Source organism: Pseudaquabacterium pictum (assembly GCF_005403045.1).
Classification (GTDB): domain Bacteria; phylum Pseudomonadota; class Gammaproteobacteria; order Burkholderiales; family Burkholderiaceae_C; genus Pseudaquabacterium; species Pseudaquabacterium pictum.
Map to the genome: position 1 here is coordinate 275,317 of NZ_BJCL01000005.1, position 57,671 is coordinate 332,987.

Below are 57,671 nucleotides of genomic sequence, written 5' to 3' on the forward strand. Positions count from 1 at the left end.
CGGCTGGCCGGTGCCGATGCGCCGTTGCCACCGGGTGATGTGCTGCTGGTCTACACCAGCGGCACCACCGGCGAGCCCAAGGGCGCGCTGCACACCCAGCACGGCATGCTGGCCAACATCGACATGGCCACCGCGGTGCAGGGCTTCACCGCGGCCGAGCGGGTGCTGGCGGTGCTGCCGCTGTTCCATGTGGGCGGGCTGTGCATCCAGGTGCTGCCGGCGCTGGCGGCCGGCGGTGCCGTGCACCTGCAGGCCCGCTTCGACCCCGGCGCCTGGCTGGCCGACCTGGCGGCCTGGCGCCCCACCACCAGCCTGCTGGTGCCGGCGGTGATGCAGGCCATCCTGGCCCACCCGGGCTGGCCGGCGGCCGATGTGGCGTCGCTGCGCTTCCTCAACAGCGGCTCGTCGATCGTGCCGGTGGCCTTGATCGACCCCTTCCATGCCCGCGGTGTGCCAATGGCCCAGGTCTACGGCAGCACCGAGACCGGGCCGTTCTCGATCGCCCTGGCGCCCGGCGAGGCCCTGGCGCACCTGGGCAGCGTGGGCCGGCCAGCGCCGGGCGTGCAGCTGCGGCTGGCGGCGGCCGACGGCACCCCGGTGGCGCCCGGCGCGGTCGGCGAGATCCAGCTGCGTGCGCCCAACCTGATGCGCGGCTACCACCGGCTGCCGGCGGGTGCCGGCTTCGTCGACGGCTGGTACGCCACCGGCGACCTGGCGCGGGCCGATGCCGACGGCCGGGTGACCGTGGTCGGCCGCAGCAAGGACATGATCATTTCCGGCGGCGAGAACATCTACCCGGCCGAGATCGAGAACCTGGCCAGCACCTGGCCCGGCGTGGCCGAGGCCGCGGTGGTGGGCCTGCCCGATGCCCGCTGGGGCGAGGTGCCGGTGCTGGTGCTGGTGCCGCAGCCGGGGGCGGTGGTGGATGTGGACGGCCTGCAGGCGCTGTTCCAGGCCCGGCTGGCGCGCTTCAAGCATCCGCGCCGGGTGGTGCAGGCCGACCAGGTGCCGCGCACCGCACTGGGCAAGGTGCAGAAGGCGGCGCTGGCGGCGCAGTTGATGGCCGGGCGCGCGGCCGAGTCGCCTGGCCAGCCGACCGCCTGAGCAGGCCGTGCGGCCAGCGCCTCAGTTCAGCGTGCGTGGCGTTGCCGGCCCGGGGGCCTGCGGCGCCGTGGCGGCGGTGAACGGGCCGCCCCAGTCGGCACTGGCCAGGGCCTGCTCCAGCAGGCGCAGCAGGCCGGTGGACAGGTCATCGCTCAGCTGCATGCCCAGGCTGCGCCCGCCGGGCTCGCGCAGCTGCAGCTGCAGGCCCTGGCCGCCCTCGCCCGGCCCCAGGTCCACGGCCTCGGGCAGCAGCGGCTCGGGCCCCAGCGGCTCGGTCTGGGCCTGGGCGATGAAGGGCTCGCTGAAGCTGGCGCCGGGCAGTGGCCGCTCCAGCGCCGCCTGGGCCAGCATGGCCTGGGCCTCGGGCACCACCGTGGCATGCGGCAGCACCTGGGCCACGGCGCGGTGCGTCACCAGCTTGGTCAGCGGCGGCCAGATCAGCAGCAGCATGCGCCGGGTCAGCCACACGGCATACAGCGCGCCTTCGGTGGTGCGCAGCTGCCACAACACCCGGTCGGGGCCGGGCAGGTAGCGCACTTGCATCTGGTGGATGTTCACGTGCGCATTCTAGGAAGCCATGCCGCCGCCGGATACTCTGGGCCGTTGCATGGCATGGGCAGGGAGGCGGCAGCATGCAGTTGAAGGTGGGCGACCTGGCCCGGCGCAGCGGCCTGACCGTGCGCACCCTGCATCACTTCGACCAGATCGGCCTGCTGAGCCCGTCGGCGCGGTCGCCGGCCGGCTACCGGCTCTACGGCCGCGAGGACGTCGCCCGCCTGCACAGCATCCAGGCACTGCGGCACCTGGGCTTGCCGCTCAAGCAGATCGCCGCGCTGCTGGCCGGCGACGGCGAGCCGCTGCCGCAGACCGTGGCCAGGCAGATCCGCGCGCTGGACCACGAGATCGCCCAGGCCACCGCGCTGCGCACCCGGCTGGCCCTGCTGATGGACAAGTTCTCCGCCGGTGGCCAGCCCGAGATGGGCGACTGGCTGGACTCACTGGCGCTGATGGCCACCTACGCCCGCTACTTCAGCACCGACGAGATCCGCACCATCGTCGGCAACTGGCAGGCCGTGGGGGACGACTGGGCGGCCCTGCTGGCCCAGGTGCGGGCGCTGATGGACCAGGGTGTGCCGCCCACCGATCTGCGCGTGCAGCCGCTGGCCCACCAGTGGATGGCGCTGATCCACCACTGGCTGGGCGGCGACTTCGACCTGATCGACCGCTGGGGCCGCATGTACCTGCAGGAGCCCACGGCCCGGCCGGACGGTGCGCCGGCGCTGGACATGGTGCGCTACATCGAGCAGGCGACCGCGCCGCGCCTGGCCGCCTGGCTGCGCCACTTCACGCTGGACGAGCTGCGCCGCTTCCGGCCGGTGGGCGCGTCGGCCTGGGCGGCGCTGGCGGCCGACACTGCCCGGCTGATGGTCGCGGGCGTGCCGCCGGCGTCCGCGCGTGCGGCGGCCCTGGCAGACCGGCTTCGCGATCTGTTCCACCAGACCGTGGGCCAAGCTGCCGACCTGGTACCGACGATGGATGCTGCACTGGCCGCCGAGCCATTGCTGCGCGCCGGCGCGCCGCTGCCGCCGGACGCGCTGGCCTACCTGGCGGCTGCCTCTGCGCCCGCTGCCCGCCGCGCTGTCACGCGGTCTCGGTGACCGCGCAGCCGGCCAGCTCGGCCGCATCGGGCGGCTCGAAGTGGCCTTCCATGGTGGTGAACATGCCGGGCGTGACCTCGAAGGCGAAGGTGTCGCCGCGGGTCTGGTTGCGCTGCAGCACCCGCTGGCGGCGCACCGCCAGCGGTGCGGTGACGAAGTGCGGTCGCAGCGCCAGGCCCTGGGCGCTGGCCAGTGCGGCGTAGCGGGCGCGGTCGGCCACCTGCATGCAGCCGACATCGAGGACGGCGGTGCCGCCACGCCGAACCACATCGGTCGCCACCGCCCAGATGCGCTGCTCGCAGCGCTGCACCCGCGCCAGGATCCAGGGCAGGTTCATCGGCTGCGGCATGTCGGGCGCGAACAGCTCGCCCATCCAGTCGTCGATGGAGAAGCGCACGCCCTGCCTCTGGTCGGCCAGCTGGCGGGCGAGGGTGGACTTGCCGGCACCCTGGGGGCCGAAGAGCAGGTGGATCATGGTGGTGGCAATCAAGTGGAGTGGGACCTGCGCACTGTCTGGCCTGACGCCACGTCAGGGTCAAGCGGCAGGGCCTCCCGGCGCTGGCCGGGCTGGCGCTGGCCACTTGATCCAGCGCAACACCGCACAGACGGCGCCCGCCGGCCGGGCTTGAAATGCGCCGGGGGCAGCCCAATGTCCCTATCCATTCGGAGGACATCCCCCATGCGCATCGACAAGCTCACCACCGCCTTCCAGCAAGCCCTGGCCGAAGGCCAGTCGCTGGCCGTCGCCCGCGACAACCCCTACATCGAACCCAGCCATGTGTTGGCCGCCATGCTGGCCCAGCCCGACGGGCCCAAGGCCCTGCTCGACCGGTCGGGCGCCAACACCGCCGCCCTCAAGCAGGCGATGGACGTGGCCACCAACGCCCTGCCCAGCGTGCAGGGTGGCGGCCAGGTGCAGGCCGGACGTGACCTGGTGCAGCTGCTGCAGCAGGCCGACAAGGAGGCCACCCAACGCGGTGACCAGTTCATCGCCAGCGAGATGTTCCTGCTGGCCCTGGCCGACAGCAAGAGCGACATCGGCGGCATCGTGCGCGGCCATGGCCTGAACCGCAAGGCGCTGGAAGCGGCGATCACCGCGGTGCGCGGCGGTGCGTCGGTCGATTCGGCCGAGAGCGAAGGCCAGCGCGAGGCGCTGAAGAAGTACACGCTGGACCTGACCGAGCGGGCGCGGCAAGGCAAGCTCGATCCGGTGATCGGCCGCGACGACGAGATCCGCCGCGCCATCCAGGTGCTGCAGCGCCGCAGCAAGAACAACCCGGTGCTGATCGGCGAGCCCGGCGTGGGCAAGACCGCCATCGTCGAGGGCCTGGCCCAGCGCATCGTGGCCGGCGAGGTGCCCGACACGCTGAAGGACAAGAAGGTGCTGGTGCTGGACATGGCCGGCCTGCTGGCCGGCGCCAAGTACCGGGGCGAGTTCGAAGAGCGGCTGAAGGCCGTGCTGAAGGAAGTGGCCGCCGACCAGGGCCGCATCATCCTGTTCATCGACGAACTGCACACCATGGTGGGCGCCGGCAAGGCCGAGGGCGCGATGGACGCCGGCAACATGCTCAAGCCCGCGCTGGCGCGCGGCGAGCTGCACTGCATCGGCGCCACCACGCTCAACGAATACCGCAAGTACGTGGAGAAGGATGCCGCGCTGGAGCGCCGCTTCCAGAAGGTGTTGGTCGACGAGCCCAGTGTCGAGGCCACCATCGCCATCCTGCGTGGCCTGCAGGAGAAGTACGAGGTGCACCACGGCGTGGAGATCACCGACCCGGCCATCGTCGCCGCGGCGGAGCTCTCCCACCGCTACATCACCGACCGCTTCCTGCCCGACAAGGCCATCGACCTGATCGACGAGGCCGCGGCCAAGATCAAGATCGAGATCGACAGCAAGCCCGAGGTGATGGACAAGCTCGACCGCCGGCTGATCCAGCTGAAGATCGAGCGCGAGGCGATGAAGAAGGAGCATGACGAAGGCTCGCAGAAGCGCCTGGCGCTGATCGAGGACGAGATCGTCAAGCTGCAGCGCGAGTACGCCGACCTGGAAGAGATCTGGAAGGCCGAGAAGGCCACCGCCCAGGGCAGCGCTCAGGTGAAGGAGCAGATCGAGCAGATCAAGAGCCAGATCGAGGCGCTCAAGCGCCAGGGCGACTTCAACAAGGTGGCCGAGCTGCAGTACGGCAAGCTGCCCGAGCTGGAGAAGACGCTGAAGGAGGCACAGGCCAAGGAGAGCGGCAAGGCCAAGGGTGCCAAGGACGGCACCGGCGGCCCGCAGCTGCTGCGCACCATGGTCGGCGCCGAGGAGATCGCCGAGGTGGTCTCACGCGCCACCGGCATCCCGGTCAGCAAGCTGATGCAGGGCGAGCGCGACAAGCTGCTGCAGATGGAGACCGCGCTGCACAAGCGGGTGGTCGGCCAGGACGAGGCCATCGTCGCCGTGTCCGACGCCATCCGCCGCAGCCGCGCCGGCCTGTCAGACCCGAACCGGCCGCTGGGCAGCTTCCTGTTCCTGGGCCCCACCGGCGTGGGCAAGACCGAGCTGTGCAAGGCGCTGGCCGGCTTCCTGTTCGACAGCGAGGACCACATGATCCGCGTCGACATGAGCGAGTTCATGGAGAAGCACAGCGTCAGCCGGCTGATCGGCGCGCCCCCGGGCTACGTGGGTTATGACGAGGGCGGCACGTTGACGGAAGCCGTGCGCCGCAAGCCCTACAGCGTGCTGCTGCTCGACGAGGTGGAGAAGGCCCACCCCGACGTCTTCAACGTGCTGCTGCAGGTGCTGGACGATGGCCGCCTGACTGACGGCCAGGGCCGCACGGTGGACTTCAAGAACACCGTGATCGTGATGACCAGCAACCTGGGCAGCCACCTGATCATGCAGATGCAGGGCCAGGACTCGGAGCTGATCCGCGAGGCGGTGTGGGGCGAGGTGAAGGCGCATTTCCGGCCCGAGTTCCTCAACCGCATCGACGAGACGGTGGTGTTCCACGCGCTGGACGAGGCCAACATCAAGGCCATCGCCCGCATCCAGCTGAAGTTGCTGGAAGGCCGGCTGGAGAAGATGGACATGAAGTTGGAGGTGTCCGACGAAGCGCTGGCCGAGATCGCCAAGGTCGGCTTCGATCCGGTGTTCGGCGCCCGGCCGCTGAAGCGCGCCATCCAGCACCGCATCGAGAACCCGGTGGCCAAGCTGATCCTGCAGGGCCGCTTCGGCCCCAAGGATGTGGTGCCGGTGGATGTGAAGGACGGCGCGTTCGAGTTCGGCCGCGTGGTCCACTGACCGGCCCGGCTCAGCCCGGCGCGGCCAGCGGCAGCGCCAGGCACAGCCGGGTGCCGCCCTCGGGCGTGGCCAGCGGCCGCAGGCTGCCGCCGTGCAGCTGGGCCACCCGCTGGGCAATCGCCAGACCCAGGCCGCCGATGCCGCCGCCGCTGCGCCGAAGCGGCGGGTCGCGCAGGCTGGCCTGCTGGTCCAGGCGGGCCTGCAGGTCGGGTGGCAGGCCGGGGCCGTTGTCTTCCACCAGGATCTGGGCGTTGCCGCCCTGGCGCAACAGGCTCACCCGCACTGGCGCGCCGCCCGGGGCGTGCCGCAGGGCGTTGTCGATCAGGTTGCCCAGGGCGCGATCGATCAGCTGCAGGTCGCCGTCCAGCTCCAGCCGGCCGGGCGGGGCGCCGGTCAGCGTCACCGGCGGGTTCGGGTGGCCGATGGCGAACTTCTGCACCGTGTCGGTGACCAGCTCGTCCAGGCTGAAGCGCTCGCGGTGCAGCACCTGGTCGGTCGACTGCAAGGTGGCCAGCTCGAACAGCTGCTGCGACAGCCGGCGCACCTTGTCGCTTTGCGCCAGGGCGGCGCGCAGCAGCGGTGCCTGCTGCACCGCGCTGCCGCCCGACAGGGCTTCCAGATGGCCGTGCAGCGCGGTCAGCGGCGTGCGCAGGTCGTGGGCCACGCCGGCCATGGTCTCGCGGTGGGCCAGGGTCTGGGCCGCTTCGCGCGCAGACTGCTGTTCCAGCCGCTCGGTCAGGCCGGCAAAGGCGGTGGCAATGGCCTGCACCTCGTCGCCGCGGCCGCCGTGCTGCGGTTCGGGCCGGGTGGCCGTGGCGCCCAGGCTGTAGCTGCGCATGCGGCCGGCCAGCCGGTGCAGCGGCCGGGTCAGCTTGCGCAGGGCCAGGGCGCCCACCAGCAGGGTGAGCAGCGCGCCGACGCCGGCCACTGCCGCCGCGCCCAGCCACTCGCGGCGCAGGCTGATGGCGCCGGCCACCTGGGTGCGGGCCGCGCCATCGAGCACGATGTAGAGGTAGCCCGGCGGCTGGGTCTGCCCCGGCTTGGGCGCGAACATGGCGGCGCTGAAGATGCGGCGCACGTCGCCGCCCATCGGGTCGGTGCCGTGCAGCGGCAGGGCCGCGCCGGCGAGGAAGGCACGCACGGGTGCCAGGTCCACCTGGTGCTGGCGCACCATGCCGGGCTCGCCGATGTAGGCCGCCACCCGGCCACCGGCATCCAGCACATAGACCTGGATGCCGGGGTTCACCACCATCAGCATCTGCAGCAGGGCGCGCCGGGCCGCGGCCTCGGATTCGGCGGGATCGGTGGTGGTGATCTCGGGCCAGTGGCCCACGATGTGCTGTGCCAGGCCGTGCGACAGGCGCTGCAAGGATTCCTGCTCATGCGCCGTGGCGAGGCTGCGGCCCAGCACGGCCACCAGGCCGGCATAGGCCAGCAGCAGGGCGGCCAGCATCAGGGTGAGCCGGGTGCTGAAGGACAGCGGCGGACGCCTCATGCGGACGGCTCCCCGCCGGCGGGGTCGAACCGGTAGCCCACACCCCACACGGTGACGATGTGTGCCGGCGTGCGTGGATCACGCTCGATCTTGCTGCGCAGCCGGTTGATGTGGGAGTTCACCGTGTGTTCATAGCCGTCGAAGCCGGCGCCCCACACCCGCTGCAGCAGCTGGTCGCGGCCGAAGGCCTGGCCGGGGTGCCGGGCCAGGAAGTGCAGCAGATCGAACTCCCGCAGGGTCAGTGGCACCGGCGTGTCGCCCTGCAGCAGTTCCCGCCGGGTGGTGTCCAGCTGCCAGGCACCGAAGCGCAGCACCGGCGCCGGCGCTGGCGCGGTGCGCAGCTGCTGCACCCGGCGCAGCAGGGCGCGCACCCGGGCCACCAGTTCCAGCATCGAGAACGGCTTGGCCAGGTAGTCGTCGGCGCCCAGTTCCAGCCCCAGCACCCGGTGGGCTTCGGCCGACCGGGCGCTGAGCATGATCACCGGCACGGCGGGGTGGCGCGCCCGCAGGTGGCGGCACACCTCCCAGCCGTCGGCGCCGGGCAGCATCAGGTCCAGCAGCACCAGGTCCCAGGGCTGGCGGTCGATGGCGGCCATGGCCAGCAGGCCGTCGGCCGCGCGGTGCAGCTGGTAGCCGGCCTGCTCCAGGTGCAGCCGCAGGGCGTCGGCAATGGCGTCGTCATCTTCGACTAGCAGCAGCTGCTGGGGCATGGCCCATTCTGCCGCTTGGGTGCCGCCGCGCTGGACGGCTGCCGCTGGCTGGCGGGCCGGCCTCAAGCGCCGCGGGCCTGGCGCCGCCGTGCCAGCCAGCCCAGGCCGGCGAGGCCGGCCAGCATCAGCGCATAGGTCTGCGGCTCGGGCACCGGCGCAGCGGTGAAGCTGATGCGGTAGACATCGGTGCCGGCTGCGAGCTGGCTGTTGAAGGTGTAGCCGGCGCCGGTGGTCAGGCCGTTGTAGCCGGCGAACTCGGCGAAGTTGAAGGCCACCACCGAGCCCTGGTCGGCGCGCAGGCCGTTGTCGCCGACGAAGGCCGAGGCGGCCGGGTCGAACACCTCGGAGCCGGCATCCCAGATGTCGCGTGCCTGCACCGTGATGCTGCTGACCTGCAGCTGGCCGGCCGTGTCGAACAGCCGGTGGGCCATCGGGTTGTCGTTGCCGATGAAGAAGTCATTGCTCGGGATGGCCATCGCCGCAAAGGTGAAGAACGGGTTGGCCGCGCTGTCCACCATGTAGCTGGCCGTCTTGCTGCCGCCGGCGAACAGCGGCCCGCCGATGGTGCCGCGCACGGCGCCGGGGTCGGCCGCGGCGAAGGCGGCCTGCCAGGCGCCGCCGGCGCCGCCTTCGGCCACCGACACGATGGCCGTGCCGGCCACCTGACCCAGGTTGAAGGCGTCGTAGCTGCCGTTGTTGAAGGCCAGGTGCAGCGGCGCGAAGGCCAGGCCGCCGGCCGGCGCCAGGTTCTCGATGGTGACGGTCACCTGGGTGGGCAGGGCCTGCGCGGCCAGGCCGGTGGACAGGGCGGCAGCCGCCAGCAGGCGGGTGGTGGTGCGGGACAGGGAAGACATCGGTGGCTCCTGGCGTTGGGTGGGCCGGACCCGACATGCCGGGCCCGTTCCACCGATGCTAGGAAGCAGGCTTCCCGCGGTCCTCACCAGGAGATCACGGCGACGGGAACTCCGGCTGCAAGCCTCGCAGGCGGGGCGACCCCGACAACGCCCTTGGGCGCGGCTGCAGATCCAAACTCAGGTCAAGAATGCGCGGCAATCCCGCAACTCTGGCAATGGTCGATGGAATCGCTGCGTGGCATGGTGAGTTTTGTCCAGGTGGCACGCAGCGGCAGCTTCGTGCGGGCGGCCGAGGCGCTGGGCGTGTCGGCGGTGGCCGTCAGCCGCAACGTGGCCCGGCTGGAGGCGCAGCTGCAGCTGCGGCTGTTCGCCCGCACCACGCGCAGCCTCTCGCTGACGGCGGAGGGCGCCGCACTGCTGGCGCGCTGCGAGGCGCCGTTGGCCGAGCTGGCTGCCGCCTTCGACGACTCGCGCGATGCTGCTGGCGCGGCCTCGGGCACCGTGCGGGTGACGGCCGTGTCGCCGTATGTGCAGGCCTACCTGGCGCCCAGCCTGGTGCAGTTCCATGCCCGGCACCCCGGGGTGGTGGTCGACATCGCCTGCAGCGAGCTGGCCACCGACCTGGTGGCCGACCGCTTCGATGTCGGCGTGCGGGTGGGCCCGCTGCGGGATGCGGGCTTCGTGGCCCGCCCCCTGGGCCCGCTGGTGCTGGTGTTGTGTGCGGCGCCCACGTTCCTGGCCCGGCCCGGCCTGGATGCCGACCCGGCCATGCTGGCCAGGCTGCACGGCCTGGGTCTGCGCCGCAGCGGGGAGGTGGCGGTTGCGCCCTGGCATCTGCAGACACCCGCCGGACCGGTGGACCTGCCGGTGTCCGGGCCACTGCGCTGCAACGACATGGCGGCCCTGGCGGCCGCCTGCGCCGCCGGTCTGGGGGTGGCGCAGCTGCCGCTGGTGCAGGTGCTGCCGGCCCTGCGCCGCGGCGATCTGCAGGTGCTGCACCCGGACCTGTCGCCCGGTGGCCTGCAGCTCTTCCTGCACTACCCCGACCGGCAGTTGCCGGCCCGGGTGCGGTTGTTCGTCGACTTCGTGCTGGCCCAGGGGCGCGGTCATGCGGATCTGCAGCTGACGGCCAGCGACGCGGCCGCACTGGCGCCGGTCAGCCCCGCCACCGCGCCAACACCAGCCACACCGCGGCGGCGCCGACCGGGTTGACGCTGCGCACCAGACGGCTCAGGGCTTGGCCAGCAGCTGGTCGATCAAGCTGGCCAGCTCGGCTGGCCGGTCCAGTTGGACATAGTGCCCGGCGTCCAGCAGGCTGACGCGGGCGCCGGTGAACTGGTCGGCCAGCGCCTGTGCCACCTGCGGGTTGAGGTAGGGGTCATGCCGCCCGAAGGCCACCAGCACCGGCACCGGCGACTGCTGCATCTGTGCCCGGCGGCCATCGCGCGCGGCGATCTCCTGCCACAGCACCGAGGTGGCGCTGAAGAACGCCGGGCGGATCGCCGGCGCGCCATGGGCCAGCACCGGCACCCAGGCAGCCCGCGCCGCCTCGTCGGCAAAGAAGTCCGACATCTGGCTCTGCACGCCGGACTGGAAGACGCCGGCAGCCCGGCCGGCGCCCCAGACGCGCAGATCGCGCAGCCAGCCCTTGGAGGCGAAGACCTCGATCGCCGGCGGTGCCTGCAGCGCCGGCGAGGCGTTGTAGTAGGTGTTCAGCAGCACCAGCGCGCGGCTGCGCTGCGGGTTGTCCAGCACCCAGTCGATGCCGACCGGGCCGGACATGTCGTGCAGCACCGGCACCACCTGCTGCAGCGCCAAGTGGGCCACCACCGCGTCCAGGTCGGCGCGCTGGCTGGCCACGTCATAGACGGCCGTGGCCGGCTTGTCGGAGCCACCCCAGCCGAGGAAGTCGAAGCTCACCACATGGTGGCGCTGCGCCAGCAGCGGGATCAGCGCGTCATACAGGTGCTGGTTGTCCGGGAAGCCGTGCATCAGCACCAGCGTGGGCGAGCGCCCGCGCTGGCCGGGGTTGAACTCGCGCACCGCCAGCCGCCCGCCGTCGGGGCGGGCGACCATCTGCTGCAGATGCGGCTGGGCCACGGCAAAGCGGGCCTGGTGGGCGTCGAACGCCTGCTGCGTGACCGGCGGGCCGGCGCAGGCCGACAGCAGCAGCGCAAGCGCCAGTGCGGCCACGCTGCCTGGCCGGCGGACGCGGTGGAGGACGTGCGCGCTGGCAGCGCGCCGGATCAGGCGGGACGGGGTCATGGTGTGGGCCGGTGTGTGAAGGTGGCCCACTCTAGGATCGCGTCGCCGGGCTGGCGATGGCCGCGGCGGTTCTGGCAGTCAGAACCGCAGGTTAGGAGTGGCTAGCGCCGGGCCGCCATCACATGCCGTGCCTGCACATAGCCGAAGGCGAAGTCGACCGATTCGGCCACGTTGCGCAGGGTGGCCTGGCGCTCCTTCTCGGTGGTGAAGAAGGCCAGGTCGGCGGTGTGGCGGATGTAGTGTGGCGGCATGCGGTTCAGCGCCACGCAGGCCACGTCGGCCAGCAGGCCGGGGTCATCGGCGATGCCCGGGTAGCGCGGCGCGGCGGCGGTCACCGCCTCGAAGATGGTCTTTTCGTGGGTGTTGTGGACCGATGAGAAATCCATGGCGAGCGCTCCTGGCGGCAAGACAGCTGATCAGGCCTTATCGGCAGACCCGCCCCGCCGCTTGAGCCTCAGCCGAGCACCCGTTCCGCATCCAGCAGCTTGAAGCGCAGCAGCGCCAGGTTGGCCTGCTGCCGGTCGAGCACCGCCACGAAGCCCAGCGGCGCCTCGCCCGGCAGCCGCCGCAGCAGGGTCTGCCGCGGGCCGGTGGTCACCAGGATCTCCTCGGGCGGCGCCTCGTCGGTGGCCACGGCCTGGTGCGCCAGGCGGGCGGCGCACAGCGCCTCGGCCAGCGCGGCCAGGTCGGTGGGTGGCTCTTCGCGCTGCTGGGTGGCCAGCAGGTCACCGCTGTGCAGGTCGACGATGCCACAGGCCAGCAGGCCCTCGCTGCGCGCCAGCGGCAACAGCAGGCGGTTCAGCACCACCGGCGGCAGGCGATGGGCGGCGGGCGCTGCCGGTGGCGCCGGCCGGGCCTGGGCGGCCTCGGCCAGCGCCGGCTGGTCGTGCGGCGCTGCCGCCGCCGCCTGCTGCGTGGCCTCCCAGGCCTCGAGCACCCGGTTCCACACGCTGGCGGCGCTGGCCAGCGGCTCGGCCAGCGCATGCACCTGCAGGCCGGCCGGCCAGTCCTGCGCCAGGATGCGCTGGCGCAGCGCCGCGGCCCCTGGCGGCAGGATGAACACCAGGTGCGGGCAGCGCCATTCCGGCTGGTGGCAGGCCTGCAGCAGGCCGCGCAGCAGCACCACCAGCGCATGCGGCTGCATCGCGCCGACGATCACCGCGGTGAGCTGGCTGCCCTCGGCCAGCGCGCTGGTGATTTCTTCGGGCGCCACGCCGGCGGCGCTGGCGCCACCGCGGATGTCGGCGTGGTAAACCCGCAGCGCCGGCGCATCGCGGCGCGGCACCAGGGTGCGCTCGATCACCGCCAGCGTGCGCAGCGAGCTGCGCTCCCGCACATTCAGCCGCTGCACCGGCTGGCCGCCGGCATCGGCCAGCGCATGCAGCACCTGCGCGGCCCACAGGCGCGATGGGTCGAGCAGCGTCACCATCTGGCTGGCGCGCTGCAGATCCTGCCGGTGGGCGGCAAAGTGGGCACGGATCGCCTCGGTGGGCGAATCGTCGACCACCACGTCGATGCTGGTGGCGTGGTGCACGGCAGTGGCGGCGTCGCTGCCGTCCGACTGGGCCGGCGGGGCCGGCTGCGGCAGGCGACGGGGCGTGAGGTCACCGAACAGGCTGGTCAGCATGGCAGTCTCCGGAAGTCTGGTCGCCACTCTAGGGTCGGCATGTCAAGCGCAGGTTTCGTGATGTTGTGCCGTGCCGGCACGTCGCCCAGGAGACACGGCCCGGCAGGCGCGACAACCGCTTACACAACGGCGGTCTGTCCCGGCCGCGGCTGGGCGCCCGCTGCAGCCCGTCTACCATCGGTGGCATGACTGCCGCCACGCTCCCTGCCAGCGCTGCGCCGCCCTTGCGGCAGGACGCCTCCACCATCGGCCTGGTGGGCCTGGCGCATGCGGTCAGCCACTTCAGCCAGCTGCTGCTGGCGCCGCTGTTTCCCTGGCTGAAGATCGAGTTCAACGTCAGCTACACCGAGCTGGGCCTGCTGCTGACGATCTTCTTCGTCGTCTCCAGCGCGGTGCAGACGGCCTCGGGCTTCCTGGTCGACCGCATCGGCCCGCGGCCGGTGCTGCTGGGCGGGCTGGGGCTGCTGGCGCTGGCGGCGCTGGGCTATGCCGCCTCCACCCACTACGCCATGCTGGCCGCCAGCGCGGTGGTGGCCGGCCTCGGCAACGGCGTGTTCCACCCGGCCGACTACACCCTGCTCAACCGCAATGTGCACGCCAGCCGGCTGGGCCATGCCTACAGCGCCCACGGCATCACCGGCACGCTGGGCTGGGCGCTGGCGCCGGCGCTGATGGTGCCGGTGGCGCTGGCCGCCGGCTGGCGCGTGGCGATGGTGACCGCCGCCGCGGTGGCGCTGGTGGTGCTGCTGCTGCTGTGGTGGCAGCGTGGCCGCCTGCTGCTGCTGCCGGGCACGGCGCCGCCGGTGGCCAGCCCGGCCGCTGCGGTGCGCGCGGAAGGGCCGTTCGACTTTCTGCGCATCCCGGCGGTGTGGATGTGCTTCGGATTCTTCTTCTTCTACGCCATGGCGCTGAGCGTGGTGCAGAGCTTCGCGCCCGGCGCGGCGCAGCAGTTGCACGATGTGCCGCTGGCCTGGGTGGCGGCCTGCCTGTCGATCTACATGGTGTGCAGCGCCACCGGCATGGTGGCCGGTGGCTTCCTGGCGCGCGACCCGGCGCGCTGCGAGCAGGTGGTCGGCGTCGGCATGGGCCTGGCCGCCTGCATCGCACTGTGGATGGCGCTGGGCCCGGTGCCGGGCTGGGCGGTGCCGCTGCTGTTCGGCGCCATGGGCCTGGTCAGCGGCAGCGCCGGGCCGTCGCGCGACATGCTGGTCAAGCGCAGCACGCCGGCCAATGCCAGCGGCCGGGTGTTCGGCGTGGTGTATTCCGGGCTGGACATCGGCCAGGCGCTGGCGCCGCTGGTCTTCGGCCGGCTGATGGACCTGCACCTCTACACCGCGGTGTGGGTGGGCCTGGCCATGGTGCAGGGCGTGCTGATCGTCAGCGCCTTCCAGGTGCGCCGGGTGCGGCGCGAACTGCGGCCCACCGACAATCCGCCACCGCTTGCTTCCAGCCGCTGACTTCCATGACCACATCCCGATTGGCGGGCCATGCCCTCGTCGAAGCCCTGATCGCCCAGGGCGTCACCACCTGCTTCGGCGTGCCGGGCGAAAGCTACCTGGCCGTGCTCGACGGCTTCCATGTCCACCGCGACCAGATCCGCTTCATCGCCTGCCGGCAGGAGGGCGGCGCCGCCTTCATGGCCGAGGCGCAGGGCAAGCTGGGCCCGCGGCCGGGCGTCTGCTTCGTCACCCGCGGGCCGGGCGCGACGAACGCCAGCATCGGCATCCACACCGCCTTCCAGGATTCCACGCCGCTGGTGCTGTTCATCGGCCAGGTGGCCAGCGACCAGCGCGACCGCGAGGCCTTCCAGGAATTGGACTACCGCCAGATGTTCGGCCCCGGCACGCTGGGCCTGGCCAAGTGGGTGGGCGAGGTGCACGACGCCGACCGCCTGCCCGAATACGTGGCCCGCGCCTTCCACACCGCCACCCAGGGCCGCCCCGGCCCGGTGGTGCTGGTGCTGCCCGAGGACATGCTGACCACGCCCACCGCCGCGCCGGTGCTGCCGCAGGCGCAGACGGCCCATGCCTGGCCCGCGCCGGGCGGACTGCGTGACCTGCGGGCCCTGTTGATGGCGGCGCAGCGGCCCTTCGTCATCGCCGGTGGCGGTGGCTGGGACGCCGAGGCCGCCCGCGCGCTGCAGCGCTTTGCCGAGAACTGGCAGCTGCCGGTGGGCTGCGGCTTCCGCTTCCAGGACACCTTCGACAACCGCCATCCGCTGTATGCCGGCGACGTGGGCATCGGCATCAACCCGAAACTGGCGCAGCGGGTGAAGGATGCCGACCTCGTCATCGCCCTGGGCGTGCGCCTGGGCGAGATGACCACCGGCGGCTACACCCTGCTGACGCCGCCGCGGCCGGCGCAGAAGCTGGTGCACATCCACGCCGGGCCCGAGGAGCTGGGCCGCGTGTACGCGGCCGATCTGCTGCTGCAATCCAGCATGGCCAGCGCGGCCAAGGCGCTGGAAGGCCTGGCCGCGCCCACCAGCGTGGCCTGGGCCGGCTGGGCGGCCGACGCCCATGCCGACTACGAGGCCAACCACATCGCCACGCCGGTGGCGCCGCTGGACATGGCGGTGGTGATGCAGACGGTGCAGCGCCTGGCGCCCGAGAACACCATCTACACCAACGGCGCGGGCAACTTCGCCGGCTGGCTGCACCGCTTCGTGCGCTACCACGGCCTGCAGCACCATGGCCGCACCCAGCTGGCGCCCACCTCGGGCGCCATGGGCTATGGATTTCCCGCGGCGGTGGGGGCGGCGCTGCTGCAGCCGCACCGCACCGTGGTCAATGTGGCTGGCGATGGCGATTTCCTGATGAACGGCCAGGAACTGGCCACCGCCACCGGCTACGGCGCCAACGCAGCAGACGGGCGGCTGGTCAGCATCGTGGTCGACAACGGCACCTACGGCACCATCCGCATGCACCAGGAGCGCGAGTACCCCGGCCGGGTGAGCGGCAGCGACCTGTTCAACCCCGACTTCGCCGCCATGGCGCGGGCCTTCGGCTGGCGTGCGGCGTTCGTCGACCGCACCGAGGATTTCGAGGCCGCCTTCGCCGAGGCGCTGCAGCCTGGCGCGCCGATGCTGATCCATGTCAAGCTGGACGCCGACGTGAGCACCAGCCGCAGCACGCTGTCCGCGATGCGCGCCGCCGCGCTGCAGGCGGGCCGCTGACCCTGCGCTTGCCACAACTTCCCTGCGACAGGGGATGGCGCTGGCGGCCCGCGCCGGTATGATTTCACGCTTCTGGGACGTGGCACGCGCTGGTCGGTCTGCAGGCCGCCGGGCCCGCCCCCATCACGCCGCATCACGCGGCATGGAGCTCATCATGCTGGCTGCCGCCCCGTTCCGCCCCCACTCCACCACCTGGCGCGCCGCGCTGCGCCGAACTGCGCTGGCCGGCTGCATGGCCGCCCTGCCGCTGGCTGCACTGGCGGCCGATCCGCCGGTCGACCTGGGCGAGAAAGTGCCCGAAGCCCAGGCCATCAACGAGGGCCTGTTCCCCGAAGACGCCTGCAAGGAACTGGAGCAGGCCGGCTACAAGTGCATGGGCTTCAAGCCGGCGGTGCGCTTCTCCCTGCCCACGGCCACCTTCAAGCTCGGCTCGGCCGAACTGCCCGACCTGCTGCGCGCCCAGCTCGACCGCTTTGCCGAGGTGCTGCGCGGCAAGCGCGGCAGCGGCCGCGTGGTGCGCATCGAGGGCCATGCCGACGCCACCGGCAGCGAGGACGTCAACCTGCCGCTGTCGCAGAAGCGCGCCGAGGCGGTGAAGGAGTATCTGGTCAAGAACGGCGCCGACCCCGGCATGCTGCAGGCCGTGGGCATGGGCTCGAAGGCGCTGAAGGTGACCAAGGATCCGGCCGCCGCCGAGAACCGCCGCGTCGAGATCGGCCGCCAGCAGGCGCCCTGACCACGCGCCGCCGCAGCATGCGCTGCGGCACTGGCAACCCCTGCAATCCCTACGCTGACAGGTCCGAATGCAGGCCGTTGACGGCAGGCGTTTGGATACCATGCAGTGATGAAAAGTTGGCAGTTGGGGCGGATTTCTGCAGCAGTGCTGGCCGGCGGCCTGGCCGCCGCACCCGCGCTGGCCCAGCCCGCCGCCGCCACTCCGGCCGATCAGCGCCCCGGCGGCCTGCTGCCCAACCCCGCCGATCTGGCGCCGCGCGCCCCGCTGGCCACCGATGCCCGCGACCTGCCCGCCCGCCCGGCGCCGCCGCGTGAACTGCAGAAGCCCAGCGGCGACCTGACGCTGGACGTGCGCGGCTTCCGCCTGTCACCCAATGCGCCGCCGGAGCTGCTGGCTGCCGCGGCCGAACTGCTGGCGCCCTACACCGGCCCGCAGCGTAGCTACGAAGACCTGGTCAACGCCACGGCCGACGTCACCCGCTTCCTGCAGCGCGAATCAGGCTGGTACCTGGGCTATGCCTACCTGCCCGAGCAGGTGCCCGAGGGCGGCATCGTGCAGATCCAGCTGCTCGAAGGCCGGCTCGACCGCATCGACCTGCAATGGCCCGAGAGCCTGCCGGTGCAGCGCCGGGTGATCGAGGGCTACCTGGCCCAGCTGCGGCCCGGCGAGATCCTGCGGGTGCGCGATGTCGAGCGGGTGGTCTTCCTGATCAACGACCTGCGTGGCATCACCGCCCGCTTCGACATCGTGGCCGGTTCGCAGCCGGGCACGGCCTCGCTGCGCGTCACCGGCCAGCAGGAAGACCGCTGGTCGGGCAAGGCCGATGCCGATGTCAACGGCTCGCGCTTTCTCGGCACCGGCCGGCTGGGCGTGCTGGTGGCGGCCAACAGCCTGGCCGGGCTGGGTGACGCCTTCACCGCCAGTGTGCTGGCGTCCACCACCGGTGGCCTGGGCTTCGGCCTGCTGAGCTACGCGCTGCCGGTGGGCAGCAGCGGCCTGAAGCTGGGGGCCTCGCTGTCGGCGGTGCGCTACCAGCTCGACAGCGCCGCCTTCAACGGCCTGGACATCCACGGCGACGGCCTGACGCTGAATGCCTATGCGCTGTACCCCTGGGTGCGCTCGCGCAACCTCAACCTGTTCGCCGTGGCCTCGGTCGACCACAAGCGCTACGACGACAGCACCGGCGGCATCGCCCGCCAGCGCCAGGTCAACAACCTCAGCCTGGGCCTGACAGGCGACCTGCGCGACGACTGGTTCGGCGGCGCGGTCAGCACCTTCGAGGCCCATGTGGCCAGCGGCGATGTGCGCTACGACGGCGGCCGCCCCGACAGCCTGGACGACGCACCGCGCTTCACCAAGCTGTCGGTGGGCGTGAACCGGCTGCAGAACCTGGTCGACGGGCGGCTGCTGCTGTATGCGGCGCTGCGGGGCCAGTGGGCGTTCGACAACCTGGACTCCGGCGAGCAGTTCCGCGTCGGCGGGCCCGACGGCGTGCGCGCCTTTGCGCCTGGCGAGGGCACCGGCGACAGCGGCATGGTGGTGAGTGCCGAACTGCGCCTGCTGCCCCCGGAAGACTGGCTGGGCCGTCTGGCCCGCGAGACGGTGTTCAGCGTGTTCGTCGACCACGGTGAACTTCGCTTCCGACAGGACGCCAGCGCCCAAGGCGCGCGCTTCGTCAACACCGCGCGTTACAGCGGCGCCGGTGTGTCGGTGGCCTGGGAGCGGCCGCGCACCTACACCCTGCGCGTCAGCCTGGCCGGCCGCGTGGCGGGTGAAGCCCGCTCCGACAAGCGGGTGCGCAATCCGCGGCTGTACGCGCAGTTCACCTACTTCTTCTGACCATGCCCGCCGCCCGCTGCACCAGCCCCCACCGCCCCCACCGCCTGCGCCGCCTGCGGCCGGTGTGCATGGCCGCGGCCTGGGCGGTGGCGCTGGCGGCGCTGCCCAGCGCCTGGGCCTTGCCCGAAGGCGCGGTGCCCACGCTGGGCCAGGCCCAGCTGCTGCCGTCGGCGCCGGGCACGCTGCAGATCCTGCAGGGCAGCCAGCGTGCCGGCTTCGACTGGCGCAGCTTCAACATCGCCGCCGGCGAGCGGGTGCAGGTGCTGCAGCCCAATGCCCAGGCCATCCTGTTCAACCGGGTGACCGGGGCCGATCCGTCGCTGATCCTGGGCCAGCTGCAGTCCAACGGCCGGGTGTTCCTGAGCAATCCGCGCGGCATCGTCTTCGGCGCCGGCTCGCAGGTGGACGTGGGCGGCCTGCTGGCCACCACCCTCAGCGTCAACACCACCGCCCTGGCCGACGGCCGCTGGCAACTGAGCGGCGGTGATGCCGCCACCGGCCTGCTGCGTGCCGACGGCAGCATCCGTGCGCCGGGTGGCACGGTGGCGCTGGTGGGCCCGCAGCTCAGCGTGGGCGGCAACATCCTGGCCGGCCGGCTGGGCCTGGCGGCGGCCGGCGCCGCGCAGGTGGATGTGGACGGCGACGGCCTGATCTTCTTCAACCTGCGCGACGAGAACCTCGCTGCGCGGCTGCAGCTGCTGCCCGCCGCCAGCCTGCTGGCCCGCAGTGCCGAACTGCGGGCGGCCGCCCGCAGCCAGTTTGCCGACACCGTGCTCAACCTCGAGGGCGTGGTGCGGGCCCAAGGCCTGGTGCAGCAGGACGGCCAGGTGGTGATCGGCGGCGTGGCGCCGCAGATCCTGGTCGACGGTGGCGCCGGCGTCACCCGCTTGGCCGGCACGCTGGATGCATCGGCCACCGCCACCGGCGAGACCGGCGGCCAGGTGCGGGTGCTGGGCGAGCGGGTGTGGCTGGACAGCACGGCCCGCATCGATGCCCGCGGCGACGCCGGCGGTGGCCTGGTGCACGTCGGCGGTGCCTGGCAGGGCGCCGGGCCTGACCGCAATGCGGTGCACACCCGCGTGGTCGCCGGTGCACAGATCGATGCAAGCGCCATCCGCCTGGGCGACGGCGGCCAGGTGGTGGTGTGGGCCGATGACAGCACGGTGTTCAACGGCCACATCCGCGCCCGCGGCGGCCTGCTGGGCGGCGATGGCGGCGCGGTGGAGACCTCGGGCAAGCTGCGGCTGGGCATCGGCAGCGGCACGGTGGATGCGGGGGCGGCTGCGGGGTTCCGGTCGGGGCGCTGGTTGCTGGATCCGCTGGACATCAACGTCAAGGCTCCCGTGGTTCCTAAGGACCCTCCGGATCCCGAGGACCCGATTGGCGTGTCAGATGGCACTGAGGCCTGGAATGACGCGCCGACCACCACGCTGAACATCACGCCGGCGGCGTTGCAAAACGCGAAGGCGTTGGTCCTGCTGCAGGCGACCCGCAACATCGGCATTGAAGTTCCGGTGACGCTGACCGAAGCCGGCGCGACCTTCACCGCCGAAGCCGGCGGCGATGTCACCATCACCGCCACGGGCGGCATCACCACCACCAACAGCGCCATCACGCTGATCGCCAACCAGAGCTTTGGCGTTGCACCGCCCGCGACCAGTCCCGCCACGGGAACCGGCCGCGTGGTGGTGCTGGGTGTGCTGGATGCAGGCAGTGCCGGCATCGGCATCGACATGAAGGGCGGCACGGGTCAGCATGTGCTGGGCGGCAGCTTCAAGGGCGCCAGCCTCACGGTGACCGGCGCGGCCACCCTGGCACCGGCGGTCACCTTCGATGTCGGCAGCCTGACGCTGGCCGGGGCGGTCACGCTGCCGAACAACAGCACCATCACGGTGGAAACTGGCCGCACGCTGACGATTGCCGGTGCCATCGGCGACGGTGTCGCGCCGGCCGCGGCGTTCGGCATCACCAAGGCCGGTGCGGGATCGCTGCAGCTGTCAGGCGCCAACACCTACCGCGGCGGGACCATGCTGGCGGACGGCACTCTGGTGGCCGGCAGCGTCTCGGCACTGGGCACGGGCAGCGTGACGCTCAACGACGCCGCCGCCACCAGCCTGCAGGTGACCACGAGCGCCACCGTGGCATCGCTGGCCGGCGGCGGCGGCAGTTCCCTGGGTGTGACGCTCTCGAACGATGTGATCCTCACCACCGGTGAGGCCAGCAGCACCTACAGCGGCAAGATCACCGCGGGCACGGGCAGCGTGCTGCGCAAGGCGGGCTCTGGCGAGTTCACGTTGGACAGTGCGACGGGCTTCGCCGGTACGACGCAGCTCGTCGGTGGCACGCTTGCCTTGGACCATGCCGATGCGTTGAAGGACAGCGTGGTCACGCTCAGCAGCACGGCCGCCAGCACGCTGGCAGTGACCGACAGCACCACGGTGAAATCGCTGGGCGGCGGAGCGTTGGCAGCAGGTCTCGTGCCAGCGCTCGGCAATGTCACGCTGGCCGCCGGCAAGACGCTCACCACCGGTGAGGACAGCAGCAGCTACAGCGGCACCATCAGCGGCACCGGCACGCTGGAAAAGGCGGGCGCGGGCAACTTCACGCTGAATGGCGCGACCGGCTTCACCGGCGCGACGCAGCTCAACGGCGGCACGCTCACGCTGGGCCATGCCGATGCGTTGAAGGACAGCGCCGTCACGCTCAGCAGCACGGCCGCCAGCACGCTGGCGGTGATCGAGAGCACCACGGTGAAGTCGCTGGGCGGCGGTGCGGTGGCGGCAGGGCTCGTGCCAGCACGCGGCAACGTCACGCTGGCCGCCGGCAAGGTGCTCACCACCGGTGAGGACAGCAGCAGCTACAGCGGCACCATCAGCGGCACCGGCACGCTGGAAAAGGCGGGCGCGGGCGACTTCACGCTGAATGGCGCGACCGGCTTCACCGGTGCCACGCAGCTCGACGGCGGCACGCTCACGCTGGGCCATGCCGATGCGTTGAAGAACAGCGCCGTCACACTCAGCAGCACGGCCGCCAGCACGCTGGCGGTGATCGAGAGCACCACGGTGAAGTCGCTGGGCGGCGGTGCGGTGGCGGCAGGGCCCGTGCCAGCACGCGGCAACGTCACGCTGGCCGCCGGCAAGACGCTCACCACCGGTGAGGACAGCAGCAGCTACAGCGGCACCATCAGCGGCACCGGCACGCTGGAAAAGGCGGGCGCGGGCAACTTCACGCTGAACGGTGCGACCGGCTTGACCGGTGCCACGCAGCTCAACGGCGGCACGCTCACGCTGGGCCATGCCGATGCGTTGAAGAACAGCGCCGTCACACTCAGCAGCACGGCCGCCAGCACGCTGGCGGTGATCGAGAGCACCACGGTGAAGTCGCTGGGCGGCGGTGCGGTGGCGGCAGGGCCCGTGCCAGCACGCGGCAACGTCACGCTGGCCGCCGGCAAGACGCTCACCACCGGTGAGGACAGCAGCAGCTACAGCGGCACCATCAGCGGCACCGGCACGCTCGAAAAGGCGGGCGCGGGCAACTTCACGTTGAATGGCGCGACCGGCTTCACCGGTGCCACGCAGCTCGACGGCGGCACGCTCACGCTGGGCCATGCCGATGCGTTGAAGGGCAGCGTGGTCACGCTGAGCAGCACGGCCGCCAGCACGCTGGCGGTGATCGAGAGCACCACGGTGAAGTCGCTGGGCGGCGGTGCGGTGGCGGCAGGGCTCGTGCCAGCACGCGGCAACGTCACGCTGGCCGCCGGCAAGGTGCTCACCACCGGTGAGGACAGCAGCAGCTACAGCGGCACCATCAGCGGCACCGGCACGCTGGAAAAGGCGGGCGCGGGCAACTTCACGCTGAATGGCGCGACCGGCTTCACCGGTGCCACGCAGCTCGACGGCGGCACGCTCACGCTGGGCCATGCCGATGCGTTGAAGAACAGCGCCGTCACGCTCAGCAGCACGGCCGCCAGCACGCTGGCGGTGATCGAGAGCACCACGGTGAAATCGCTGGGCGGCGGTGCGCCCGCGTTCGGCAACGTCACGCTGGCCGCCGGCAAGACGCTCACCACCGGTGAGGCCGACAGCAGCTACAGCGGCACCATCAGCGGCACCGGCACGCTGGAAAAGGCGGGCGCGGGCAACTTCAGGCTGAACGGTGCGACCGGCTTCACAGGCGCGACGCAGCTCAACGGCGGCACGCTCACGCTGGGCCATGCCGATGCGTTGAAGGACAGCGCGGTCACGCTCGACAGCGCCGAGGCCAACACCCTGCAGGTGGCCGCGAACAGCACCGTGGCATCGCTGGCCGGCGGCGGCGGCAGTTCCCTGGGCGTGACGCTTGCTGACACGGTCACGCTCACCACCGGAGCTGACAGCAGCACCTACAGCGGCAAGATCACCGCGGGCACGGGCAGCGTGCTGCGCAAGGCCGGTGCCGGCAACTTCACGCTGAACGGCGCGACCGGCTTCACCGGCGCCACGCTGGTCGACGCCGGCACGTTGACGCTGACGGCCTCGAATGCGCTGGTTGGCAGCACCGTCACGCTCGGCAGCACCGGCACCAACGCCCTGGTTGTCGCCACCAGCAGCACGCTGGCCGCGGTGGCCGGCGGCGGTGCCGGCAGCACGCTGCAACTGGATGACCTGGCCACGCTGACCACCGGCACGGCCAGCAGCCGCTACAGCGGCAGCATCACCGGCGGCGGTCAGCTGCACAAGGTTGGCGGTGGGACTTTCACGCTCGCCGGCAGCAACAGCGCTGCCGGCAGCACCACCGTCAGCGCCGGCACCCTGGTGCTGGACGGCACCGGCGCGCTGGCGTCCGGCACCACGCTGGTCGTCGACGGCAGCGGCAGCCTCGACCTTGGGGACCAACTGCGCAGTCCGGTCCTGCTCACGCTGGACACCACCGGCCAGGTGACCAACGGCCGGTTGCAGGCCGGCGTGTTCCGGCTGCAGGCCGGCACGCTGGACGCCCGCCTGGAAGGCGGCGGCAGCCTGCAGAAGCAGGGCAGCGGCACCGTCAGCCTGCGGCGCGACAACCCGTTCTTCACCGGCCATGCCACCGTGTCCGCGGGCACGCTGTCACTGGATGCCGCGGGCGCGCTGGGGCCGCTGAACCAGGTCACACTCGACGGCCCGACGCCAGCGCGGCTGGCGGTGAATGCCGACACCACGCTGCGGGCCCTGGCCGGCGGCGCCAACGGCACGGTGGCCATCGACACCGGCGTCACGCTGACCAACGGCATCGCCGGTGAGGTGGTCGACACCAGCTTCGCCGGCAGCATCACCGGCGCGGGCCGGTTGACGCAGCAGGGCAGCGGCAGCCTCACGCTGTCGGGCAGCAACGACTTCACCGGCGGCACCACGCTGACCGCCGGCATCCTGGTGCTGTCCGGCGGCAGCGCGCTGGCCAATGCTGGTGCGGTGCAGGTGGGCACGGGCGCGACGCTGCAGCTGGCCGGCAGCGAGACGGTGGGCACGCTGTCGGGCAGCGGCACGGTGGCACTGGGCAGCCACACGCTGACCACCGGCACCGGCGCCAACAGCAGCTTCAGCGGCAACATCGTCGGCACTGGCAGCACCGGCAGCCTGGTCAAGCAGGGCGGCGGCCGGCTCACCCTCGGCGGCAGCAACCAGATCGGCGGCGGCACCCGCGTGGCCGCCGGCAGGCTGACCCTGGGCAGCGACGGCGCGCTGGCCGATGGGGCGGCCGTGCAGGTCGACAGCGGCGCCACCCTGCAGTTGCAGGTGGACGAGACGCTGGCCACCCTGTCGGGCACCGGCACGGTCGACCTGGGCAGCCGCCGGCTGACGCTGGACAGCGCGGCGGCCAACAGCTTCGGCGGCCGCATCGACGGCAGCGGCAGCCTGCAGTTGCAGGGTGGCGGCAGCCTGCTGCTGTCGGGCCGCAACGGCTACACCGGCGGCACCACGGTGCTGGCCGGCACGCTGCGCCTGGCCGGCAGCGAGGCGCTGGCCGACACCGGCACGCTGCACCTGGCGACCGGCAGCACGCTGGCGCTGGACGCCCGCGAAACCGTGGGCACGCTGTCCGGTGCCGGCGCGGTGGCGCTGGGCAGCCACGCGCTGACCGTGCGGGCGACGGCCGATGCCAGCTTCATCGGCAACATCGGCGGTGGCGGCAGTCTCGTCAAGGAGGGCGCCGCGCTGCTCAGCCTGGGCGGCAACAACACGCAGCTGGGTGGCACCACGGTGGCCGGCGGTGCGCTGCAGGTCGACAGCAACGCCCGGCTGGGCGCGGCGACGGCCCCGCTGGTCCTGGACGGTGGCACGCTGCGGGCCGGCGATTTCCAGACCCTCGATCTGGGCAGTGCCCGGCCGGTGGTCATCGGCAGCAGCGGCGGCACGCTGGAGACGGCATTCGGCGCCACCTTGACCGTGGCCGGTGCGGTCAGCGGCAGCGGCAGCCTGGCCAAGCAGGGCAGCGGCACGCTGCGGCTGCAGGGCAACAACAGCAGCTTCACCGGCAGCCTGGCGCTGCAGGGCGGCGTGCTGCGCGCCTCGGGCGGCCAGGCGCTGCCCGATGCAGGCACTGTGTCGCTGGCCAACTTCTCCACGCTGGCTGTCGATGCCACCGAGACGCTGGGCCAGTTGTCCGGCAACGGCACTGTCGTGCTGGCCACCGGCAGCTTGCTGCGCTTGGGAACGGCGGCCGATGGCCGCTTCGACGGCAGCATCGGCGGCGACGGCGGCCTGGTCAAGCAGGGGGCAGGCACGCTGACCCTGGGCGGCATCAACACCCAGTCCGGCCGCACCGAGGTGCTGCAGGGCACGCTGGCGGTGGCCAGCGATGCCAGCCTGGGCAGCAGCCTGGCCGGCCTGCGGCTGGATGGCGGCCGCCTGCGGCTGACCGCCGCCGGACTGGTGCAGCTGCCGGCCACCCGCGGGCTGGAGATCGGCGATGCCGGCGGCACGGTGGAGGTGGCAGCCGCGTCCGCGCAGCTGGATCTGCTGGGCGCCCTCAGCGGCGCCGGCACGCTGCGCAAGCAGGGCGCGGGCAGCCTGCGGCTGGCGGGTGCCGGCAGCGGTTTCGGTGGCGGCATCGACCTGGCTGCCGGCACGCTGCGCCTGGATGGCGGCCAGGCCCTGCCCGACGCCACCAGCCTGGTGCTGGCCGCGGGCAGCCTGCTGCGGATCGACGCCGACGAGCAGCTGGGCCAGCTCAGCGGCACCGGCAGCGTGCTGCTGGGCAGCGGCGCCCGGTTGACGCTGGGAACGGCCGCGGATGCCAGCTTCGGCGGCAGCTTCAGTGGCACAGGCAGCCTGGCCAAGGTCGGCAGCGGTGCGCTCACGCTGGCCGGTGCCAGCAGCCACAGCGGTGGCACCAGCGTGCTGCGGGGCCGGCTGCGGATCAGCAGCGACAGCCAGCTCGGCGAGGCTGCCGGCGCGCTCACGCTGGATGGCGGCGTGCTGGCCACCACTGGCAACAGCCCGGTGGCGCTGGCTGCCGGTCGCACAGTGGTGGTGGGCATGGCCGGCGGCACGCTGGAGACCACGGCCACGGCCGGCCTGACACTGGCCGGGCCGCTGTCTGGCAGCGGCCGCCTGACCAAGCAGGGGGCTGGCGAGCTGGCATTGGCTGGCAACGGCAGCAGCTATGGCGGCGCCGTGGCGGTGCAGGCCGGGCAGCTGGCGCTGCAGAACACCACGGCCCTGGGCGCAGGCAACGATGTGCAGCTGGACACCGGCACCCAGCTGCGGGTGGCGCGCAATGTCAGCCTCGCCAGCCTGGCGGGCACGGGCCTGGCCACGCTCGATGCGGGCACCACGCTCACCACCGGTTTTGGCAGCAGCCGCTTCGATGGCGTGCTGGCCGGCGACGGTGCGTTGCACAAGCAGGGCGTCGGCACCCTCACCCTGGCAGGCACCAACACCTTGCGCGGTGGCGCCACGCTGGACGCCGGCACGCTGCACCTGCTGGGCGGCCAGGCTCTGCCCGACGACACCGCGCTGGCGATCGGCGGCGGCGTGCTCCAGGTCTCTGCCACCGAGCGGCTGGGCACGCTCAGCGGTGCCGGCGGCGTGGTGCTGGACAACGGCAGCCAGCTCACCATCGGGACGGGCACCAGCGCCAGCTTCAGCGGCAGCTTCAGTGGTGCCGGCAGCCTGGTCAAGCAGGGCACCGGCACCCTCACGCTGGCCGGCAGCAGCAGCCATGACGGTGGCACCACGGTGGCCGCCGGCGCGCTGGTGGTGTCGGCCGACGCGGCGCTCGGTGCCGCCACCGCGCCGCTCACGCTGGACGGTGGCCGCCTGCGGGCCACCGGCGGCGGCACCGTGGCGCTGGCAGCCCAGCGCCGCGTGGTGGTGGACGACGGCGGCGGCACGCTGGCCGCCGATGCCGGCACCACGCTGCGGCTCGATGGTCCCTTGTCCGGCGGTGGCAACCTGGTCAAGGCCGGCGCCGGCACGCTGGCCCTGGCCGGCGCCAACCCGGGCTTCAGCGGCGCTGTGCAGCTGAGTGCCGGCACGCTGGCGCTGCAGCAGACCGGCGCGCTGGGCGCGGCCAATGCGGTGGCGGTGGCCGTCGGCAGCACGCTGGACCTGGGCGCCGATGTGCGGCTGGGGCCGCTGTCGGGCGCCGGCGCCGTGCAGCTGCATGGCTTCACCCTGGCCGCCGGCGGCGGCAGCGGAACGTTCAGCGGCACGCTCGGCGGCAGCCCGGATGCCGTGCTGCAGTGGCTGGGTGGCGGCCAGCTCAGCCTGACCGGCGTCACCGGCTTTGCCGGCAGCACCCAGGTGCTGGGCGGCACGCTGGCCCTGGCGCAGGCCGATGTCCTGGCCGACAGCCCGGTCAGCGTGGCCCCCGGGGCCACGCTGGCGGTGCTGGCCAGCAGCCGGGTGCAGTCACTCGCGCAGCCGGGGGATGCCGGTGGTGCGGTGCAGCTGGCCGCGGGCGCCACCCTGTCCACCGGCGGCGCGGCCGACACCCGTTTCGACGGCAGCATCACCGGCGCCGGCATCCTGCGCAAGCTGGGTGGCGGCCGCTTCACCCTGGGCGGCAGCAGCAGCCACACCGGCGGCACGCTGGTCGATGCCGGCACGCTGCAGGGCGACAGCCGCAGCCTGCAGGGTGACATCACCGTGGCGACCCAGCTGGTCTTCGACCAGGCCGATGCCGGCACCTACGCTGGCCGGTTGAGCGGTGCCGGCAGCCTGGCCAAGCAGGGCGCCGGCAGCCTGCTGCTGACCGGCGTGCACCAGCACACCGGCGGCACCGAGGTGCAGGCTGGCACGCTGCGCCTGGCTGGCGGCCAGGCGGTGCCCGATGCGGGCGCGGTGTCCATCGCCGCCGGCGCCAATCTGCAGGTCGAGGCCAATGAAACCCTGGCCCGCCTGACGGGCAACGGCGCCGTGCAGCTGCTGCCCGGTACCACGCTGACGCTGGGCGACGCCACCGACACGCGCTTCGACGGCACGCTGGCCGGCAGCGGCGCACTGGTCAAGCAGGGCAGCGGGCAGCTGACGCTGGCCGGCGTCAGCGGTCACAGCGGCAGCACCCTGGTGCAGGCCGGCCGCCTGACCCTGGACGCGCTGGACGTGCTGGCCGACAGCACCGTCACCCTGGCGGGCGCGGCCGACGTGGCGCTGCAGCTGCTGGGCGATGCCCGCATCGGCGCGCTGGCCAGCACCGACGGCCCGGGCACGCCGGTGGTGGCGCTGGGCAGCTTCGAGCTGGCCGCCGGCGGCAACGGCGCCAGCACCCGCTTCGCCGGCCGCACCGAGGGCATTGGCCGCCTGGTCAAGCAGGGCGGCGGCGTGCTGACGCTGGCCGCCGAGAACGGCCACACCGGCACCACCCAGTTGCAGGCCGGCAGCCTGGTGCTGGCCGGTGGTCAGACACTCGCGCTGGCCAGCGCGCTGCAGATCGACGCGGGCGCCACCCTGGTGCTGGCCGCGCCCCAGACGGTGGGGACGCTGACTGGGGCCGGTGCGGTGCAGCTGGGGGCCTTCCAGCTGACCAGCCGCACCGATGAAGACAGCCTGTTTGCCGGCCAGATCAGCGGCAGCGCCGGCCTCGTCAAGCAGGGCAGCGGCCGGCTCACGCTGGGCGGCAGCAACCTGTTCTCCGGCATGACCGAGGTGCAGCAGGGCACGCTGGCCCTGGCCGGCGGCGCGGCCCTGGCCGACAGCGTCACCCTGCAGATCGGCGATGCCGGCACGGTGGTGGCCAGCGGCAGCGAAACAGTGGGCGCTCTGGCCGGCAGCGGCGCCCTGGTGCTGGAGGCCGGCCGCTTCACCACCGGTGGCAGCGGCAGCAGCAGCTTCAGCGGCACCATCACCGGCAGCGGCGAGCTGGCCAAGGCGGGCACCGGCACGCTCACGCTGTCCGGCGCCAACAGCCACACCGGCGGTCTGGCCCTGCTGGGCGGCACGCTGGCCGTGGCCGCTGACAACGCCCTGGGCGCGGTGCCCGATGCCGGCACGCCAGCCAACCTGCTGTTCGATGGGGGCACCTTGCAGGCCACCGGCAGTTTCGGCATCGCCGCGGCCCGCCAGCTGCTGCTGCAGGGTGCGGGCGGCACGCTGCAGGTCGACGCCGGCCACACCCTCACGCTGCCGGCCACGCTGGCCGACGGCAGCAGCGCCGGCAGCCTCAGCAAGACCGGCGCCGGCACGCTGGCCCTGACAGCCGCCACCGACAGTGCCCGCAGCGGCAGCACCTTGGTGCAGGCCGGCACGCTGGCGCTGCAGCGCGACGGCCAACTCGGCTTGCCGGCTGGCGCACTCGTGCTGGACGGCGGCACGCTGCAGGTCGACACCAATCTGCGCCTGGCCGATGCGCGCACGCTGCAGCTGGGCGCGGCCGGCGGCACGCTGGCCGTGGGCGGCGGTGCCACGCTGGCGCTGGCCGGCCTGGTGACCGACCAGCCAGGCGCCAGCGGCGGCGCCCTGGCCAAGACCGGCGCCGGCCAGCTGCTGCTGGACGGCGCGTTCGACAACACCTACACCGGCGCCACGCTGCTGCGTGGCGGCAGGCTGGCGCTGCAGCGCGACGGCCAGCTCGGCACCGCGCCGGCCGAGGCCACGCCGGGGCAGCTGTTCATCGACGGCGCCACCTTGCAGGTCGGCGGCGACACCGTGCTGGCCGCCAGCCGCGGCCTGGCCGTGGGCGGCGCCGGCGCCACGCTGGAGGTGGCAGACGGCCGCGCGCTGACGCTGGCTGGCGCCATCGGCGATGCCGTCGGCGCCAGGGGCGGCACCGTCACCAAGGCCGGCGGCGGCCTGCTGCGTCTGCAGGGCAGCGCGCCCAGCAGCCACACCGGCGCCACCCAGGTGCTGGCCGGCACGCTGGCGCTGTCGGCCGATACCCAGCTGGGCGCGGTGCCCGGCCTGGCCACGCCGGGCCATCTGCTGCTCGATGGCGGCACGCTGCTGGTCGATGCCGGCTTCACGCTGGATGCCCGCCGCGGCCTGCAGCTGGGTGCCGGCGGTGGCGTGGTCGACGTGGTGGCCAGTCAGCAGCTGGCCTACGCCGGCGTGCTGGCAGGCACGGTCGATCCGGCACAGGGTGCCCTCACCAAGACCGGTGAGGGCCGCCTGGCACTGTCCGGCGACAACACCTACGCCGGTGCCACCCGGGTGCGCGGCGGCACGCTGGCCATCCAGGGCGATGCCCAGCTCGGCAGCGCGCCAGCCACCGGCACGCCGGGCCACCTGCTGCTGGACGGCGGCACGCTGGCCGTTGGCGCCAGCACCACGCTGGCCGCCAGCCGCGGCATCGCGCTGGGCGCCGGTGCTGCGGTGCTGGATGTGGCCACCGGCGCGAATGTGTCCTACGGCGGTGCGCTGGCCGATGCGCCGGGCGTGACCGGCGGCTTCGACAAGGCCGGCGGTGGCAGCCTGGTGCTGGGCGGCGTCTCCAGCCACACCGGCACCACCCGGGTGCTGGCCGGCACCCTGGCCACCGGCGGCGACCAGCGCCTGCCCGCGGCCGGCGCGGTGCTGCTGGCCAACCAGGCCAGCCTGGTGCTGGGCGGCCACCAGACCCTGGCCGTGCTGGGCGATGCCCCCAATCCCGGCGGCGCCCCGGCCGATGGCAGCGCCCTGGTCGACCTGGGCGGTTTCACGCTGCGGCTGGACACCGGCGCTGGCGACGAGCGCTCGTTCTACAGCGGCGCCGTCACCGGCACCGGTGGCCAGCTGCTGAAGCAGGGCGGCGGCACGCTGCAGCTGGCCGGCAGCGGCGCCGGCCGCAACCTGGTGACGGTGGACGACGGCCTGCTGGTCAGCCTGGGCAGCAACAGCCTGTCGGCTGGCGCCGAGGTGAGGGTGGCGCCCGGCGCCGCGCTGCGGCTGATGGCGCCGGTGGCGGTGCAGTCGCTCGATCTGTCCGGCCGTCTGTCCGGCCCGGGCGGGCTGACGGCCAGCAGCCATGTGGACCTGCGGGATGCGGCGGTCGACACCACCGTGGCCACGCCGGTGCTGCGCAGCCAGGGCAGCAGCCAGATCCAAGCCGCGGTGCAGGCCGACAGCAGCACCGTGACCGGCGGCACGCTGACGCTGGGCGCCGGCGGCAGCCTGACCAGCACCGCGCTGGCCGTGCAGGGCGGCGGCACGCTGGCCACCCAGGCGACCGGCCAGCTGCTTGGCCGGCCGGCGGTGGTGGTGGACAACGGCACCTTGCAGCTGGCCGGCGCCGAGCAGGTGGCCACGCTGCGGCTGGCCGGCACGCTGGCCGGCAGCGGCAGCCTGCTGGTCGATGGCGCTGCCACGCTGCAAGACGCCACCGTGCGGGCCGCGCTGGATGCCGCCACCCTGCGCAGCAGCGGCGACACCTTGCTGGGTGCAGCGGTGGTGGCCCGCGACAGCGCCACCCTGGCCGGCGGCCGCCTGACGCTGTCCGACAGTGGCCGCCTCACCACCCCCTTGCTGACGCTGGAAGCCGGCACGCTGGCCACCGGGGCGACCCCGGCCCTGTCCACGGGCAGCCGCCTGGTGGTGCAGCGCGATGCCACGCTGCTGCTGGGTGCTGACCAGCGCCTGGCCAGCCTGGACCTGGCCGGCACGCTGGGCGCGCCGGCCGTGGCGCCTGCCGAAGTGGCGCCGGATGGCCAGCAGCGCGCGCTGGCCGATGCCGGCCCCGCGGCGCAGCTGCTGGTCGACGGCGCGGTGGCGCTGGACGGCGCCAGCGTCTTCACCCCGCTGACCGCGGCCACCCTGACGACCAGCGGCGCCACCACCCTGGCGGCGCCGGTGCAGGCCGCCGTTGGCACCACGGTGGCCGGCGGCCTGCTGACCGTGGCGGCCAGCGGCCTGCTCACCACGCCCAGCCTGCAGGTGCAGGCCGGCGGCGTGGCCACCGGCGGCAGCCAGCGGCTGCAGGCCGACACCCAGCTGGCCCTGGCAGCCGGCACCACGCTGGCGCTGGGTGGTGACCAGACATTGGCCCGCCTGGCCGACCTCGGTGCCGGCGGCACGGCGGCCCAGGTGCAGCTGGGCAGCTTCACCCTGGCCGCGGGCGCCGACGGCAGCGACACGGTGTTCAGCGGCCGCTTCAGCGGCGACGGCACCGTGGCCAAGCAGGGCAGCGGCACCTGGCTGCTGCGCAGCGACCAGGCCCATGGCGACACCCGCATCGAGGCCGGCACGCTGCAGCTGGGCGACGGCGGCAGCAGCGGCAGCCTGGGCCGCGGCGCGGTGGTCAATGACGGCCTGCTGCGCTTCCAGCGCGACGACGCGGTGCGCCTGACGCAGGATGTGAGCGGCAGCGGCAGCCTGCAGCAGGCCGGCAGCGGCAGCCTCAGCCTGGCCAGCACCGGCCTGCGCTACACCGGCGACACCGTCGTCACGGCCGGCAGCCTGGGTACCGAGGGTGCCGACCGCCTGCCCGATGCCAGCCACCTGCGCCTGGCCGCCGGCGCCAGGCTGGCCACCGGTGGCGACGACCGGCTGGGTGCCTTGACGGCCGACGGCGCCGTCAGCCTGGGCGGCAGCCTGGCCAGCACCGGCGACCAGGTCTACAACGCCGCTGTCACCGTGACCGGCGGCGCGCCCATCACGCTGTCAGCCCCGAATGCCCGCATCGAGGCCGTGCATGCCGGCAACCAGTGGGGCAGCCAGCCGCTGTCGGTCGATGCCGGCGTGCTGCTGCTGGGTGCCGGCCGCGCCAGCGCCGCGGCCGATGCCGCCTGGAACCCGCTCATCCTCGGCCAGGTGACGCTGCGGGGCGCTGCAGGCGCGCCGGGCAGCCAGGTCGATGCCGGCACGCTGCAGATCGGCGCGCCGGTGGCCGCTGGCGCCGCTGCCCGCGGCGATGCCCGGCTGGACGGCCTGCTCGACCTGCGCGCCGGCAGCAGCCTGGCGCTGCGCGCCCATGCCACGCCCGGTTACCAGGCGCCGGTGGCGGTGCCCGGCGAGGCGGTCGCCGTCGACCCCCTGGGCGGCCGCCAGATCGTGCTGGCCGACGACACGCTGTGGCAAAACACCCACAGCCTGGTGCGCAGCGAGGTGGGCGCCAGCCTGCAGCTGCAGGCCGTGGCCGGCGGTTCCATCCGGCTGGGCCAGGCCACCAACCGGCTGGAGGGCACGGTGTCGGCACTCAGCGGCAGCGCCTTCAACGCCGCCTGGAAGCCCGTCGACGTCGAGCGCGGGCGGCTGGCCGGGCAGTCCAGCATCACGCTGGCCGGCCAGGTGGTGCAGGTGGGCGGTGGTGGTGTCGAGGCCGATGTGCTGCGCCTGACCGTCGGCCGACTGGGCACCGAGGCCGGCAGCCCGCTGGCCGCCCGCCTTTGGTACAACGACGCCAGCTTCGGCCAGCAGCGCTCGCTGCCCGGTCTGCAGATCACCCTGCTGCCCGAGGCCCTGGCCGTGCCGGCCAGCCTGGGCAGCTTCGACCAGCCGGTGCAGGTGCGGGTGGGCGCGCTGGACACCGGCGGCCGCACCGAGGGCCTGAACGCCGGCTATGTGCAGCTGCTGCCCAAGCGCGCGGCCGGCGGCGCCGCGGTGTTCCTGGCCGGGCCCAAGGTGGGGCAGGCGGCCTACAGCTTCTTCCAGGACGGCGCGGGCGATGTGTCCGAGGTGCCGCTGTTCTACAACAACGTGCTGCCGGCCACGCCGCAGTTGGCCGGCTCGCTGTCGGCCGTGGCCTCGGTGTCGGAGACGGCGCGGCGCGAGCGCTTCGACGAGACGGTGCGCACCGAGAACGTGGCCATCCGCCTGCGTGCCGGCGTGATCGCCGAGGTCGGCCCGGGCCGGCCGGCCACCCAGGGCACGCAGGGCATCCGCCTGCCATCCAGCTGCAGCAGCGTGGGCAATTTGCTCGGCTGCGGAGGCACGCCGTGATGCGGCCGGCCGATCCCACCCGCCGGCGCATCGTGCAGGCCGGGCTGGCCGCCGCGCTGGGCGGCCCGGCGCTGGGGGGGGCCGGGCTGGCGCGTGCCCAGGACGACGCGCCGCCGGATCCGGGCCGCCTGGCCCTGGTGATCGGCAACCGCGAGTACCCGGCCGGTTTCGATCTGCCGTCGATCCACACCAACGCCCGCGTGGTGCAGGCGGCGCTCGGCCGGCGTGGCTTCCAGACCAGCACCGTGCTCGATGCCGACCCCGGCGCCGCGCGCAACGCCGTCGAGCGCTTCGCCGCCGCCGCCCAGGCCGCGCCGCCCGACGCCACGCTGCTCTTCTACTTCAGCGGCCATGGCCTGCAGGTGGACGCCGACAACCTGCTGGTCGGCGCAGGCGTGCGGCCCGATGCGGCGGCCGATGCCCTGCTGCGTGGCAGCCTGTCGCTCAACCGCGACCTGCTGGCGCGCCTGCCGCGCCGGCCGCAGGGGCTGACGGTGCTGGTGATCGACGCCTGCCGCACCGACCTGAAGCCCAGCGTCCGCGGCGTGGACGGCTTCAACCAGGTGGAGGCACCGCCGGGCTGCCTGATCGCCTTCTCCACCGGTGCCGGCAAGCCGGCCATCGCACCCAAGGCCGAGACCGACACCACCTTCTACACCGGCGCCCTGGTGCAGCAGTTGCAGACGGCGTCGGACGAGTTGTCGTTTCCCGACCTGTTCCGCCTGGTCAAGCTGGACGTGCAGCGCCGCATGCTGGGCCACCCGGTGTCGGCGGTGCGGCGGTTTGCGCAGTTCCCGTTCATCGCCGACAACAGCAGTGCGCCGATCCCTGTGGCCTCGGCCCGGCAGCTGGCGGCGGTGCGCGCCCGCGCCAGCGCCGAGGAGCAGGCCCGCGCCGCGCTGGCCCGCGCCGCCGAGGATGCCGACTTCAACGCGCTGCAGGCCACGCTGTGGCCACCGGAGCTGCTGCGCCAGGCCGAGGCCTTCCGCCGCAACTGGCCGGCCAGCGCCCGCGCCGGCGCCGCCGAGGTGGCGGCCGAGGGCGCACGCGAGGCCGCCGGCATCCTGCGCAGCAACGATGTGCGGCTGTACCGCCGCTCCTTCGACCCGGCGCCCGAGCGTGGCGAGGTCTACAACGGCGATCTGCGGCGTGCCGCCCGCGGCGACAAGGACGCCGCCGCCCGCGTCGGCCGCCAGTGGGCCACGACGGCGCGCAGCGGCCCGGCGCTGTCGGGCTACGAGGGCTGGATGCAGTACGCCGCCGAGCTGGGCAACGGCATCGCCAGCTACGAGCTGGCGCTGCACTACCGCCGCCTCGACCAGCCCCAGCCCGCTGCCCGCTGGGAAGCCCGCGCCCGCGAGCTGGGCTACAACCCGCCGCCGTCGCTGGAGCACTACCGCAAGTAGTGCCGCCGGCTACATGGGCTTGAAGCGCCAGGCATAGGCCTGGCTGACGCCCAGCGTGTCGCCATGCTGGCGCAGGTGCAGCGTGATGCGGCCCATCTCGTCGCGCTGGGCGCGGGCGATGGCGCTGGCCCGCACGATCACGCCGCGGTGCACCTGCCAGAACACCTCCGGGTCCAGGCCCTCGGCCAGTTCCTTCAGCGGCTTGCGCACATGGGCCTCGTCGGTGGCGGTCACCACCCGGGTGTACTTCTCGTCGCTCTGGAAGAACAGGATCTCGTCGATGGCGAACAGCTTGATCGTCTCGCCCACGCTGGCGCTCACCCAGCGCAGCGGCGGCGCGGCGGCCGGCCGCACCGCGCCGGGTGTGGCGCCCAGCCGGCCGGCCAGGCGCTGCACCAGGTCGTCCAGGTCGTCAGCGGGCTGCTGCTGTGCCAGCCGCGCCTGCAGCCGCGCCACCGCCTGCGCCAGCCGGTCGGCGGCAATGGGCTTGAGCAGGTAGTCCACCGCGCCGGCATCGAAGGCGGCCACCGCGTGGCTGTCGTAGGCCGTGGTGAACACGGTGTGGCAGCGGCCGCTGGCCGCGCGCGCCACGTCCAGCCCGCTCAGGCCCGGCATGCGGATGTCGAGGAAGGCGATGGCCGGCCGCAGCGCGTCGATGGCCTCCACAGCGGCCGGGCCGTGCTCGCATTCGGCCACGATCTGCAGCGCCGGCCAGGCCTGGGCCAGCATGCGCCGCAGCTCGGCACGCGGCAGGTCTTCGTCGTCGGCGATCAGGGCGGTCACGGGCGGGGTCATGCGGGCTCCACAGGATCGGCAGGTAGGGTGAGGGTGGCGGCCACGCCGCCGCCGGGGCGCGCGCTCAGCGTGAGGCTGCTGCGGCCGCCGTGCATCTGCTGCAGCCGGGTGCGGATGTTGGCCAGGCCCAGGCCGGTGCCGCTGGTGCCGGTGTCGGCGCCGCCGAAGCCGACGCCGTCGTCGGCGACGGTGATGGCCAGGTCGCCGCTGGCGGTGCGCTGTGCGCTGACCTGCACCAGCGCCGGGCCGATCTTCGGCTCGACACCATGCTTGACCGCGTTCTCCACCAGCGAGATCAGCATCCACGGCGGGCAGGGCGCGGCCAGCAGGTCGGCCGGCGCATCCACGCTGAACTGCAGCCGCGGCATGCGCGTGGCCATCAGGCCCAGGTAGGCATGCACCATCTCCAGCTGGCCGCCCAGCGTGGCCTGGGCGCTGCCGTCGCTGCGCAGCCGGGGGATGCTGGCGCGCAGGTAGTCCACCAGCCGGTCGACCATCACGCTGGCGCGGGCGGGGTCGGTGGTGATGGCGCTGCGCACGCCGGCCAGGGTGTTGAACAGGAAGTGCGGCTCCACCTGCGCGGCCAGCACCGACAGCTGCAGCTCGGCCTCGCGCCGGGCCAGCAGGGCCTGGCGCAGGGCCTGCTCGCGCCGCAGGCCGGTCAGGCCGGCCTGTTCGCGCCGCCAGCCCCACAGGGCGCTGCCGCCGCCCAGCCAGAAGAACAGCAGCGACCAGATGGCCGTCTGGCTCCAGTCGTTGGAGTGCATCGTCGGCTTGGTGCCGGCATGCACGTCCGCCGGGTTGGCAGCCGGCGCGCTGGCCGCCTCGGCCTTGACGCTGACGCCCAGCGCCAGCTGCACCTTGCGGCGCTTGCCGCTGCCGTCGACCATGCCGGTCTGCTCGGCCATCCACTGCTTCAGCGGCTCGGTGACATCCAGACGGTGGGCGGTGGCCAGCAGCGCCAGGGCCAGACCCAGCACCAGCACCAGGGCCTGCCACTCCTTCGCCGGCGGCCAGCCCCGGCGCCGCACCCACCAGCCCAGCCAAGGCAGCAAGGCCAGCGGCACCAGGGTCTGCAGCGCCGGCACCAGCAGCATCCACCAGACGCGTTGCTCGGGTGGTGCCATCGCCACGCCTCCGGCCAGCAGCAGCATGACCAGCAGCCAGCTGGGGCCCCACAGCCGCCAGCGCCCCAGCACCCAGTGCCGGCTGAACACCGGGTAGATGCGGTAGCGGGTGAACCAGCCGTGGTGGCGGCCGGCCAGCTGGGCCGGCAGTGGTTGCTCGAGCGGCTGCTGCAGCGGCAGGGACAGCGTGGCGGTGGTCATCGGCCTGGAGCGTAGCGCGGGCGCCGCCTGCCGGAGTCGCGTGCGACCGGTGCAGGCTGGCGGCGATGAACACCGCCGCTGGCGCGACGGTTGTGGTCCGGTCGGCTGGTGCGCGGGACGGGAATCGAACCCGTACGCCTTGCGGCTGCGGGTTTTAAGCCCGCTACGTCTACCTGTTCCGTCACCCGCGCAGGTGCTGCCAGGCGGCAGTCTAGGCCCTGCCGCTGTCGGCGTCCGCGGGCAGCTGCAGCAGCTGCACGGCGCCGCCGTGGCCCAGCCAGCGCTGCGCCGCATGCTGCAGCGCCGCAGGGTGGGCGGTGGCCAGCATGTGCAGCGGGGGCGGCTGGCTGGCGGCGGGCGTCCGGTCGGGCGTGCTGTCCAGCAGGCTGGCCACCCGGCGGGCCACGGCATCGGCGGTGTCCAGCAGCTGCACGCCAGGGCCCAGCAGCGCCTGCAGGGCGTCGGCCACCAGCGGGTAGTGGGTGCAGCCCAGCACCACGGTGTCGGCACCGCTGTCGGCGATGGTCCGCGCGATGGCGGCCAGCTGGAGTTGCAGCGGCAACGGGTCGGCGCCGGCAGCCTCGATGGCATCGGCCAGGCCGGGGCAGGGCAGCTGCAGCACCTGGGCGCCGTCGGCATGGCGGGCCACCAGCTGCTGCAGCCGCGCGCTGCGCAGCGTGCCGGTGGTGGCCATCACCACCACCCGGCCGTTGCGGCTGGCCGCCACTGCCGGCTTGATGCCGGGCTCGACGCCGACAAAGTGCTGGCCGGGCCAGCGTGCCCGCAGCGCGCCGATGGCCTGGGTGGTGCCGGTGTTGCAGGCCACCAGCACCAGGTCGGCGCCGTGGTCGATCAGCCAGCCGGCCAGCTGGGTGCAGCGGGCGGTGATCCAGCCGCCGGGCCGCTCGCCCCAGGGCGTGTGCAGGCTGTCGGCGATGTAGGTCAGCGCCGCCGCGGGCAGGCGCTGCCGCACGGCGCGCAGCACCGACAGGCCGCCGATGCCGGAGTCGAAGATGCCGATGCGGGGAAAAGCGGTGTTGGACATGGGCCGCGCAGTCTAGTTCCCCTGGCGTTGGTCCTCCTTCGAGGACGCGTCGATCCGGCGCTAGGGTGTCGCAGCCTGTCCCTTGGGGGACATTGCGCGCCGCTTGTCCGGCCGCTGCCGGAAAACTGCGGGATGACGCGATTGACGCCGGCCGGCCAACCCGTTTAGCCTGACTTTCGACCCCCACCAGGCTGCAAGGAGCGTGCTGCATGGGCCCCATGATCGCGAGAAGGTTGCTGGTCTCGATGCCTGCGTTGGTGGGGGTGCTGTTCCTGTGCTTCTGCCTGCTGCAGGTGGTGCCCACCGACCCGGCGCTGATCATCGCCGGCTCCGACGCCAGCCCCGAGGTGGTGGCCGGCATCCGCGCGGATCTGGGCCTCGATCGGCCGCTGCTGATCCAGTTCTTCGACTACATCCTGCGCGTGGCCCAGGGCGACCTGGGCCGCTCCATCATCAGCAACAAGTCGGTGATGGAGGAACTGCAGGCCACCGTGGGCCCCACCACCGAACTGATGCTGGGCGCCATGGTGCTGGCCGTGCCGCTGGGCCTGGTGCTGGGCACGGTGGCGGCGGTGCAGCGCGGCACGCTGATCGACCGGGCCATCGTGGCGCTGTCGGTGGCCGGGGTGTCGATGCCGGTGTTCTTCGTCGGCCTGATCCTGATGCAGTACGTCGGCTACAAGTGGGACCTGCTGCCCTTCACCGGCCGCACCGGCCCGGTCTGGGACGGCGGCCTGCCGGCGCTGATCCTGCCGGCGCTCACCCTGGGCAGCGTGCTGGTCGGCCCGATCGCCCGCATCACCCGCACCGCGGTGCTGGAGGTGCTGGGTGCCGACTTCGTGCGCACCGCGCGGGCCAAGGGCCTGAAGGAATGGGTGGTGATCGTGCACCATGCGCTGCGCAACGCGCTGATCCCGGTGGTCACCCTGGTGGGGCTGCAGGCGGCCTTCCTGCTGGGCGGCGCAGTGGTCACCGAGACCATGTTCTCCTGGCCCGGCGTGGGCCGGCTGGCGGTGGGCGCCATCGTCAGCAGTGATTTCCCCACCGCGCAGGGCGCCATCATGATCCTGGCGCTGGCCTTCCTGGTGATCAACCTGATCGTCGACGTGCTCTACGTCGTGCTCGACCCGCGGGTGCAGCGCTCATGAACACCACGTCTGCTGCATTGCCGGCTGCGCCGGCTATCAACGCCGGTGTCGGCCGCCGCGCCAGCCTGGTGGCCCGCCTGGCCCGCGACCGGGTGGCCCTGGTGTCGGCCGTGCTGCTGGGGCTGATCGTGCTGTCGGCCATGTGCGCGCCCTGGGTCGCGCCTTATGACCCGTACTACACGGACCTGAGCAAGACCATGCAGCCGCCCAGTGCCGCGCACTGGTTCGGCACCGACAACACCGGCCGCGACCTGCTCAGCCGCGTGCTCTACGGCGCCCGCAACACCCTGGTGATGGGCCTGGCCGGCGTGCTGCTGGGCGGTGGCCTGGGGGCGGTGCTGGGCATCCTGGCGGCGTTCTACAAGCGCATCGACCCCTGGATCATGCGGCTGGTCGACATCCTGCTGGCCTTCCCGGCCATCATGATCGGCCTGGCGGTGGCGGCCATCCTGGGCTCGGGCCTGTCGGCGGTGATCTTCGCGCTGGTGGTGTCCACCGTGCCCGATGTGGCACGGGTGGCGCGCGGCGCCGCGGTCGGCGTGATGGGGCAGGAATTCATGGAGGCCGGCCGTGCCGTGGGCCTGCGCAACGGCACGCTGATCTGGCGCTACCTCACGCTGAACTGCATCTCCACCATCGCGGTGTTCCTCACTCTGCGCTTCGGCCAGGTGATCCTGGTCGGCTCGGCACTCGGTTTCCTGGGCATGGGTGCCCAGCCGCCGGTGGCCGAGCTCGGCATGATGGCCGCGCAGGGACGCGATTTCCTGTTCATGGCGCCGCACATCGCCACGATTCCCAGCCTGGCCATCTTCGTCATCGTGCTCACCGCCAACCTGCTGGGCGATGCGGTGCGCGACGTGCTGGACCCCCGACTGCAGCAATAGCCCGACGAGCGCAGACACATGCGCCCATCCCCCACGCCCACCGAGGCACCTCAGGAGACCCCGATGCGCTTGCACCTGCCCCGCGTTGTTGCCGCCGGCCTTCTGGCCACCTTGGCCGCCCTGGCCGGCACCGCCGCCACCGCCCAGACGCTGAACATGGCCAAGGCCCTGGACAGCCCGCACTACGACAGCCAGCGCACCACATGGAGCCCCACGTCGGATGTGACGCACATGATCCAGGACACCCTGGTGGCGCTCGACTGGGACGGCAAGACCGCCGTGCCGCTGCTGGCCAGGAGCTGGACGGTCAGCCCCGACGGCAAGCTCTACACCTTCAAGCTGCGCGACGACGTGCAGTTCTGCAGCGGCAAGAAGTTCACCGCGGCCGACGTGCTCTACAGCTTCAACCGCCAGAAGGACCCGGCCACCCGCGCGCCCTATGCCTGGCGCGCCGGCAAGATCAAGGACCTGCGGGCACCCGACCCGTACACGGTGGAGTACGAGCTGAGCGAGCCGTACTCCGACCTGCTGGTGCAGCTGACCATGTTCAACAACAGCATCCACAACAAAGAGAGCGTGGATGCCCTGGGCAAGGACTACGGCATCAAGGGCATCGACGGCACCGGCCCCTGGTGCTGGGTGAGCTGGCAGCCGCGCACCGAGCTGCAGCTCAAGCGGCATGACGCCTACAAGTGGGGCCCCACGCCGATGTACAAGAACCCCGGGCCGGTGAAGTTCGAGCGGTTGTCGATCAAGATCGTGCCCGAGGACTCCAGCCGCCTGGCAGCCATGATGAGCGGCCGCTTCGACATCACCACCCACTTCCCCACCCAGTTCATCGACCAGGCCAAGAAGAGCCCGATGCTGAACGTGGAGGAGGCCAAGCCCAACTTCCAGCTGATGTACTTCGGCTTCAAGGCCGACCGGCCGCTGGTCAAGGACAAACGGGTGCGCGAGGCCATGAGCATCGGCATCAACCGGGCCGAGCTGGTCAAGGGCGTGATGCTGGGCCAGGCGGCGCCGGCCTACACCTACATCCACCCCGATGCGCTGGACTTCAACCCCGCCACCAAGGGCATCATCAAGGAAGACGTGGCCCGCGCCAACAGGCTGCTGGATGAAGCCGGCTGGGCCAAGAAGGGGCCGGACGGCATCCGCATGAACGCCCAGGGCGAGCGCCTGGCGCCGGTGGTGTTCATTCCGCAGGTGACCTACTTCCCGCGCATGACAGAGGCCATCCAGGGCTACATGCGCAAGATCGGCGTCGACTGGAAGATCACCGCGCTCGAATCGACCATCATGCCGGCCAAGTTGAGCGGCCAGGACTTCGACCTGTGGACCGTGACCGTGCCCTACCTGTCGGCCGGCGAGCTGATGATCTTCTACTTCGACAGCGAGCAGATCCCGGTGCCCAACCGCATGAACTGGAAGGACGCCGCCACCGATGCCGCCATCCGCAAGGGCAAGACCGCGCTGAACGCGGCAGACCGGTCGGCCGGCTTCATGGCCGTGCAGGACATCGTGATGAAGGAGCACCTCTGGATCCCGGTCATGGCGCCCAGCATGTACCAGACCAGCACCAAGAAGGTGAAGGGCGCGCGCGCCCACATGCTGTTCCAGTACACCTTCTACAAGGGCCTGGACACCTCGTTCTGATGAGCACCTCCACACCCGCTGGCGGGCCGCCCCAGGACGACGCCCCGCTGCTCGACGTGCGCAACCTGCGCACCTGGTTCCACACCGAGCGCGGCCTGTTCAAGGCCGTGGACGGCATCAGCTTCCAGGTGCTACGCGGCCGCGCCGTGGGGCTGGTGGGTGAATCGGGCTGCGGCAAGAGCGTCACCTCGCTGTCGCTGATGGGCCTGGTGCCGCAGCCGCCCGGCCAGGTGCAGGCCGATGCGCTGCTGTTCGAGGGCCGCGACGTGATGGCGCTGTCGGCCGAGGAGCGGCGCCTGCTGCGTGGCGGCCGCATGGCCATGGTGTTCCAGGAGCCGATGACCAGCCTGAACCCGGTGCACACCATCGGCGCGCAGATCGTCGAGGCCCTGCGCGCCCACACCGGCCTGTCCTACGACGACGCCAAGAAGCGCGCCATCGAGGTGCTGGAGCTGGTGCGCATCCCGTCGGCGGCGCAGCGGTTCGACGACTTTCCGCACCGGCTGTCGGGCGGCATGCGCCAGCGGGTGATGATCGCCATGGCCCTGGCCTGCGAGCCGGTGCTGCTGGTGGCCGACGAGCCCACCACCGCGCTGGATGTGACGATCCAGGCCCAGATCCTCGACCTGCTGCGCGATCTGCAGCAGCGCCTGGGCATGGCGGTGCTGATCATCACGCACGACCTGGGCGTCATCGCCGAACTGGTCGACGAGGTGATCGTGATGTACGCCGGCCAGATCGTCGAGAGCGCGCCGGTGCAGGCCCTGTTCGACGACCCGCAGCATCCGTACACCATCGGCCTGCTGGGCTCGATTCCGCGGCTGGATGTGGTGCGTGAACGGCTGTCCACCATCGAGGGCAGTGTGCCCAGCCCGGACAGCCAGCCGGCGGGCTGCCGCTTTGCGCCGCGCTGCCCGTTTGCCGATGCCCATTGCCATGCCAGCCAGCCGCCGCTGCGCAGCATGGGCCCCGGCCACCAGGTGGCCTGCTGGAAGGCGCCGGTGGAACTGGGCCGACCCATGCAACAGGAGCTGGCCGATGTCGCCCGTTGATGCCGCCCTGGAGACCACGGCCGCCACGCCGGTGCTGTCGGTGCGCAGCCTGGTCAAGCATTTCCCGGTGCAGCGTGGCGTCGTCATCAGCCGCACCGTGGGCCAGGTGCGGGCGGTGGACGATGTCAGCTTCGACATCGCCCGCGGCGAGACGCTGGCGCTGGTCGGGGAATCGGGCTGCGGCAAGAGCACCACCGGCCGCCTGGTGCTGCGGCTGATCGCGCCGTCCGGCGGCTCGGTGCAGTTCAAGGGCCAGGAGATTGCCACCGCCTCCGATGAGCAGATGCGCGCCATGCGCCGCCACCTGCAGATCATCTTCCAGGATCCGTACGCGTCGCTGAACCCGCGCATGACCATCGGCGACATCCTCACCGAGCCGATGGCGGTGCACGGCATCGGCAGCCCGGCCGAGCGCGCCGAGCGGGTGAAGGAACTGCTGCAGGTGGTGGGCCTGCTGCCCGAGCATGCGCGCCGCTACCCGCACCAGTTCTCGGGTGGCCAGCGCCAGCGCATCGGCATCGCCCGCGCGCTGGCGGTGCAGCCCGATCTCATCGTCTGCGACGAGCCGGTGTCGGCGCTGGATGTGTCCATCCAGGCCCAGGTGGTCAACCTGCTGCAGGATCTGCAGAAGCGCTTCGGCCTGAGCTACCTGTTCATCGCCCACGACCTGGCGGTGGTCAAGCACATCAGCGACCGGGTGGCGGTGATGTACCTGGGCAAGCTGGTGGAGATCGCCGACAAGAAGGCGCTCTACGCCCGGCCGCTGCACCCCTACACCCAGGCCCTGCTGTCGGCCATCCCGCGGCCCGAGCCCGGCCTGCAGCGCACCCGCATCCTGCTGACCGGCGACGTGCCCAGCGCCATGCATCCGCCCAGCGGCTGCCGCTTCCACACCCGCTGCCCGCATGCGCAGGAGCGCTGCCGCAGCGAGGAGCCCGCATTGCGCGATGCCGGCCCCGGCCACCGCGTGGCCTGCCACTTCTTCGAGACGCTGCCGTTGCCGGCCGGCGTGGCGGCGGTGGAACGGCAGGACCAGGGGCGCTTTGCGCTGCGCCTGGCCGCCTTCGAGGCGGCACGCCGGACGAACCTGCAGGGTTGACCCTCAGGTGACGGCGCTGCCAGGGCCGCCTGGGGCACAATGGCAAAAAATAGCACGACCGTTCGATTTCTTGCCATTCCTCGCTGCACACCCCGCCACCTAGAATTCGGCGGAAGCCATCGAGAGTCCATTTCCATCCATCCAGGAGCCGCGTGACATGAAGGTATTGGTGCCCGTGAAGCGTGTTGTCGACTACAACGTCAAGGTGCGTGTGAAGTCCGACGGCACGGGGGTCGACATCGCCAACGTCAAGATGAGCATGAACCCCTTCGACGAGATCGCCGTCGAGGAGGCCGTGCGCCTGAAGGAGAAGGGCGTGGTCACCGAGGTGATCGCCGTCTCCTGCGGTGTCACCCAGTGCCAGGAGACGCTGCGCACGGCCATGGCCATCGGTGCAGACCGCGGCATCCTGGTCGAGTGCGCCGACGAGCTGCAGCCCCTGGCCGTGGCCAAGCTGCTGAAGGCCCTGGTCGACAAGGAGCAGCCCGGCCTGATCATCCTGGGCAAGCAGGCCATCGACGATGACTGCAACCAGACTGGTCAGATGCTGGCGGCGCTGGCTGGCCTGCCGCAGGCCACCTTCGCCAGCAAGGTCGAAGTTGCCGACGGCAAGCTGACGTGTACCCGCGAGATCGACGGCGGCCTGGAGACGCTGAGCTTGAGCCTGCCGGCGGTGATCACCACCGACCTGCGCCTGAACGAGCCGCGCTACGTCACCCTGCCCAACATCATGAAGGCGAAGAAGAAGACGCTGGATGTGGTGAAGCCGGCCGACCTGGGCGTGGACGTGACCCCGCGCATCAAGACGCTGAACGTGAGCGAGCCGCCCAAGCGCGGCGCCGGCATCAAGGTGCCTGATGTGGCGACGCTGGTGGCGAAGCTGAAGAACGAAGCAAAGGTGATCTGACGGTAAGCCGGACGCCGGTGGCGCCGTCCTACCTCGTCTCGTTCGAGCGGTCGCCTGCGGTGCCGCTCAACTCTCCGGACCTCGTTCCGGCTCTTTGGAGATTTTCATGACTGTTCTGGTGATTGCCGAACACGACAACGCGTCGATCAAGGGATCGACCCTGAACACCGTCACCGCAGCACTGGCCTGCGGTGGTGATGTGCATGTGCTGGTGGCCGGCGAAAACGCCGGTGCCGCCGCCGCAGCCGCCGCGCAGATCGCCGGCGTGGCCAAGGTGCTGCATGCCGACGGCGCCGGCCTGGGCCATGGCCTGGCAGAGAACCTGGCCGCGCAAGTCGTTGCGATCGCCGGCAGCTACAGCCACCTGCTGTTCCCCGCCACCGCCGCCGGCAAGAACGTGTCGCCCCGCGTGGCCGCGCTGCTGGACGTGGCGCAGATCAGCGACGCCACCAAGGTCATCAGCGCCGACACCTTCGAACGCCCGATCTACGCCGGCAACGCCATCGCCACGGTGCAGAGCAGCGATGCCACCAAGGTGATCACCGTGCGCACCACCGGCTTCGATGCCGCTGCGGCCACCGGTGGCAGCGCCGCGGTGGAGACCATCGCCGCGGTGGCGCCGGCAGCCAGTAGCAGCTGGCAGGGCAGCGAGATCGCCAAGAACGACCGGCCCGAACTGACCGCCGCCAAGATCATCGTCAGCGGTGGCCGGGCGCTGGGCAGCAGCGAGAAGTTCAACGAGGTGCTGACGCCGCTGGCCGACAAGCTGGGCGCCGCCCTGGGCGCCAGCCGCGCCGCGGTGGACGCCGGCTACGCGCCGAATGACTGGCAGGTGGGCCAGACCGGCAAGATCGTCGCGCCCAGCCTGTATGTGGCGTGCGGCATCTCCGGGGCCATCCAGCACCTGGCCGGCATGAAGGACAGCAAGGTGATCGTGGCCATCAACAAGGACCCCGAGGCGCCGATCTTCAGTGTGGCCGACTACGGCCTGGAAGCCGACCTGTTCACCGCCGTGCCCGAGCTGATCAACACGCTGTGACCCCGCGCGCCTGAAGCGCCTTGAACGACCCTGAAGGGCGCCGAAGTCGGCGCCCTTGCTTCATCCGGAGACTGAAATGACCTACCTCGCCCCTGTCAAGGACATGCTGTTCGTGATGAACCACGTCGCCGGCCTGGAGGCCGTGGCCACGCTGCCGGGGTTCGAAGATGCCGGCCCCGACACGGCCGCGGCCGTGCTGGACGAATGCGCCAAGCTCAACCAGGACGTGATCGCGCCGCTGAACTGGGAAGGCGACAAGGCACCCTCGTCGTTCAAGGATGGCGTGGTCACCACCACCGCCGGCTTCAAGGAGGCGTTCAAGCAGTACGGCGCTGGCGGCTGGCAGGGCGTGCACCACCCGGTGGACTTCGGCGGCCAGGGCCTGCCCAAGCTGATCCACGCGGCCTGCATCGAGATGGTCAACAGCGCCAACATGAGCTTTGCGCTGTGCCCGCTGCTGACCGACGGCGCCATCGAGGCCCTGCTGACCGCCGGCAGCGACGAGCTGAAGGCCCGCTACCTGGCGCCGATGGTCGAAGGCCGCTGGACCGGCACGATGAACCTGACCGAGCCGCAGGCCGGCTCTGACCTGAGCATGGTGCGCAGCCGCGCCGAGCCGCAGCCCGACGGCACCTACAAGCTGTTCGGCACCAAGATCTACATCACCTACGGTGAGCACGACATGGCCGAGAACATCGTCCATCTGGTGCTGGCCCGGGTGACCGGCGCGCCCGAGGGCGTGAAGGGCATCTCGCTGTTCGTCTGCCCCAAGTACATGGTCAACGCCGACGGCAGCCTGGGCGCGCGCAACGATGTGCACTGCGTCAGCATCGAGCACAAGATGGGCATCAAGGCCAGCCCCACCGCGGTGCTGCAGTACGGTGACCACGGTGGCGCCATCGGCTACCTGGTTGGCCAGGAGAACCGCGGCCTGGAGTACATGTTCGTGATGATGAACGCCGCCCGTTTCGCGGTGGGGCAGCAGGGCATCGCGGTGTCGGAGCGGGCCTACCAGAAGGCGGTGCAGTACGCCCGCGACCGGGTGCAGAGCCGCCCGGTGGACGGCAGCCTGAACACCGCCGCGCCGATCATCCACCACCCCGATGTCAAGCGCATGCTGATGACCATGCGCGCCTACACCGAGGGCTGCCGCGCCATGGCCTTCGTGGCCGCCGCGGCGCTGGACGCCGCCCATGCCCACCCCGATGCCGCGGTGCGCAAGCAGAACCAGGCCTTCTATGAATTCATGGTGCCGCTGGTCAAGGGCTACAGCACCGAGGTGAGCCTGGAAGTCACCAGCCTGGGCGTGCAGGTGCATGGCGGCATGGGCTTCATCGAGGAGACCGGCGCGGCGCAGCACTACCGCGACGCCAAGATCCTCACCATCTATGAAGGCACCACCGCCATCCAGGCCAACGACCTGGTCGGCCGCAAGACCGCCCGCGACGGCGGCGCCACGGTACGGGCGATCTGCGAGCAGATCCAGGACACCGAGGCCCAGCTGGCCGCGCGCTCCAGCGATGCCGCCAAGGCCGTGGGCAAGCGCCTGGCCGCCGGCCGCCAGGCCCTGCTGGATGCCGCGGCCTTCATCGCCAGCGGTGCCAAGGGCAGCCCGAATGCGGTGTTCGCCGGCAGCGTGCCCTACCTGATGCTGGCGGGCAACGTGATGGCCGGCTGGCAGCTGGCCCGCTCACTGATCGCCGCCGAGGACCAACTGGCCGCCGGCAACGAGCCCGACTTCATGCGCGCCAAGATCACCACCGCGCGCTTCTACGCCGACCACATCCTCAGCAAGGCGCCGGGCGTGCGCGACAGCATCGTCGACGGCGCTGCCGGCGTCACCGAGATGGCGCTGGACGCGTTCTGACCCGGGCCGTGCCCACCCCGGGGCGCATGTCGCTCCGGTGATAGTGACCGGCCGGTGCGCCCTCGCACACTGGCACGCTTGTTCCCAAATTCCTGACCTGGAGCCACCCGTGCCCTTGCCCGCCGCCCTGTCCAATCTGCCGCTGCCCATCATCGGCTCGCCGCTGTTCATCATCAGCACGCCCAAGCTGGTCATCGCCCAGTGCACCGCCGGCGTGGTGGGCTCGATGCCGGCGCTCAATGCCCGGCCCGCGTCGCAGGTCGACGAATGGCTGCACGAGATCACCGAAGGCCTGGCCGCCTGGAACAAGGCCAACCCGGACAAGCCCGCCGCGCCCTATGCCATCAACCAGATCGTGCACAAGAGCAATGACCGGCTCGACCACGACATGGCCGTCTGCGCCAAGTACCACGTGCCCATCGTCATCACCAGCCTGGGCGCGCGGGTCGACATCAACGAGGCGGTGCATGCCTGGGGTGGCGTGGTGCTGCACGACATCATCAACAACTTCTTCGCCCGCAAGGCGATCGAGAAGGGTGCCGACGGCCTGATCGCCGTGGCCGCGGGCGCCGGTGGCCATGCCGGCACCAAGAGCCCCTTCGCGCTGATCCAGGAGATCCGCCAGTGGTTCGACGGCCCGCTGGCGCTGTCGGGCAGCATCGCCTCGGGGGATGCGGTGCTGGCCGCCCAGGCCATGGGCGCCGATTTCGCGTACATCGGCTCGGCCTTCATCGCGACGGAAGAAGCACGCGCGGCCGAGGGCTACAAGCAGATGATCGTCGACAGCAACTCCGACGACATCGTCTACAGCAACCTGTTCACCGGCGTGCACGGCAACTACCTGGCGCCCAGCATCCGCAACGCCGGCCTCGACCCCGCCAACCTGCCCGAGAGCGACCCGAGCAAGATGAACTTCGGCAATGTCGACGGCGGCGGCGCCAAGAAGGCCTGGAAGGACATCTGGGGCTGCGGCCAGGGCATCGGCGCGGTCGACAAGATCCAGAGCACCCACGATTTCGTCGCCAAGCTGAAGGGCGAGTACAACGCGGCGCGCCAGCGCCTGGGCCTGCCGGTGCTGGCCACCGTCTGACATCGCCACCACGATGACCGGGCGCCAAGTCCTCTTCAACGCCCGGCCGTTCGACAGCGCCGCGGGCACCATCGGCCCGCTGTCGGCCATCGTCATCGACGGCGATCGCATCACCGACGTGCTGCCGGGCTCGCCCCGGGTGGATGACGCCCAGGCCATCGACGCCGGCGGCCGGGTGGTGCTGCCGGGGCTGGTCGATGCCCATGTGCATGTCACCGCCACCACGCACGACCTCACCAACCTCGGCCTGCAGCCACCATCGCTGATCACCGCCGAGACCAGCGTGGTGATGCGCGAGATGCTGCACCGCGGCTTCACCACGGTGCGCGATGCCGCCGGGGCCGACTACGGCCTGCAGGAAGCGCAGGCCCGCGGCATCTTCGAAGGCCCGCGCCTGTTCATCGCCGGCGCGCCGATCAGCCAGACCGGCGGCCATGCCGACCAGCGGCCCAAGGGCGTGCGCCAGCGCAACTGGTTCTGCAGCTGCGCCGGTTTGGGCCTGGTGGGTGCCATCTGCGACGGCGTGGGCGAGGTGCGGCGGGCGGTGCGCGAGCAGGTGCGCACCGGCGCCAACCAGATCAAGATCATGGCCGGCGGCGGCGTCTCCAGCCCCACCGATCCGCTGGAAGGCACCCAGTTCTCGCTGGAGGAACTGCGCGCCGCGGTGGAAGAGGCCGAGGCCGCCAACCTGTATGCCATGGCCCATGCCTATTCGCCCCGCGCCATCACCCGCGCGGTGCAGGCCGGCGTGCGCAGCATCGAACACGGCAACCTGCTGGATGTGGCCACCGCCCGGGTGATGAAGGAACACGGCGCCTACCTGGTGCCCACGCTGGTGACCTACACCGCGCTGGCCACCGAGGGCGAACGCCTGGGCTGGACGGCCGAGATGCTGGCCAAGCTGGCCAAGGTGCGCGCGGCCGGGCTGGAGTCGGTGCGCATCGCCCGGGCCGAAGGCGTGCCGGTGGTCTTCGGCACCGATCTGCTGGGCCACATGCATGCGCAGCAGAACGCCGAGTTCGGCATCCGCCTGCAGGCCATGGGCCCGGTGGCGGTGCTGCAGAGCGCGACTATCGTGGCCGCGCAGCTGCTGCGCGCCGAAGGCCGCATCGGCCAGCTGCTGCCCGGCGCCTGGGCCGACCTGCTGGTCGTCGACGGCGACCCGACCGCCAGCTTGGACATGCTGGCCAGCCCTGCCACCGGCATCCGCCTGCTGATGCAGGGCGGCCGGGTGGTGCGCAGCAGCCTGCCGGCAGGCTGAACCCGGACCCTGGCCTCCCGAGGAGATCGGGCGGCCAGGGCGGGCGGGTGGTCAATCCACCTTGAACAGACCCCACACGCCGGTGTTGACCATGGTGTTCGGGCCGTCACGGTATTGCCAGTAGCCCCGCTTGGCGCCGCCGTACAGGTTGGCGGTGACGCCCTTGCCGACGGTGATCAGGCTGTTGCCGGGGTTGACGAAGTGCTCGATGCCCATGTCGGCGTAGTCGTGGCCCAGCACCCGGAAGCTGTGCTGACGCGCACGGCCATCCGACTGCAGCACGCGGAAGCGCACCTGGTCACCGGCCTTGGCGCTGAACACCGGCGTGGCCACCGGGGCACCGCGCAGGCCGATCGGCAGACGGGCGTCGTTGTCGACCATCAGCGTGGCCTGCAGGCGGCACGGATTGATGTCGTCGGCGACCACGGTGGCCTGCGTGCAGCCGGCCGACTGGCCGCTGTAGTCGATGCGGGTCCACAGCGGTTCGGTGCCGTAGTTCAGCGCACGTTCGCCGAAGTCGTAGCTGTCATCGCCCACATAGTGCTCGGGGATGGCGGTCGACGCGGCCGCAGCGCCCAGCCGCAGGTTCAGGCCGTCCTGGTACATCAGCACGAACTCGCGGAAGCTGTTGGCACCGCCGCCCGTGGTGCTGGTGGCCGTGGTCTGGGTCGTGGCCTTGAGCACCGGCGATGCCACCGAGCCGTTCAGCGTCAGGGCGGAACTGCTGCCCGTCTTGATCAGCGCCCGGGTCCCGAAGCCGTTGATCTGCGCGGTGCCGGCCTCGTTCCAGTAGGTGGACCCCTGGGGTTCGACGATCAGCGCACCGATCAGGCCCTGCGCACCATGCTTGACCACGTCGCCCATGGACCGCAGCGGCACGGCGCCGTACTCGATCGGCTCGCCGCCCTTGAAGGTGCCCGACAGCAGGTCGAAGTTCAGCTTGCCGGCGTACCAGACGTAGTTGCGTGTCTGGCCCGGGCCCACCAGGGTGTCGGGGTTGTAGCCCACGTTGGCACCGTCGCTGGTGCGCGGGTCGTAGCTCATCAGCGTCGGGTGCAGGCCCACGCGGTGTGACGGCTTGATCTGGTCGACGTTCAGCGACACCAGCTTCGGCATCGGCGCATCGCCTGGCAGATCGGGCACCGGCAGGTTAGCGGGCAGGCGGTTGGTCACCGTCACCGTCACGCAGTCGCCTGCATTGGCGCGCATCACCAGCGGCTCGGGCTGCTTGGTGCCGGCGCGCAGGGCGGCCACGTCCACCGCCGGCACGTACATCAGCGCCGTCGGGTCGGTGATGCCGGCGCGGGCGTTGTACTTCAGCGCGCCACCGGGCAGCAGGTCGCGGGCGGCCCACACCTCCAGCTGGTAGGCCCGTGCGGGCGAGCCCACCGGGCAGCCATTGGCGCCCAGCGTGCTGACTGTGGTGTTGAGCAGGCCACCGACCAGGCCACCCACCCCGCCGAGCAGGCCGGTGGTGACCTGGGTCAGCGAGCTCACCAAATTGGTGGCCAACGGCTGCAGCATCCCGCCGACCAGGGCACCGGTGGTGTTGTCCACCACGTTCTTGTCGGCATAGGTGCGCAGGATGCCCCAGCTGCCGTTCCACAGCGCATCGGTGGTGCCGTAGTGGTACAGGTAGTCGTTGATCTTCGCGCCGCCGGTCACCTGGGGCAGCTTGCCGATGTCCAGCTCCATGTGCTCGGAGATGCCGAGTTCCTGGGCGCCGACATACGGTGCCGAGGCATCGCCCACCTGGCGGCGCCAGCGCTGGCCGTGCACGGTGAAGCTGTGCTGCACCTCCTGCGCGCCGTGGATCAGCTTGAACTGCACCCGGTCGCCTTCGTAGGCCTTGAACACCGGCGTGAACGGATCGCCATGCACCTTCGAACTGAAGATGTTGGCCGTGTCGCCGCGCGCGTCGGTGTACAGGCCGCTGCTGTCGCCGTTGGACGACAGGCGCAGCGGGATCGGCTCATTCTTGTAGTTGACCAGGTACGGGTTGTGGTGGTGTGCCGACAGCAGCTCGGGCTTTTCCGGCGGGTCCACCGGCGTGCCATCGGGCCGGTACAGCAGCGAGAAGTCGGCGCTGGCCAGCAGGAACTCGCGGAAGTCGGGATGGGTGGCCTGGTCGGCCGCGCCCACGATCACCGCCTCGGGGCCCACGCCGGTGGTCAGCGGGCTGCCATCGGGCTTGAGCCAGCGCGCGCCCTTGGGCTCGACGACCAGCGCGGCATAGAAGCCGTGCTGCTGGATGTTGCTGGCCTGGAAGTGGTCGTGGGTGAACACCGTGCGCAGCGTGCGGTCTTTGCCGGCGCCGTCGAACAGCTCGTCGGCCCACCAGCGCTGGATGGTGGTCTGGTAGTCGATGGCCTCGGGCACCGGCAGGATGCTGGCACGCTGGGCGGTCAGGTCGACCACGGACCCATCGGCATTGGTGCGCTTGAGCTTCCCGGCAGGCGCCAGCGCGGCCGTGGCACGCTCGATCAGCGCCTTCTTGGCGAAGGTGCCGTCTTCATAGTTGAAGCCGTTGCCGCCGCCGTCGGAGGCCATGACGTCGAACTTCACCAGGTGGATGTGCTGGCCCAGGGTGTCGGTGGGCACCTTGACCTGGAAGTCGTCCTTCTCCAGCTCGTAGGGCAGCCGGTTCTGGTGGCGGAATTCGATGCACTCGCCCGACTGGGCGCGGAAGAAGAACGGATCGGCGGTGCGCTTCTGTCCCTCGTAGGCGGCCACGTCGCTGGTCAGCACGTTGATGCGGGCCTGCGGGTCATGCCAGCCGGCCTTGTTGACCACCAGGTCCAGCTGCACCGCCGACACGTCATAGCGGCGCAGCGGCGCGGTGGCGGGGCAGGGGTCGGCGAACGGCGCACCCGGCTGCGCCGGCCTGCCGTTGACCCGGAAGGTGGCGGCCGTGCCGTCGGCGGTCTTCGACGCAAAGCCGTTGGCATTGGCGTGGAAGGCCATGGCTGCCCGCTCCAGCGGCGTGCCTTCTTCCGGCAGCAGCTGCAGCTCGGCCGATGTCAGCACCACCGACATGTCGCCGGCGGCCACACCCGCGCCCAGCACGCGGGTGCCGGCGTTGATGACATGGCGGCCCAGGCCGGTGGGGCCCAGGCGGCTCTCGGCGGCCAGGTCCAGCGGCGGCTGCGGCGGCCGGTGGCCGGCGGAGCCGGCGACGAAGAACGGGTAGCCGGGCGTGGCCGCGGTGCCGTAGGTGGGCGCCGGCGGCAGGGCGCGGTTGCGGATCGGCACCACGGCCGGCGAGAACGCACCGCCGACGGTGACGCCCGTCAGCGGGTTGGTGCCCTGGCCCAGTTCGCCGTCGGGCAGGCGGCGGGTGCCGTCCTCGAACACATCGTGGTTGCGCCACAGGCCCCACATGCCCTGGGCGAAGTGCGGGTACATGTGGCAGTGGTAGATCGCGTCGCCCACCGACAGGTTGCGGTTGGCGCCCTGGAAGGCGATCTCGTAGGTCTGCGCCTGGCGCGGACCGATGGTCTGGCTGTCCAGGAAGTTGGCGCTTGTCGCGCCACCGTTCTGGCTGAACCACTGGTTGGCGTGCAGGTGGAAGACATGCGTTTCCTTGATGCCCGCCTGCATCGATCGGAACTTGACCGGGTCGCCCTGGTAGGCGTGGTGCACGTTGCCCGGGTCGTCGGGGTACAGCTGCTTGGCCTGGCCGTTGGCGTCGCGGCCGACGATCATCGCCGGGTCGCCGTTGGCCCAGCTGGTGAGGAAGAAGTCCTCCAGCGCGCATTCGGCGCAGTTGGCGGCCGGACCGACACCCGCGCGGTTGGCGGCGACGATGGCGCCCAGGCCGCTGGCACCGTAGTTGATGCCGAAGCCGTCGCGCCCGCCCGAGCCGGCGCCGTCGGCGTCGAACGCGGCGCCGTAGGCCTGCACCGTCTTCAGCTCGTCCTGGAAGATGCTGGTGAACTCGCGGAACCAGTTCTCGTTGGTGGCGGCGAAGTTGTCGGCCGTGAAGCTGAAGTTCTGGATCACCGCGTTCAGGTCGGTGTGCACGATCTGCCAGCGGTTGGTGCCGATGGCCTGGTGCATGTTCAGCAGCGGCGTGCCGACCTTGCCGGTGAGGGCGCCGGTGGTGTCCACCGCCTCGTAGTTCAGCACCTTGCCGGCGGCGGCCTGGGCACGGGCGGCGGCCATCACCTCGGCCCGCACCTCGCTGCGGTAGGCATCGGCACCGGCCGGCTGCACATTGACCGCGCCGAACAGACCCATGCCGGTCGAGCCGCCATCGGCCTGGCCACCGGCCGGGGCGCCGTTGTCATGGAACAGGAAGCCACCCTCGCGCTGCAGCAGCAGCTGGTAGGTGAAGCTGGCGCCCGGGGCGATGCCCACGGCGCCGCTGACGCGGGGGTCGAAGGCGTTGTAGCCGACGACGCTGCTGTCATGGGTGAGGCCCTGGAACATCATCGATGCCAGGCGCGTCAGCGGCCGGTCGGCGCCGGCGCCGGAGGCGGTCTCGCACAGCAGGTTGGTGAAGTTGACCGTCAGCTTGTCGCCGATGTTGCCGCGCAGCACCAGCGGGCGCGGCCGCTTGTCGCTGCGCAGCGCCACGCGGCAAGGGTTGGCCACCACGCCGGGGGTGTCCAGCGTCTTGCCGGTGTCGAGGTCGACCACGTCGCGCTTGAGCGCATAGACCATGCCGTACGGGTTGTACGAGCCAAAGCGGTTGTAGACGATCGGCTGGTCCAGCGCGACGACGTCGGCCACCACCGTGCCCGCCGGCCGCGCCTGTGCAACGCCGACCGCCGCCACCAGCACGGCTGCCGCCAACGCTGTCAGCGGCATGTTTGGGCGGGATTGCCCGTGAATTCTGGGATGACGCATTGAATGATTCCTTACCCTCTGTTTCGAACGGCGGCGAGAATAACAGCGGCCTCGTGAAACGCAATGCCGGCGATCCCCCGGGAATGGCTGGTCAAAACTGTTCGAATTGAATTCATGCCGGCCCATCGGCGCCAACATCCCAGGGCCGCGCGTCACATCGACAAGGGATCGATGGTTCAGAACGAGAGTGCAACAAAATGCAACCTATGCCGATTTCGCTGTTTTCAGATCACGCGAAAACGCCAAAAAGAGCAAAAAACCCCGCATTCGGGGGGGTGTCTGGCTGCATCCGTGTCCAGATCGGGTTCGTAGAGGCAGAGGTCTTCGGAAAAAACGGACCGCCTGCCGGCCCGTGCGACACCTGTTGTCAAACCGTCCGACGACCGGCCGCGGGTTTGCCTGGCGGTTGCCGTTCTTTTGTTCGCGCGGGCTCGCTGAATATCGCTGGTGGTGGGTGCGTTGATTTCCTGTGGCCTTGGATTTGGTGGGCGGCATGTTGGCTCCAAAATAATTCGGAGCTGCGGCTGCTGCATGGTTGTTTGAATATCCTGAATATGTGGAATCGAGATTCGCTCTGGCAGCGGTGGCGGCAGGCAGCGGTGGTGCTGGGCGCCGGTCTGGCGGCTTGGAGCGCCCTGGCGGCCGACCCGCTGCCGGTGCGGCTGGCGGCGCAGGAAGCGGGCGTCGCGCTGTCCCTGAGCCTGGGCTCGCCGGATGCGGCCGAGGTGCCCACCGGGCCGCCCATCGACCTGCGGCTGACCTTGGCCGATGGCGCCAGCGGCAGCCCGCTGCGCGGCCTGCGGCCGCGCGTCTGGCTGAGCCGCCGCACCGAGGGGCGCGCCGAGTCCTGCACCGATCTGGCCCGGCGCTTCGCCGCGGGGCGGCTGAGCCAGCGCGCCGACCGCGACCTCAACAGCTTCCTGCTGGTGACGCTGAACGCCGACGCCAGCGTGTCGGTGATCAATCCGCAGGTGGGGGTGGGCAGCACCCGGCTCGAGTCGCTGATCACCCTGCCGGGCGTGGGCGGCGACTGGGCCCTGGCCCAGGGGGGTGACCGTCTGCTGGTGACACTGCCGCAGCAGCGCAGCCTGGCCGTGATCGACATGACGCGCTACCGGCTGCTGGGCACGGTCGCGCTGGGCGACGGCGAGCCGCGCCGCCTGGTCGTCGGCACCGACCAGCGCCAGGCCCATGTGGCCATGGACCGCAGCGACCGCCTGGTTACCGTCGACGTCGACCGCCTGGCCGTGGTGGCCGAGGCCCGCATCGGGCGTGGCCTGCACAACCTGGTGCTGACCGACGACGGCCGCCAGCTGGTGGTCACCAGCAGCGATGACGACCAGGTCACCGTGCTGGATGCCGACGGGCTGCAGGTGCGCCAGCGCCACCGCGTGCCAGGCACGCCGGTGTTCGTGGCCTGGAGTCCGCTCGCACGCCAGGCCTATGTGGCGGCGGTCAACGACACCCGCCTCTGGGCCATCGACCCGACCGGCGCCGCGGCGCCGACGGCCTTGCCGTTCGAGCGCGGCGTCTCGGCCCTGCGCACCGATCCGTCGGGCCGCTTCCTGGTGGCGGTGCGCGAGGCCGCCAGCGAACTGCTGGTGCTCGACACCGCCAGCGGCCGCCTGGTGGGGCGCACCGCCACCGTGGCCCAGCCCGACCAGGTGGTGTTCAGCCGCCGCTACGGCTACGTGCGCGGGCTGGACAGCCTCAGCGTCACCCTGCTGGACCTGGCGTCGCTGGCCGAAGGCCGGCTTGCCACCAACCAGGTGCCGATGTTCCAGAAGGTGGCGGCCACCGCCCGCGAGCACATCAGCGGCGCCGACATGCTGGCGCCCTCGCCCGAGGGCGATGGCGTGATCGCCGCCAACGGCGCCGACACCGCGCTGTACTACTACACCGAGGGCATGATGGCGCCCCAGGGCACCTACCGCACCTACAGCCGGTCGCCGCGTGGCCTGCTGGTGCTCGACCGGTCGCTGCGCGAGGCCGCGCCGGGTGACTACCGCAGCCGCTTCAGCCTGGACCGTGGAGGCCGCTACACGCTGACCCTGCTGCTGGACCAGCCCCGCCTGGTGCGCTGTCTGGACTTCGAGGCCGGTGAACGGGTCGATGACAGCACGGCCCTGGCGCTGGACTACCGCTGGCCCGGCGCCGGCGGCGGTGCCGCGCTCGACACCGGTGCGGCG

At 71.9% G+C, this 57,671-nt stretch carries 33 protein-coding genes and 1 tRNA gene (2 of these 34 only partly in view); 21 read left to right on the top strand and 13 right to left on the bottom strand.

What is annotated here, in order from left to right; all coding sequences use genetic code 11:
• Positions 1–1,104: the 3' portion of a class I adenylate-forming enzyme family protein gene (locus tag FFT10_RS12535; RefSeq protein ID WP_228027087.1), read on the top strand. The gene continues 360 nt to the left of window position 1, outside the view; the window shows 1,104 of its 1,464 coding nt (coding positions 361–1,464); its start codon lies off the left edge, out of view; its stop codon occupies positions 1,102–1,104.
• A 21-nt stretch (positions 1,105–1,125) separates the two neighbouring features.
• Here FFT10_RS12535 and FFT10_RS12540 read toward each other — a convergent pair whose 3' ends face one another.
• A complete protein-coding gene (locus FFT10_RS12540; RefSeq protein ID WP_137733155.1) occupies positions 1,126–1,662 on the bottom strand; it encodes a hypothetical protein in 537 nt (178 codons plus the stop codon).
• Between the two features lie 74 nt (positions 1,663–1,736).
• Between FFT10_RS12540 and FFT10_RS12545 the strand changes: the two genes are divergently transcribed.
• Positions 1,737–2,762, top strand: coding sequence for a MerR family transcriptional regulator (locus FFT10_RS12545; RefSeq protein ID WP_137733156.1), 1,026 nt, complete (start codon positions 1,737–1,739; stop codon positions 2,760–2,762).
• Here FFT10_RS12545 and FFT10_RS12550 read toward each other — a convergent pair.
• On the bottom strand, positions 2,746–3,237 hold the full coding sequence (locus tag FFT10_RS12550) for a P-loop nucleotide/nucleoside kinase family protein (RefSeq protein ID WP_137733157.1): 492 nt from the start codon (positions 3,235–3,237) through the stop codon (positions 2,746–2,748). The genes FFT10_RS12545 and FFT10_RS12550 overlap by 17 nt on opposite strands.
• Before the next feature lie 204 nt (positions 3,238–3,441).
• Between FFT10_RS12550 and clpB the strand changes: the two genes are divergently transcribed.
• On the top strand, positions 3,442–6,045 hold the full coding sequence (gene clpB, locus FFT10_RS12555) for an ATP-dependent chaperone ClpB (RefSeq protein WP_137733158.1): 2,604 nt from the start codon (positions 3,442–3,444) through the stop codon (positions 6,043–6,045).
• 10 nt (positions 6,046–6,055) lie between these two features.
• Here the strand turns inward: clpB and FFT10_RS12560 are convergent, their stop codons facing one another.
• The 3 genes from FFT10_RS12560 to FFT10_RS12570 form a co-directional block, all read right to left on the bottom strand.
• Positions 6,056–7,540 carry a HAMP domain-containing sensor histidine kinase gene (locus tag FFT10_RS12560; RefSeq protein WP_137733159.1) on the bottom strand — a complete coding sequence of 495 codons (1,485 nt, stop codon included), beginning with the start codon at positions 7,538–7,540 and terminating at the stop codon, positions 6,056–6,058.
• Positions 7,537–8,250 (bottom strand): response regulator transcription factor, encoded by a 714-nt coding sequence (locus FFT10_RS12565; RefSeq protein ID WP_137733160.1) that lies wholly within the window; start codon positions 8,248–8,250, stop codon positions 7,537–7,539. Before FFT10_RS12565 ends, FFT10_RS12560 begins: the two co-directional genes overlap by 4 nt.
• Positions 8,251–8,312: 62 nt before the next feature.
• Positions 8,313–9,104, bottom strand: coding sequence for a spondin domain-containing protein (locus FFT10_RS12570; protein ID WP_137733161.1), 792 nt, complete (start codon positions 9,102–9,104; stop codon positions 8,313–8,315).
• 222 nt (positions 9,105–9,326) lie between these two features.
• Here FFT10_RS12570 and FFT10_RS12575 point away from each other — a divergent pair, with 222 nt between their 5' ends.
• Positions 9,327–10,316 carry a LysR family transcriptional regulator gene (locus FFT10_RS12575; protein WP_137733162.1) on the top strand — a complete coding sequence of 330 codons (990 nt, stop codon included), beginning with the start codon at positions 9,327–9,329 and terminating at the stop codon, positions 10,314–10,316.
• An 18-nt stretch (positions 10,317–10,334) separates the two neighbouring features.
• Here the strand turns inward: FFT10_RS12575 and FFT10_RS12580 are convergent, their stop codons facing one another.
• From FFT10_RS12580 to FFT10_RS12590, 3 genes are all read right to left on the bottom strand, one after another.
• Entirely contained in the window at positions 10,335–11,369 is a 1,035-nt protein-coding gene (locus tag FFT10_RS12580) for an alpha/beta fold hydrolase (protein ID WP_137733163.1), read from the bottom strand.
• A gap of 101 nt (positions 11,370–11,470) precedes the next feature.
• Complete coding sequence (locus tag FFT10_RS12585; RefSeq protein ID WP_137733164.1) at positions 11,471–11,755, bottom strand: late competence development ComFB family protein; 285 nt, start codon at positions 11,753–11,755, stop codon at positions 11,471–11,473.
• Between the two features lie 68 nt (positions 11,756–11,823).
• Complete coding sequence (locus FFT10_RS12590) at positions 11,824–12,996, bottom strand: hypothetical protein (RefSeq protein WP_137733165.1); 1,173 nt, start codon at positions 12,994–12,996, stop codon at positions 11,824–11,826.
• Positions 12,997–13,181: 185 nt separating this feature from the next.
• Between FFT10_RS12590 and FFT10_RS12595 the strand changes: the two genes are divergently transcribed.
• The 6 genes from FFT10_RS12595 to FFT10_RS12620 all read left to right on the top strand — a co-directional run bounded on the left by FFT10_RS12595 (position 13,182) and on the right by FFT10_RS12620 (position 35,460).
• Positions 13,182–14,453 carry an MFS transporter gene (locus tag FFT10_RS12595; protein WP_137733166.1) on the top strand — a complete coding sequence of 424 codons (1,272 nt, stop codon included), beginning with the start codon at positions 13,182–13,184 and terminating at the stop codon, positions 14,451–14,453.
• A gap of 5 nt (positions 14,454–14,458) precedes the next feature.
• Complete coding sequence (locus FFT10_RS12600) at positions 14,459–16,171, top strand: thiamine pyrophosphate-binding protein (protein WP_137733167.1); 1,713 nt, start codon at positions 14,459–14,461, stop codon at positions 16,169–16,171.
• Between the two features lie 154 nt (positions 16,172–16,325).
• On the top strand, positions 16,326–16,907 hold the full coding sequence (locus tag FFT10_RS12605; RefSeq protein ID WP_162520782.1) for an OmpA family protein: 582 nt from the start codon (positions 16,326–16,328) through the stop codon (positions 16,905–16,907).
• Between the two features lie 108 nt (positions 16,908–17,015).
• Complete coding sequence (locus FFT10_RS12610) at positions 17,016–18,746, top strand: ShlB/FhaC/HecB family hemolysin secretion/activation protein (protein ID WP_137733169.1); 1,731 nt, start codon at positions 17,016–17,018, stop codon at positions 18,744–18,746.
• A gap of 2 nt (positions 18,747–18,748) precedes the next feature.
• Positions 18,749–34,054 (top strand): autotransporter-associated beta strand repeat-containing protein, encoded by a 15,306-nt coding sequence (locus FFT10_RS12615; RefSeq protein WP_137733170.1) that lies wholly within the window; start codon positions 18,749–18,751, stop codon positions 34,052–34,054.
• A complete protein-coding gene (locus FFT10_RS12620; RefSeq protein WP_137733171.1) occupies positions 34,054–35,460 on the top strand; it encodes a caspase family protein in 1,407 nt (468 codons plus the stop codon). The genes FFT10_RS12615 and FFT10_RS12620 overlap by 1 nt, the downstream gene beginning before the upstream one ends.
• Positions 35,461–35,469: 9 nt before the next feature.
• On the opposite strand, the gene FFT10_RS12625 is transcribed toward FFT10_RS12620, so the two are convergent.
• The 4 genes from FFT10_RS12625 to murI form a co-directional block, all read right to left on the bottom strand.
• On the bottom strand, positions 35,470–36,255 hold the full coding sequence (locus FFT10_RS12625; RefSeq protein WP_137733172.1) for a LytR/AlgR family response regulator transcription factor: 786 nt from the start codon (positions 36,253–36,255) through the stop codon (positions 35,470–35,472).
• The gene (locus FFT10_RS12630) at positions 36,252–37,583 is read right to left on the bottom strand and encodes a sensor histidine kinase (RefSeq protein WP_137733173.1); all 1,332 of its coding nucleotides are present in this window, start codon (positions 37,581–37,583) and stop codon (positions 36,252–36,254) included. Before FFT10_RS12630 ends, FFT10_RS12625 begins: the two co-directional genes overlap by 4 nt.
• 106 nt (positions 37,584–37,689) lie before the next feature.
• Positions 37,690–37,774 (bottom strand) — tRNA-Leu (locus FFT10_RS12635).
• Positions 37,775–37,794: 20 nt separating this feature from the next.
• Positions 37,795–38,628, bottom strand: coding sequence for a glutamate racemase (gene murI / locus FFT10_RS12640; protein WP_137733174.1), 834 nt, complete (start codon positions 38,626–38,628; stop codon positions 37,795–37,797).
• A 209-nt stretch (positions 38,629–38,837) separates the two neighbouring features.
• Here murI and FFT10_RS12645 point away from each other — a divergent pair, with 209 nt between their 5' ends.
• From FFT10_RS12645 to FFT10_RS12690, 10 genes are all read left to right on the top strand, one after another.
• Positions 38,838–39,776 carry an ABC transporter permease gene (locus FFT10_RS12645; protein WP_137733175.1) on the top strand — a complete coding sequence of 313 codons (939 nt, stop codon included), beginning with the start codon at positions 38,838–38,840 and terminating at the stop codon, positions 39,774–39,776.
• The gene (locus tag FFT10_RS12650; protein WP_137733176.1) at positions 39,773–40,660 is read left to right on the top strand and encodes an ABC transporter permease; all 888 of its coding nucleotides are present in this window, start codon (positions 39,773–39,775) and stop codon (positions 40,658–40,660) included. Before FFT10_RS12645 ends, FFT10_RS12650 begins: the two co-directional genes overlap by 4 nt.
• Before the next feature lie 63 nt (positions 40,661–40,723).
• A complete protein-coding gene (locus FFT10_RS12655; protein ID WP_162520783.1) occupies positions 40,724–42,316 on the top strand; it encodes an ABC transporter substrate-binding protein in 1,593 nt (530 codons plus the stop codon).
• Entirely contained in the window at positions 42,316–43,368 is a 1,053-nt protein-coding gene (locus FFT10_RS12660) for an ABC transporter ATP-binding protein (protein WP_137733178.1), read from the top strand. The genes FFT10_RS12655 and FFT10_RS12660 overlap by 1 nt, the downstream gene beginning before the upstream one ends.
• Entirely contained in the window at positions 43,355–44,467 is a 1,113-nt protein-coding gene (locus tag FFT10_RS12665; RefSeq protein ID WP_137733179.1) for an ABC transporter ATP-binding protein, read from the top strand. The genes FFT10_RS12660 and FFT10_RS12665 overlap by 14 nt, the downstream gene beginning before the upstream one ends.
• A gap of 157 nt (positions 44,468–44,624) precedes the next feature.
• A complete protein-coding gene (locus tag FFT10_RS12670; protein WP_137733180.1) occupies positions 44,625–45,374 on the top strand; it encodes an electron transfer flavoprotein subunit beta/FixA family protein in 750 nt (249 codons plus the stop codon).
• A gap of 106 nt (positions 45,375–45,480) precedes the next feature.
• Positions 45,481–46,413 carry an electron transfer flavoprotein subunit alpha/FixB family protein gene (locus FFT10_RS12675; protein ID WP_137733181.1) on the top strand — a complete coding sequence of 311 codons (933 nt, stop codon included), beginning with the start codon at positions 45,481–45,483 and terminating at the stop codon, positions 46,411–46,413.
• 76 nt (positions 46,414–46,489) lie between these two features.
• Positions 46,490–48,280 (top strand): acyl-CoA dehydrogenase, encoded by a 1,791-nt coding sequence (locus FFT10_RS12680; protein ID WP_137733182.1) that lies wholly within the window; start codon positions 46,490–46,492, stop codon positions 48,278–48,280.
• Positions 48,281–48,389: 109 nt separating this feature from the next.
• The gene (locus FFT10_RS12685; protein ID WP_137733183.1) at positions 48,390–49,370 is read left to right on the top strand and encodes an NAD(P)H-dependent flavin oxidoreductase; all 981 of its coding nucleotides are present in this window, start codon (positions 48,390–48,392) and stop codon (positions 49,368–49,370) included.
• Between the two features lie 13 nt (positions 49,371–49,383).
• Positions 49,384–50,631, top strand: a complete 1,248-nt coding sequence (locus FFT10_RS12690) for a metal-dependent hydrolase family protein (RefSeq protein ID WP_137733184.1) — start codon at positions 49,384–49,386, stop codon at positions 50,629–50,631.
• A gap of 51 nt (positions 50,632–50,682) precedes the next feature.
• Here FFT10_RS12690 and FFT10_RS12695 read toward each other — a convergent pair whose 3' ends face one another.
• The gene (locus tag FFT10_RS12695; RefSeq protein WP_137733185.1) at positions 50,683–55,443 is read right to left on the bottom strand and encodes a cupredoxin domain-containing protein; all 4,761 of its coding nucleotides are present in this window, start codon (positions 55,441–55,443) and stop codon (positions 50,683–50,685) included.
• A gap of 593 nt (positions 55,444–56,036) precedes the next feature.
• Between FFT10_RS12695 and FFT10_RS12700 the strand changes: the two genes are divergently transcribed.
• A protein-coding gene (locus tag FFT10_RS12700; RefSeq protein WP_137733186.1) for a hypothetical protein crosses the window boundary here: on the top strand, positions 56,037–57,671 show its 5' portion. Its footprint extends 273 nt past the window's final position; the window shows 1,635 of its 1,908 coding nt (coding positions 1–1,635); the start codon lies at positions 56,037–56,039; its stop codon lies beyond the right edge, outside the window.

Coding starts and splice junctions, on each gene's coding strand:
- FFT10_RS12570 (WP_137733161.1), bottom strand. CDS start 9,104: ATGTCTTCCCTGTCCCGCACCACCACCCGCCTGCTGGCGGCTGCCGCC.
- FFT10_RS12620 (WP_137733171.1), top strand. CDS start 34,054: ATGCGGCCGGCCGATCCCACCCGCCGGCGCATCGTGCAGGCCGGGCTG.
- FFT10_RS12580 (WP_137733163.1), bottom strand. CDS start 11,369: ATGACCCCGTCCCGCCTGATCCGGCGCGCTGCCAGCGCGCACGTCCTC.
- FFT10_RS12670 (WP_137733180.1), top strand. CDS start 44,625: ATGAAGGTATTGGTGCCCGTGAAGCGTGTTGTCGACTACAACGTCAAG.
- FFT10_RS12630 (WP_137733173.1), bottom strand. CDS start 37,583: ATGACCACCGCCACGCTGTCCCTGCCGCTGCAGCAGCCGCTCGAGCAA.
- FFT10_RS12645 (WP_137733175.1), top strand. CDS start 38,838: ATGGGCCCCATGATCGCGAGAAGGTTGCTGGTCTCGATGCCTGCGTTG.
- FFT10_RS12600 (WP_137733167.1), top strand. CDS start 14,459: ATGACCACATCCCGATTGGCGGGCCATGCCCTCGTCGAAGCCCTGATC.
- FFT10_RS12690 (WP_137733184.1), top strand. CDS start 49,384: ATGACCGGGCGCCAAGTCCTCTTCAACGCCCGGCCGTTCGACAGCGCC.
- FFT10_RS12550 (WP_137733157.1), bottom strand. CDS start 3,237: ATGATCCACCTGCTCTTCGGCCCCCAGGGTGCCGGCAAGTCCACCCTC.
- FFT10_RS12560 (WP_137733159.1), bottom strand. CDS start 7,540: ATGAGGCGTCCGCCGCTGTCCTTCAGCACCCGGCTCACCCTGATGCTG.
- FFT10_RS12610 (WP_137733169.1), top strand. CDS start 17,016: ATGAAAAGTTGGCAGTTGGGGCGGATTTCTGCAGCAGTGCTGGCCGGC.
- FFT10_RS12605 (WP_162520782.1), top strand. CDS start 16,326: ATGCTGGCTGCCGCCCCGTTCCGCCCCCACTCCACCACCTGGCGCGCC.
- FFT10_RS12615 (WP_137733170.1), top strand. CDS start 18,749: ATGCCCGCCGCCCGCTGCACCAGCCCCCACCGCCCCCACCGCCTGCGC.
- FFT10_RS12655 (WP_162520783.1), top strand. CDS start 40,724: ATGCGCTTGCACCTGCCCCGCGTTGTTGCCGCCGGCCTTCTGGCCACC.
- FFT10_RS12665 (WP_137733179.1), top strand. CDS start 43,355: ATGTCGCCCGTTGATGCCGCCCTGGAGACCACGGCCGCCACGCCGGTG.
- FFT10_RS12680 (WP_137733182.1), top strand. CDS start 46,490: ATGACCTACCTCGCCCCTGTCAAGGACATGCTGTTCGTGATGAACCAC.
- FFT10_RS12565 (WP_137733160.1), bottom strand. CDS start 8,250: ATGCCCCAGCAGCTGCTGCTAGTCGAAGATGACGACGCCATTGCCGAC.
- FFT10_RS12575 (WP_137733162.1), top strand. CDS start 9,327: ATGGAATCGCTGCGTGGCATGGTGAGTTTTGTCCAGGTGGCACGCAGC.
- FFT10_RS12675 (WP_137733181.1), top strand. CDS start 45,481: ATGACTGTTCTGGTGATTGCCGAACACGACAACGCGTCGATCAAGGGA.
- FFT10_RS12650 (WP_137733176.1), top strand. CDS start 39,773: ATGAACACCACGTCTGCTGCATTGCCGGCTGCGCCGGCTATCAACGCC.
- FFT10_RS12695 (WP_137733185.1), bottom strand. CDS start 55,443: ATGCCGCTGACAGCGTTGGCGGCAGCCGTGCTGGTGGCGGCGGTCGGC.
- FFT10_RS12660 (WP_137733178.1), top strand. CDS start 42,316: ATGAGCACCTCCACACCCGCTGGCGGGCCGCCCCAGGACGACGCCCCG.
- FFT10_RS12595 (WP_137733166.1), top strand. CDS start 13,182: ATGACTGCCGCCACGCTCCCTGCCAGCGCTGCGCCGCCCTTGCGGCAG.
- FFT10_RS12545 (WP_137733156.1), top strand. CDS start 1,737: ATGCAGTTGAAGGTGGGCGACCTGGCCCGGCGCAGCGGCCTGACCGTG.
- FFT10_RS12585 (WP_137733164.1), bottom strand. CDS start 11,755: ATGGATTTCTCATCGGTCCACAACACCCACGAAAAGACCATCTTCGAG.
- FFT10_RS12625 (WP_137733172.1), bottom strand. CDS start 36,255: ATGACCCCGCCCGTGACCGCCCTGATCGCCGACGACGAAGACCTGCCG.
- clpB (WP_137733158.1), top strand. CDS start 3,442: ATGCGCATCGACAAGCTCACCACCGCCTTCCAGCAAGCCCTGGCCGAA.
- murI (WP_137733174.1), bottom strand. CDS start 38,628: ATGTCCAACACCGCTTTTCCCCGCATCGGCATCTTCGACTCCGGCATC.
- FFT10_RS12590 (WP_137733165.1), bottom strand. CDS start 12,996: ATGCTGACCAGCCTGTTCGGTGACCTCACGCCCCGTCGCCTGCCGCAG.